Origin of the sequence: Mangrovicoccus ximenensis (assembly GCF_003056725.1) — a bacterium.
Classification (GTDB): domain Bacteria; phylum Pseudomonadota; class Alphaproteobacteria; order Rhodobacterales; family Rhodobacteraceae; genus Mangrovicoccus; species Mangrovicoccus ximenensis.
Genome location: NZ_QBKZ01000005.1, coordinates 1 through 52,904, shown reverse-complemented (window position 1 = coordinate 52,904; position 52,904 = coordinate 1). Strand labels below are relative to the sequence as shown.

At 68.8% G+C, this 52,904-nt stretch carries 62 protein-coding genes and 3 pseudogenes (1 of these 65 running past the window's edge); 23 read left to right on the top strand and 42 right to left on the bottom strand.

The window, feature by feature from the left end; genetic code table 11:
* Window positions 1-57 carry the 5' end (the start) of an Hsp20 family protein gene (locus C7T91_RS12010; RefSeq protein ID WP_108259470.1) on the bottom strand. It extends 357 nt beyond the left edge of the window, so only the first 57 of its 414 coding nucleotides appear in the window; its start codon is at window positions 55-57; the stop codon falls past the left edge of the window.
* A 167-nt stretch (window positions 58-224) separates the two neighbouring features.
* On the opposite strand from C7T91_RS12010, the gene C7T91_RS12005 reads away from it, so the two are divergent.
* The 3 genes from C7T91_RS12005 to C7T91_RS11995 all read left to right on the top strand — a co-directional run bounded on the left by C7T91_RS12005 (window position 225) and on the right by C7T91_RS11995 (window position 2,151).
* A complete protein-coding gene (locus C7T91_RS12005) occupies window positions 225-443 on the top strand; it encodes a YdcH family protein (RefSeq protein ID WP_108259469.1) in 219 nt (72 codons plus the stop codon).
* A gap of 144 nt (window positions 444-587) precedes the next feature.
* Complete coding sequence (gene purE, locus C7T91_RS12000) at window positions 588-1,079, top strand: 5-(carboxyamino)imidazole ribonucleotide mutase (RefSeq protein ID WP_269101237.1); 492 nt, start codon at window positions 588-590, stop codon at window positions 1,077-1,079.
* A complete protein-coding gene (locus C7T91_RS11995; protein WP_108259468.1) occupies window positions 1,072-2,151 on the top strand; it encodes a 5-(carboxyamino)imidazole ribonucleotide synthase in 1,080 nt (359 codons plus the stop codon). Before purE ends, C7T91_RS11995 begins: the two co-directional genes overlap by 8 nt.
* 33 nt (window positions 2,152-2,184) lie before the next feature.
* Here C7T91_RS11995 and C7T91_RS11990 read toward each other — a convergent pair whose 3' ends face one another.
* On the bottom strand, window positions 2,185-2,670 hold the full coding sequence (locus C7T91_RS11990; protein WP_161555868.1) for a GNAT family N-acetyltransferase: 486 nt from the start codon (window positions 2,668-2,670) through the stop codon (window positions 2,185-2,187).
* Window positions 2,671-2,876: 206 nt separating this feature from the next.
* On the opposite strand from C7T91_RS11990, the gene C7T91_RS11985 reads away from it, so the two are divergent.
* The 4 genes from C7T91_RS11985 to C7T91_RS11970 all read left to right on the top strand — a co-directional run bounded on the left by C7T91_RS11985 (window position 2,877) and on the right by C7T91_RS11970 (window position 6,664).
* A complete protein-coding gene (locus tag C7T91_RS11985) occupies window positions 2,877-3,509 on the top strand; it encodes a CAP domain-containing protein (RefSeq protein WP_108259466.1) in 633 nt (210 codons plus the stop codon).
* Window positions 3,506-3,784 (top strand): lipid A-modifier LpxR family protein, encoded by a 279-nt coding sequence (locus C7T91_RS11980; protein WP_108259465.1) that lies wholly within the window; start codon window positions 3,506-3,508, stop codon window positions 3,782-3,784. Before C7T91_RS11985 ends, C7T91_RS11980 begins: the two co-directional genes overlap by 4 nt.
* A 1,081-nt stretch (window positions 3,785-4,865) precedes the next feature.
* Window positions 4,866-5,150, top strand: coding sequence for a tripartite tricarboxylate transporter TctB family protein (locus tag C7T91_RS35470; RefSeq protein ID WP_236638181.1), 285 nt, complete (start codon window positions 4,866-4,868; stop codon window positions 5,148-5,150).
* Window positions 5,150-6,664, top strand: a complete 1,515-nt coding sequence (locus tag C7T91_RS11970; RefSeq protein ID WP_108259463.1) for a tripartite tricarboxylate transporter permease — start codon at window positions 5,150-5,152, stop codon at window positions 6,662-6,664. The genes C7T91_RS35470 and C7T91_RS11970 overlap by 1 nt, the downstream gene beginning before the upstream one ends.
* A 78-nt stretch (window positions 6,665-6,742) precedes the next feature.
* Here C7T91_RS11970 and C7T91_RS11965 read toward each other — a convergent pair whose 3' ends face one another.
* Genes C7T91_RS11965 through C7T91_RS33520 form a run of 7 tightly spaced genes read right to left on the bottom strand, consistent with a single transcriptional unit; the run spans window position 6,743 to window position 12,322 of the window.
* A complete protein-coding gene (locus tag C7T91_RS11965) occupies window positions 6,743-7,504 on the bottom strand; it encodes an ABC transporter permease (protein ID WP_108259462.1) in 762 nt (253 codons plus the stop codon).
* A complete protein-coding gene (locus tag C7T91_RS11960) occupies window positions 7,501-8,304 on the bottom strand; it encodes an ABC transporter permease (RefSeq protein WP_108259461.1) in 804 nt (267 codons plus the stop codon). Before C7T91_RS11960 ends, C7T91_RS11965 begins: the two co-directional genes overlap by 4 nt.
* Entirely contained in the window at window positions 8,301-9,314 is a 1,014-nt protein-coding gene (locus tag C7T91_RS11955; RefSeq protein WP_108259460.1) for an ABC transporter substrate-binding protein, read from the bottom strand. The genes C7T91_RS11960 and C7T91_RS11955 overlap by 4 nt, the downstream gene beginning before the upstream one ends.
* A gap of 56 nt (window positions 9,315-9,370) precedes the next feature.
* Window positions 9,371-10,168, bottom strand: a complete 798-nt coding sequence (locus C7T91_RS11950) for an ABC transporter ATP-binding protein (protein WP_201742084.1) — start codon at window positions 10,166-10,168, stop codon at window positions 9,371-9,373.
* A 41-nt stretch (window positions 10,169-10,209) separates the two neighbouring features.
* Window positions 10,210-11,148 (bottom strand): nucleoside hydrolase, encoded by a 939-nt coding sequence (locus tag C7T91_RS11945; RefSeq protein ID WP_108259458.1) that lies wholly within the window; start codon window positions 11,146-11,148, stop codon window positions 10,210-10,212.
* A complete protein-coding gene (locus C7T91_RS11940; RefSeq protein WP_161555867.1) occupies window positions 11,148-12,074 on the bottom strand; it encodes a cupin domain-containing protein in 927 nt (308 codons plus the stop codon). Before C7T91_RS11940 ends, C7T91_RS11945 begins: the two co-directional genes overlap by 1 nt.
* On the bottom strand, window positions 12,071-12,322 hold the full coding sequence (locus C7T91_RS33520) for a M20/M25/M40 family metallo-hydrolase (protein WP_201742083.1): 252 nt from the start codon (window positions 12,320-12,322) through the stop codon (window positions 12,071-12,073). Before C7T91_RS33520 ends, C7T91_RS11940 begins: the two co-directional genes overlap by 4 nt.
* Between C7T91_RS33520 and C7T91_RS11935 the strand changes: the two genes are divergently transcribed.
* The 3 genes from C7T91_RS11935 to C7T91_RS39415 all read left to right on the top strand — a co-directional run bounded on the left by C7T91_RS11935 (window position 12,321) and on the right by C7T91_RS39415 (window position 14,061).
* A complete protein-coding gene (locus C7T91_RS11935) occupies window positions 12,321-12,986 on the top strand; it encodes an SDR family oxidoreductase (protein ID WP_201742082.1) in 666 nt (221 codons plus the stop codon). The two genes, C7T91_RS33520 and C7T91_RS11935, sit on opposite strands and share 2 nt — an antisense overlap.
* A complete protein-coding gene (locus C7T91_RS11930; protein ID WP_108259455.1) occupies window positions 12,983-13,825 on the top strand; it encodes an enoyl-CoA hydratase/isomerase family protein in 843 nt (280 codons plus the stop codon). Before C7T91_RS11935 ends, C7T91_RS11930 begins: the two co-directional genes overlap by 4 nt.
* 77 nt (window positions 13,826-13,902) lie before the next feature.
* On the top strand, window positions 13,903-14,061 hold the full coding sequence (locus C7T91_RS39415; protein WP_161555865.1) for an NAD(P)-binding domain-containing protein: 159 nt from the start codon (window positions 13,903-13,905) through the stop codon (window positions 14,059-14,061).
* On the opposite strand, the pseudogene C7T91_RS33515 reads toward C7T91_RS39415, so the two are convergent.
* The 15 genes and pseudogenes from C7T91_RS33515 to C7T91_RS11860 all read right to left on the bottom strand — a co-directional run.
* Window positions 14,028-14,561, bottom strand: a pseudogene (locus C7T91_RS33515) (alpha/beta hydrolase); the annotation flags it as partial. The gene C7T91_RS39415 and the pseudogene C7T91_RS33515 overlap by 34 nt on opposite strands.
* A gap of 10 nt (window positions 14,562-14,571) precedes the next feature.
* Window positions 14,572-15,240 carry a hypothetical protein gene (locus C7T91_RS11920; protein ID WP_108259453.1) on the bottom strand — a complete coding sequence of 223 codons (669 nt, stop codon included), beginning with the start codon at window positions 15,238-15,240 and terminating at the stop codon, window positions 14,572-14,574.
* A complete protein-coding gene (locus C7T91_RS39410; protein ID WP_407943292.1) occupies window positions 15,173-15,493 on the bottom strand; it encodes a Rieske 2Fe-2S domain-containing protein in 321 nt (106 codons plus the stop codon). Before C7T91_RS39410 ends, C7T91_RS11920 begins: the two co-directional genes overlap by 68 nt.
* Before the next feature lie 7 nt (window positions 15,494-15,500).
* A complete protein-coding gene (locus C7T91_RS35465; RefSeq protein ID WP_236638180.1) occupies window positions 15,501-16,445 on the bottom strand; it encodes an SGNH/GDSL hydrolase family protein in 945 nt (314 codons plus the stop codon).
* 21 nt (window positions 16,446-16,466) lie between these two features.
* Window positions 16,467-17,015 carry a carbamoyltransferase C-terminal domain-containing protein gene (locus tag C7T91_RS11910; RefSeq protein WP_201742088.1) on the bottom strand — a complete coding sequence of 183 codons (549 nt, stop codon included), beginning with the start codon at window positions 17,013-17,015 and terminating at the stop codon, window positions 16,467-16,469.
* Entirely contained in the window at window positions 16,969-17,367 is a 399-nt protein-coding gene (gene eutB / locus C7T91_RS11905) for an ethanolamine ammonia-lyase subunit EutB (RefSeq protein ID WP_108259450.1), read from the bottom strand. The genes C7T91_RS11910 and eutB overlap by 47 nt, the downstream gene beginning before the upstream one ends.
* A 9-nt stretch (window positions 17,368-17,376) precedes the next feature.
* A complete protein-coding gene (locus C7T91_RS11900; protein ID WP_108259449.1) occupies window positions 17,377-18,312 on the bottom strand; it encodes a choline/ethanolamine kinase family protein in 936 nt (311 codons plus the stop codon).
* Window positions 18,309-18,881 (bottom strand): phosphotransferase family protein, encoded by a 573-nt coding sequence (locus C7T91_RS11895; protein WP_108259448.1) that lies wholly within the window; start codon window positions 18,879-18,881, stop codon window positions 18,309-18,311. The genes C7T91_RS11900 and C7T91_RS11895 overlap by 4 nt, the downstream gene beginning before the upstream one ends.
* On the bottom strand, window positions 18,878-20,413 hold the full coding sequence (gene ggt, locus C7T91_RS11890) for a gamma-glutamyltransferase (protein ID WP_108259447.1): 1,536 nt from the start codon (window positions 20,411-20,413) through the stop codon (window positions 18,878-18,880). Before ggt ends, C7T91_RS11895 begins: the two co-directional genes overlap by 4 nt.
* A gap of 357 nt (window positions 20,414-20,770) precedes the next feature.
* Window positions 20,771-21,547: a MetQ/NlpA family ABC transporter substrate-binding protein gene (locus C7T91_RS11885; protein WP_108259446.1), complete on the bottom strand. Its 777-nt coding sequence runs from the start codon at window positions 21,545-21,547 to the stop codon at window positions 20,771-20,773.
* A 34-nt stretch (window positions 21,548-21,581) separates the two neighbouring features.
* Window positions 21,582-22,256 (bottom strand): methionine ABC transporter permease, encoded by a 675-nt coding sequence (locus C7T91_RS11880; RefSeq protein WP_108259445.1) that lies wholly within the window; start codon window positions 22,254-22,256, stop codon window positions 21,582-21,584.
* The gene (locus tag C7T91_RS11875) at window positions 22,246-23,304 is read right to left on the bottom strand and encodes a methionine ABC transporter ATP-binding protein (protein ID WP_108259444.1); all 1,059 of its coding nucleotides are present in this window, start codon (window positions 23,302-23,304) and stop codon (window positions 22,246-22,248) included. Before C7T91_RS11875 ends, C7T91_RS11880 begins: the two co-directional genes overlap by 11 nt.
* Before the next feature lie 162 nt (window positions 23,305-23,466).
* A complete protein-coding gene (locus C7T91_RS11870) occupies window positions 23,467-24,819 on the bottom strand; it encodes a cytochrome c (RefSeq protein WP_108259443.1) in 1,353 nt (450 codons plus the stop codon).
* A gap of 11 nt (window positions 24,820-24,830) precedes the next feature.
* Window positions 24,831-26,540, bottom strand: coding sequence for a GMC family oxidoreductase (locus C7T91_RS11865; protein WP_236638203.1), 1,710 nt, complete (start codon window positions 26,538-26,540; stop codon window positions 24,831-24,833).
* On the bottom strand, window positions 26,479-27,303 hold the full coding sequence (locus C7T91_RS11860; RefSeq protein ID WP_236638179.1) for a gluconate 2-dehydrogenase subunit 3 family protein: 825 nt from the start codon (window positions 27,301-27,303) through the stop codon (window positions 26,479-26,481). The genes C7T91_RS11865 and C7T91_RS11860 overlap by 62 nt, the downstream gene beginning before the upstream one ends.
* Before the next feature lie 205 nt (window positions 27,304-27,508).
* Here C7T91_RS11860 and C7T91_RS11855 point away from each other — a divergent pair, with 205 nt between their 5' ends.
* Together C7T91_RS11855 and C7T91_RS11850 are read left to right on the top strand one after the other, a co-directional pair.
* On the top strand, window positions 27,509-28,024 hold the full coding sequence (locus C7T91_RS11855; protein WP_145962859.1) for a hypothetical protein: 516 nt from the start codon (window positions 27,509-27,511) through the stop codon (window positions 28,022-28,024).
* A 46-nt stretch (window positions 28,025-28,070) separates the two neighbouring features.
* Window positions 28,071-28,772: a GntR family transcriptional regulator gene (locus tag C7T91_RS11850; protein WP_108259440.1), complete on the top strand. Its 702-nt coding sequence runs from the start codon at window positions 28,071-28,073 to the stop codon at window positions 28,770-28,772.
* Window positions 28,773-28,903: 131 nt separating this feature from the next.
* Here the strand turns inward: C7T91_RS11850 and C7T91_RS11845 are convergent, their stop codons facing one another.
* Together C7T91_RS11845 and C7T91_RS32500 are read right to left on the bottom strand one after the other, a co-directional pair.
* The gene (locus tag C7T91_RS11845; protein ID WP_108259439.1) at window positions 28,904-29,284 is read right to left on the bottom strand and encodes a c-type cytochrome; all 381 of its coding nucleotides are present in this window, start codon (window positions 29,282-29,284) and stop codon (window positions 28,904-28,906) included.
* Window positions 29,281-29,451, bottom strand: coding sequence for a hypothetical protein (locus C7T91_RS32500; RefSeq protein WP_161555864.1), 171 nt, complete (start codon window positions 29,449-29,451; stop codon window positions 29,281-29,283). Before C7T91_RS32500 ends, C7T91_RS11845 begins: the two co-directional genes overlap by 4 nt.
* Window positions 29,452-29,475: 24 nt before the next feature.
* On the opposite strand from C7T91_RS32500, the gene C7T91_RS11840 reads away from it, so the two are divergent.
* The gene (locus C7T91_RS11840; RefSeq protein WP_108259438.1) at window positions 29,476-29,748 is read left to right on the top strand and encodes a hypothetical protein; all 273 of its coding nucleotides are present in this window, start codon (window positions 29,476-29,478) and stop codon (window positions 29,746-29,748) included.
* Between the two features lie 85 nt (window positions 29,749-29,833).
* On the opposite strand, the gene C7T91_RS11835 is transcribed toward C7T91_RS11840, so the two are convergent.
* The 5 genes from C7T91_RS11835 to C7T91_RS11815 all read right to left on the bottom strand — a co-directional run bounded on the left by C7T91_RS11835 (window position 29,834) and on the right by C7T91_RS11815 (window position 36,182).
* A complete protein-coding gene (locus C7T91_RS11835; RefSeq protein WP_108259437.1) occupies window positions 29,834-30,196 on the bottom strand; it encodes a DUF4345 family protein in 363 nt (120 codons plus the stop codon).
* Window positions 30,197-30,320: 124 nt separating this feature from the next.
* Window positions 30,321-30,611 (bottom strand): DUF1330 domain-containing protein, encoded by a 291-nt coding sequence (locus tag C7T91_RS11830; RefSeq protein ID WP_108259436.1) that lies wholly within the window; start codon window positions 30,609-30,611, stop codon window positions 30,321-30,323.
* A complete protein-coding gene (alaS, locus tag C7T91_RS11825; RefSeq protein WP_108259435.1) occupies window positions 30,611-33,271 on the bottom strand; it encodes an alanine--tRNA ligase in 2,661 nt (886 codons plus the stop codon). Before alaS ends, C7T91_RS11830 begins: the two co-directional genes overlap by 1 nt.
* 132 nt (window positions 33,272-33,403) lie before the next feature.
* Entirely contained in the window at window positions 33,404-34,483 is a 1,080-nt protein-coding gene (gene recA / locus C7T91_RS11820; protein ID WP_108259434.1) for a recombinase RecA, read from the bottom strand.
* Window positions 34,484-34,691: 208 nt separating this feature from the next.
* The gene (locus C7T91_RS11815) at window positions 34,692-36,182 is read right to left on the bottom strand and encodes a hypothetical protein (protein ID WP_145962858.1); all 1,491 of its coding nucleotides are present in this window, start codon (window positions 36,180-36,182) and stop codon (window positions 34,692-34,694) included.
* 214 nt (window positions 36,183-36,396) lie between these two features.
* Here C7T91_RS11815 and C7T91_RS11810 point away from each other — a divergent pair, with 214 nt between their 5' ends.
* Window positions 36,397-37,260, top strand: coding sequence for a glycosyltransferase family 2 protein (locus tag C7T91_RS11810; protein ID WP_161555863.1), 864 nt, complete (start codon window positions 36,397-36,399; stop codon window positions 37,258-37,260).
* Between the two features lie 1,364 nt (window positions 37,261-38,624).
* Here C7T91_RS11810 and nqrE read toward each other — a convergent pair.
* The 6 genes from nqrE to C7T91_RS11775 are packed head-to-tail and all read right to left on the bottom strand — an operon-like array spanning window position 38,625 to window position 42,271.
* Window positions 38,625-39,236: an NADH:ubiquinone reductase (Na(+)-transporting) subunit E gene (gene nqrE, locus C7T91_RS11800; protein ID WP_108259430.1), complete on the bottom strand. Its 612-nt coding sequence runs from the start codon at window positions 39,234-39,236 to the stop codon at window positions 38,625-38,627.
* Entirely contained in the window at window positions 39,233-39,886 is a 654-nt protein-coding gene (locus C7T91_RS11795; protein ID WP_108259429.1) for an NADH:ubiquinone reductase (Na(+)-transporting) subunit D, read from the bottom strand. Before C7T91_RS11795 ends, nqrE begins: the two co-directional genes overlap by 4 nt.
* A complete protein-coding gene (locus C7T91_RS11790) occupies window positions 39,886-40,686 on the bottom strand; it encodes an FMN-binding protein (protein ID WP_108259428.1) in 801 nt (266 codons plus the stop codon). The genes C7T91_RS11795 and C7T91_RS11790 overlap by 1 nt, the downstream gene beginning before the upstream one ends.
* Window positions 40,679-41,002: a hypothetical protein gene (locus C7T91_RS11785; RefSeq protein ID WP_201742081.1), complete on the bottom strand. Its 324-nt coding sequence runs from the start codon at window positions 41,000-41,002 to the stop codon at window positions 40,679-40,681. The genes C7T91_RS11790 and C7T91_RS11785 overlap by 8 nt, the downstream gene beginning before the upstream one ends.
* A gap of 28 nt (window positions 41,003-41,030) precedes the next feature.
* Window positions 41,031-41,891, bottom strand: coding sequence for an alpha/beta fold hydrolase (locus C7T91_RS11780; RefSeq protein ID WP_108259427.1), 861 nt, complete (start codon window positions 41,889-41,891; stop codon window positions 41,031-41,033).
* Window positions 41,888-42,271, bottom strand: coding sequence for a hypothetical protein (locus C7T91_RS11775; protein WP_108259426.1), 384 nt, complete (start codon window positions 42,269-42,271; stop codon window positions 41,888-41,890). The genes C7T91_RS11780 and C7T91_RS11775 overlap by 4 nt, the downstream gene beginning before the upstream one ends.
* A 73-nt stretch (window positions 42,272-42,344) precedes the next feature.
* Here C7T91_RS11775 and C7T91_RS11770 point away from each other — a divergent pair, with 73 nt between their 5' ends.
* Both C7T91_RS11770 and C7T91_RS11765 read left to right on the top strand, forming a co-directional pair.
* Complete coding sequence (locus C7T91_RS11770; RefSeq protein WP_108259425.1) at window positions 42,345-42,659, top strand: hypothetical protein; 315 nt, start codon at window positions 42,345-42,347, stop codon at window positions 42,657-42,659.
* Between the two features lie 251 nt (window positions 42,660-42,910).
* On the top strand, window positions 42,911-43,441 hold the full coding sequence (locus tag C7T91_RS11765) for a hypothetical protein (protein WP_108259424.1): 531 nt from the start codon (window positions 42,911-42,913) through the stop codon (window positions 43,439-43,441).
* A 54-nt stretch (window positions 43,442-43,495) separates the two neighbouring features.
* On the opposite strand, the gene C7T91_RS11760 is transcribed toward C7T91_RS11765, so the two are convergent.
* Complete coding sequence (locus tag C7T91_RS11760) at window positions 43,496-43,954, bottom strand: histidine kinase (protein ID WP_145962857.1); 459 nt, start codon at window positions 43,952-43,954, stop codon at window positions 43,496-43,498.
* 427 nt (window positions 43,955-44,381) lie between these two features.
* On the opposite strand from C7T91_RS11760, the gene ffh reads away from it, so the two are divergent.
* The 7 genes and pseudogenes from ffh to rimM all read left to right on the top strand — a co-directional run.
* Window positions 44,382-45,863 (top strand): signal recognition particle protein, encoded by a 1,482-nt coding sequence (gene ffh, locus C7T91_RS11755; protein ID WP_108259422.1) that lies wholly within the window; start codon window positions 44,382-44,384, stop codon window positions 45,861-45,863.
* 2 nt (window positions 45,864-45,865) lie between these two features.
* Entirely contained in the window at window positions 45,866-46,393 is a 528-nt protein-coding gene (locus C7T91_RS11750) for a GNAT family N-acetyltransferase (RefSeq protein ID WP_108259421.1), read from the top strand.
* The gene (locus tag C7T91_RS11745) at window positions 46,390-46,605 is read left to right on the top strand and encodes a hypothetical protein (RefSeq protein WP_108259420.1); all 216 of its coding nucleotides are present in this window, start codon (window positions 46,390-46,392) and stop codon (window positions 46,603-46,605) included. Before C7T91_RS11750 ends, C7T91_RS11745 begins: the two co-directional genes overlap by 4 nt.
* On the top strand, window positions 46,602-46,904 hold the full coding sequence (locus C7T91_RS11740; RefSeq protein ID WP_108259419.1) for a chorismate mutase: 303 nt from the start codon (window positions 46,602-46,604) through the stop codon (window positions 46,902-46,904). The genes C7T91_RS11745 and C7T91_RS11740 overlap by 4 nt, the downstream gene beginning before the upstream one ends.
* A 47-nt stretch (window positions 46,905-46,951) precedes the next feature.
* Entirely contained in the window at window positions 46,952-47,338 is a 387-nt protein-coding gene (gene rpsP, locus C7T91_RS11735) for a 30S ribosomal protein S16 (protein ID WP_108259418.1), read from the top strand.
* 5 nt (window positions 47,339-47,343) lie between these two features.
* On the top strand, window positions 47,344-47,970 hold the full coding sequence (bluB, locus tag C7T91_RS11730) for a 5,6-dimethylbenzimidazole synthase (protein WP_108259417.1): 627 nt from the start codon (window positions 47,344-47,346) through the stop codon (window positions 47,968-47,970).
* A 165-nt stretch (window positions 47,971-48,135) separates the two neighbouring features.
* Window positions 48,136-48,636 (top strand): annotated as a pseudogene (gene rimM / locus C7T91_RS33510) (ribosome maturation factor RimM); the annotation flags it as partial.
* Window positions 48,637-48,720: 84 nt separating this feature from the next.
* Here the strand turns inward: rimM and C7T91_RS35460 are convergent.
* From C7T91_RS35460 to C7T91_RS11705, 4 genes and pseudogenes are all read right to left on the bottom strand, one after another.
* Window positions 48,721-49,689 (bottom strand): annotated as a pseudogene (locus C7T91_RS35460) (M81 family metallopeptidase); the annotation flags it as partial.
* Window positions 49,589-51,211, bottom strand: a complete 1,623-nt coding sequence (locus tag C7T91_RS11715) for an ABC transporter ATP-binding protein (protein WP_108259414.1) — start codon at window positions 51,209-51,211, stop codon at window positions 49,589-49,591. The pseudogene C7T91_RS35460 and the gene C7T91_RS11715, both read right to left, overlap by 101 nt.
* Before the next feature lies 1 nt (window position 51,212).
* Complete coding sequence (locus C7T91_RS11710) at window positions 51,213-52,082, bottom strand: ABC transporter permease (protein ID WP_108259413.1); 870 nt, start codon at window positions 52,080-52,082, stop codon at window positions 51,213-51,215.
* On the bottom strand, window positions 52,082-52,904 hold an 823-nt coding region (locus C7T91_RS11705), incomplete at its 5' end, for an ABC transporter permease (protein WP_108259412.1). The genes C7T91_RS11710 and C7T91_RS11705, both read right to left, overlap by 1 nt.

The following is a 52,904-nucleotide window of genomic DNA, read 5'->3' as shown; positions in this document are numbered from 1 at the left end:
CTCCAGCTGCTCGAAGCCCAAGAGGAACGGATGCGTCCCCAGTGTCGTCTTGGTCATGTCTCGTCCTTGGATAAAGCGACGGATGCGCGGCCCCGTGCGGCGGCCTGCCTGAATCATATGGGGACGGACGGGCGGCATGCAAGCATGGGCGCGACGCAGCGCTTCCCAGACGGAGTTTCCTCGGTTATATTGGGCGTTACCGGTTCCAGGAGTACGGGTATAGCATGAACGCGCACATTGAAATGACCGAAGAGGAAGTGCTGAAGGTCAAGATCGAAGTGCTGCGCCGCGAGCATCGCGATCTCGACCATGCCATTGCGGCCCTCGAGGACACCGGCCGCGCCGACCAGCTGGCGCTGCGCCGCTTCAAGAAGCAGAAGCTCGCCATCAAGGACGAGATCTCGCGGATCGAGGACCGGCTCTACCCCGACATCATCGCCTGAGGCGCGGCACCCCCGCCCTGTCCCGCCCCGGCCGCAGAGCCGGGGCCTCCCGGCTGCCCCGCGGCCGTCGTTTCGGTGTTTGCAGCCCCGCGTTCAGCCGCTATATCCCGGGCTTCGTGCAGCAGACGATGCAGAGGTGACGCGGTGACGGACAAGGTTGAGGTCGGAATCATCATGGGCAGCCAGTCGGACTGGCCCACCATGAAACTGGCGGCGGACATTCTCGACGAGCTGGGGATCGCCTACGAGACCCGCATCGTCTCGGCGCACCGCACCCCCGACCGGCTGTGGAGCTATGGCAAGGAGGCGGCCGGGCGCGGCCTCAAGGTGATCATCGCGGGCGCCGGCGGCGCGGCGCACCTGCCGGGCATGATGGCGTCGAAGACTTGGGTGCCGGTGGTCGGCGTGCCGATCCAGACCCGCGCGCTCTCGGGCGTCGACAGCCTCTATTCCATCGTCCAGATGCCCAAGGGCTTCCCGGTCGCAACCATGGCGATCGGCGCGGCGGGCGGCGCCAATGCCGGGCTGATGGCTGCGGGCATCCTCGCCACCTCCAACCCGGAGATTGCCGAACGGCTGACCGCCTGGCGCGACGCGCTTTCCGCATCCATTCCCGAGGTCCCCTCCGATGACTGACGCCCCCCTTGCCCCCGGTTCGACCATCGGCATTCTCGGCGGCGGCCAGCTCGGCCGCATGCTGGCGCTGGCCGCGGCGCGGCTCGGCCTGAAATGCCATGTCTACGAACCTGCCGCCGAGTGCCCGGCCGCGCAGGTTGCCGACCGCCACACCGCCGCCGGCTATGACGATGCCGCCGCGCTCGAGGCCTTCGGCAAATCGGTCGACGTGATCACCTACGAATTCGAGAACATCCCGACCGCGGCGCTCGACCTGCTGGGCGGGCTCGCCCCGATCCGTCCCGGCCGCCGCGCGCTCGAAGTCTCGCAGGACCGGCTGACCGAAAAGACCTTCCTGTCGGAGCTGGGCCTCGCCACCGCGCCCTTCGCCGACATCCCGGATCTGGCCGCGCTCGAATCCGCGCTCGCCGCCATCGGCACGCCCGCGATCCTGAAGACCCGCCGCTTCGGCTATGACGGCAAGGGCCAGGTCCGCATCAAGGACGCGTCCGGGGCCGCCGCGGCCTTCGCCGAACTGAAGGGCGCCCCGGCGATCCTCGAGGGCTTCGTCAACTTCTCCTGCGAGATCTCGGTGATCGGCGCGCGCGGCACGGACGGAGCCGTCGCCTGCTACGATCCCGGCGAGAACGTCCACCGCGACGGCATCCTGCACACCACCACCGTGCCCGCGAAAATTCCGGGCAAGCTCAGGACCGACGCGGTGCTGCTGGCGGGCCGCATCCTCTCGGCGCTCGACTATGTCGGCGTGATGGGGGTCGAGCTCTTCGCGACGCCCGCGGGGCTCGTCGTCAACGAGATCGCGCCGCGCGTCCACAATTCCGGCCACTGGACCCAGACCGGCTGTTCGATCTGCCAGTTCGAGCAGCATATCCGCGCCGTCGCGGGCTGGCCGCTGGGCCGGGCTGAGCGCCATTCCGATGTCGAGATGCTCAACCTGATCGGCGACGACGTGGCGAAGGCGCAGGAATTTGCCGCCGACGGCGAGACCGCGATCCATCTCTACGGCAAGACCGAGGCGCGCCCCGGCCGCAAGATGGGCCATGTGAACCGCATCCTGCCCGCCCAGGGCTGACGGACGCCCCCGTCAGGGCCCCGCAGGGCCCTGTCAGACCTCCTCGAAGGGCCGCGGATAGCGCAGCGCCACCGAGGCCGAGGCGGTTTCCGGCGCGATCGGGAAAAGCCCGGTATATTGTTCGGGATAGGGGCTGGCGAGCTGCGCCGGCCCGCCGAAGACGAAGCCGAAGCGCCGGTAGTAGAGCGGATTTCCGACCACCACGACCGCAGCCGCCTTCGCCTGCCGCGCCTCGTCCAGCCCGTAGCGCACCAGTTCGCTGCCGATGCCCTCGTTCTGCCGCAGGGTGGTCACCGAAACCGGGGCCAGCGCCCACCAGCCCGAGGGCACGTCGAGGCGCGAAAAGCAGATATGGCCGACGATCCGGCCCTTTTCCACTGCCACCAGCTCCAGCGCGACGGCACCGGCCTTGCGCAGGTTCTGGATCAGCCTGTGCTCGTTGTTCTCGCCGAAGCTCGACACGACGAGGACGCTGATCTCGGTGTGGTCCTCCGGCTGAACCTTCCTGATTTCGAGCACTGTCCGACCTTTCGCTGCCATGCTGTTTCGATTTGCACACCGGCCTTCGCCCAAGGCAAGCCTCCTGCCGGCGCCCGGCCGCCACCGCGACACCGGGTCCCTCCCCCGCGTCAGGCAGAAACCGCCTGACGCAACGACATCTTTCGCGCTAGGGAGGACCCGAGAGGGTGCGGCCGGACCGCAGGACAGGGCATCGGGAGACAGGGATGCAGATCGCCGACACGCTGGAGCTCCAGCTTTTCGACATGGTGAATGCCGCGCGGCTGGCGGAGGGTCTCGGCGCCCTGGTGCTCGAGCGCAACCTCAACGGCTCCGCAGCGATCTACAGCGGCGTCCTTCTGGAGACCGGCACCTTCAGCCATGACGGTCCCGACGGCTCCACCGCGCGGCAGCGGATCGAGGCGGCGGGCTTCGACTTCAAGGCCCCCTGGGGCACCGGCGAGAACCTCGGCGTGCGCACGGCGGACACGCCGGGCGAGAGCCATGGCGAGGTGCTGGAGCTGATCTTCGCGGCGCTGATGGACAGCACCAGCCACCGCGCGAACCTCCTCGACCCCGCCTTCGAGCTGATCGGCCTCGGCGTCGAAATCGGCCCCTACAGCCGCTTCGATGACCGCCCCGCGCTGATGGTCACCCAGCATTTCGGCCATACCGGGGGCATCGCCGACCTGCAGATCATGGGCAGCGACGGCGCCGAAACGCTCCGGGGCGGCGAAGGCGACGATTATCTCGACGGCGGCGCGGGCTTCGACCTCCTGGCGGGCGGGCGCGGCGATGACGAGATGCACGGCGGCCAGGGCCGCGACGAGCTGCGCGGCGGCCAGGGGTCCGCGACGTGACCACCGGGCTGCTGCTGCCCGCCACCCAGCTGGAGGCGGCGGGCTTCGGCCTGACCATCGGCGCCGACGCGGCGCATGTCTCGCGCTCGAGCTATCTGCCGTCGAGCCGCGGCTACGAGCTGACCGACATGCGCTACCGGGCGCGGGCCGGCGGATTGTGGCGCTGGGGGCAGGGGCGGCAGGTCTTCTACGGCGTCACCTGGCTCAGCGAGGAATTCGAGGCGCAGCCCGAAGGCCAGGTGGTCGGCTCGATCCACGTGAACTGGCGGTTCTAGCTGCCCTGACCGCGGCGGCGGCAGGCCGGCGGTCTCTTCCGCGGCAGTCTCCTTCGAGGAATGCGCCCGGCGGGCCGGCGCCGCGCCATCGTGAACACGGAGAGGCGGGGGGCAATTGCATGCAGCGTCCTGCCGCCATGCTGCCTGGCGACGGCTTGGCGCCTGAAGTCGGTGCTGTGGCGTCCGGGACCGGGCTTTCTTTTTCCGGAAGCCAGCGGGAGGTCAAGTCAGCCGGCCCGCTTGCGCCATCCGCAGCGACGCATGTCAAAGCACGGTCATGTTTGTCGGGGCGTTGCGCCATCCTTTGCGGGTCTTCCGGGCCCATGTGGTCGATCGCTTGTGCCTGATGATGGCGGGGGCGGGAAGGCTGAAGAGAGGAGATCGCCGTGCTGCCGCAAGACCGGAGCCCGTCGCCGAGGGCGCCAAGCCATGCGCAGGCCAGGCTCCGGAATCGCCGGGGTCCGCCGCTTCGGCGGCTGCGACAAGTCATGTCCGGTCCTCGTGCCTAAGGGGCTCTGGCACAGATGGAGCGTGCCGCTTGTTGAGACGGGCCGAGGCATGAGCCGGTTGCTGAAACGGTCTGAGCGTGCCCCGGCGATCGGATGGCCTGCGTGACGCGGCCCGGCCAGCGGCCGATGTCCCGCGACCTCGATCGGCATGTTGCGGGGAATCAGGGCCGGGCGGCAGCCATGCACCGCGTCTCTGCCCTCGGCGGGCGTCATGTCTTTGTTCGTGCCGTGCCGCGACGGCATGTCATGGAAGCTGGCGATGGCCGGCGTCCGGATGCGCAACGACATCCTTCCGGCAGTGCAGCGCATTGGCCGGATGTTCCCGTGGTGCCGCCAAAGGGGGCGGAGTGGGGAAGGACATGCTCCGGCCCGGAATGCCTCCGGATGATCTGTCCCGGCGATTGGATAAATGGCCCGGAATGGCCCGGTCGAGGCCGATTCCAGGCCGTGCCGGTCGGCGCGCGGACCCAGCCGCCGGCCGCAAGCGTGCCGCTCCGGCATGTGACGCGTCACGCCGCCTGGCTTCGTCGGGGCCGAGGCACGGGACAGCTTTGCCGGGACGAGGACGCGACGTGCTGCCGGGCGTGGTCGTGGTGATGGCGGCGGCGCTGGTCGCCTTCGGCATGGTGCTGGTGCCGCTCGGCTTCGTGCCGGCCGCGGCGATCTTCCTGGTGCTGTCGATCCGCTTCCTGTCGGGCCGCGGCTGGGGCTTCGCGCTGGCGGTGGGCGCGGGCAGCCTGGTGGCGATCTGGCTGGTCTTCCGCATCGTCTTCACGGTGCTCCTGCCCGCGGGCATCCTGCCCGAGGCGGAACTCGTCCAGGCGCTGCGCGACCTCTTTGCCGGGGGGACCCGGTGATGGATGCGCTCCTGGCTTTCCTGACCGTCTTCACCCATCCCGAACTGCTGCTGATGGTCGGGCTCGGCACCTTCGCGGGCGTCTATGTCGGCGCGATCCCGGGTCTGTCGGTCACCATGGCGGTGTCGATCCTGATCTCCTTCACCTTCTCCTGGGAGGTGCTGCCGGCGATCTCGCTGATGATCGGCATCTACATGGGCGGGGTCTATGGCGGCTCGCGCACCGCGATCCTCCTGAACATCCCCGGCGCGCCCTCGGCGATCGCCACCGCGCTCGACGGCTATCCGATGGCGCAGCGCGGCGAGGCGGGGCAGGCGATCGGCGTGACCACGGTGATGTCCTTCCTCGGCGGTCTCCTCGGCATTGCGGTTCTGGCCATGGCGGCGCCGGTCGTGTCGGACTTCGCGCTGACCTTCCAGCCGCGCGACTACATGCTGCTCGCCGTGCTCGGCATCCTGCTGGTCGGATCGCTCTCCACCGGCTCGCTGGTCAAGGGCATCTTCTCGGGCGCGCTGGGGCTCGCCGTGGGCTCGGTCGGGCTCGACCCGCTGACCTTCACCGAGCGCTTCACCTTCGGCGTGCCGCTCCTGCAGGGCGGGATCAGCTTCATCGCGGTGATGATCGGCATGTTCGGCGTCTCCGAGGCGCTGATCCAGCTCCAGCATGTCAACAGCGCCGCCGTGCGCCAGAAGATCGACCGCATCGTGCCGTCCTGGGGCACCGTGAAGAAGCACCTGCCGCTCAGCATGCAGACTTCCTTCATCGGGGTGATCATCGGCGCGCTTCCCGGCACCGGCGGCGACATCGCGGCGCTGATGGCCTATGACCACGCCAAGCGGGTGACCAAGAAGCCGTCGCGGCCCTTCGGCAAGGGCGCCATCGAAGGCCTGGTCGCGCCCGAGACGGCCAACAATGCCGCCGTCGGCGGAGCCTTCATCCCGATGATGACGCTGGGCATTCCGGGCGACGCGGTGACCGCGATCATGATCGGCGCGCTTTTCATCCACGGGCTGAACCCCGGCCCGATGCTGATGGTGACGCAGCCCGACATGTTCTGGGTGATCGTCGGCGCGCTGGTGACCGCGAACTGCTTCATGCTGCTCTTCGGCCTGACCGGCATCCGGCTCTTCACCAAGCTCGTCGAGATGCCGCGCGCGGTGCTGATCCCGCTGATCATGCTGCTGTCGATCGTCGGCGCCTATGCGGTCAACAACTCGGTGACCGATGTCTACTGGATGCTCGGCTTCGGCGTGTTCGGCTATTTCATGCGCCATTACGGCTATCCGCTGGGACCGGTGATCCTGGGCGTGATCCTGTCGCGGCTGCTCGACGACAACTGGCGCCGGGCGATCATTTCCGAGCGCGAGGATCTGGGCGCTTTCTTCCACGGCATCGTGACGAGCCCGCTGTCGCTGGCGCTCTCGGCGGCGGTGGTTCTGATCTTCCTGTCGCAGACGCCGCTCTGGCGGATGGCGAAGGAGAAGCTGGTGCATCGGCGCACGGCCGCCAGCTGAGTTCCGGGGCCTCCCTTCCCGGCCGGCAGCCGCCCTCCTCCCGGGGCGGCTGCCGTTTTTTCCGGGCCAGGCCGCCGCCTAGCGCCAGAAGACCAGGCGGCGTTCTAGGAAGGAGACGAAGCCGAAGAAGGCGAGGCTGGCCGCCGAGGCCACGAAGATCGCCGCCCAGACCTGGACGAAGTCGATCACGATCACCGCCTGGTAGATCACCCAGCCGAGCCCGCCATAGGCGCCCAGCATCTCGGTGACGATGGCGACGATCAGGCTGCGCACGGTCGAAAGCCGCATCCCCGACAGGATCAGGGGCAGCGCGGTCGGCAGGCGCAGCTTCCACAGGATCGCGGCGCGGCTGGCGCCGAAGCTGCGCATCAGGTTCACGCTGCGCTCGTCCACCCGGTCGAAGCCTGCCAGCGCCGAGACGAACATGGTGAAGCTGACCGCGACGGCGACCATCACCACCTTCGACCCGGCGCCCATGCCGAACCACAGCAGGATCAGCGGCGAGAAGGCGACGATCGGCACCGAGTTGACTGCGGTGGCGGCGGGCACGATCACCCGGCGCAGCACCGGCACCAGCGTGACGCAGAGCGCCAGCGCCACGCCGACCGCGCCGCCCAGCAGGTAGCCGCCGAAGGCCTCGCCCAGCGTGTAGACGGCCGCGCCCCCCAGCACGTCGCGCGCGGTCCAGAACCGCAGCAGGATCTCGGAGACGGCGGGCAGGATGTAGGCAGGCAGGTCGAAGCCCCGCGCCGCGATTTCCCAGATCAGGAACAGCGCGCCGCCGCCGAGGAGGCCGCGGGCCAGCGCATGGCGCGAGGGGGTCATGGGATCATGGGTCATGCGGTTTCGCCTCCCCAGAAGACGATGCGTTTTTCCGCCCAGCCGATGGCGGAGAAGAAGGCGATGCCGAGCGCGGCGGCACAGAGGATGGCGGCCCAGATCGCGACCATGTTCTCGGCATACATGCCCTGCAGCAGCAGGACGCCGAGCCCGGTCGTGTCGCCGAACCATTCGCCGACCACTGCGCCCGAGAGCCCCAGCGCCGAGGCGATGCGCAGCGCGACGAAGATATGCGGCAGAGCGGTCGGGAAGCGCAGCTTGCGCATGATCACGGCATCCGAGGCGCCGAAGCTCTGCATCAGCTGCACCTGCTTCTGGTCGACGGTGCGCATCCCGAGGAGCGTGTTCACGGTGACCGGGAAGAAGGTCAGGTAGAAGACGATGACGGCCTTGGCCAGGATCGTGTTGCCGAACCACATGACCACCAGCGCGCCGAAGGCGATGACGGGAATGGTCTGGGACACGATGAAGATCGGGAAGACGGTCTCGCGCAGGAAGCGCAGCCGCGAGAAGGCGACGCCGATCCAGACGCCGAAGAGTGCGCCCGCGCCGAAGCCCAGCAGCACCTCGGTGCCGGTGCGGAGGATCGCGTCGCGATAGGCGGCAGGCGTGCGCAGGATCGCCTCGAGCACCATCGAGGGGCGCGGCAGCACATAGGGGCGGATGCCGAAGGCGAGGATGATCAGCTCCACCGCCACCAGCACCGCGGCCAGAGCGAGCAGGCCGCGCAGCAGGGGAAGCACGGCGCCGAAGCGCCGTGCAGCGGGGAAGGCCCCCGCGGATGCCGGGATTGCCGTCATTGCGGCAGGCGCTCCGCCGCCGGGATGGCATCGACGAACTGGCTGTCGAAGGCCGCTTCCAGATCGATCGGGCCGCCCAGCACCTCGTAATCGACGAGGATCTGGTGGGCGCTGCTGACGGCGTCCATGTCGATGGCGAAGAGTCCGTCCTCGGCGGCGGCACCGGCCAGCATGATCTTCTCGATCTCGTCGAGCATGAATTCCTGGTGCGGCCGTTCCAGCGTCGGCGCCTCGCTGAGGATCAGGTCGATCGCCGCTTCCTTGTCGGCGAAGGTGTCGAGCCAGCCCTTGACCGAGGCGCGCACGAAGCCCTGCACCAGCTCGGGGTTCTCGGCGGCGAAGTCATTGCCGACGATCAGCGTGTCGCGCGGGAAGGAGACGCCGTAATCCTCGGGGACGAAGCGCTTCAGGTTGTCTTCGCCGACGCGGGTCATCAGCGTGTAGTACTCGTTGTAGCGGGTCGCGGTGACGACATCGACCTGGCCGTCGACGAAGGGCGTGACCGAGACCTGCTGCGGCTGGATGCTCATGGCCGAACGGTCGAGCCCGTTGGCGGCCAGCATGCCGAAGAGCACATAGTTGGCACCGGTGAACCAGGTGGTGATGTCCGCGTCCCGGAAATCGGCGATCTCCTGCACCGGGCCGTCGGCTTTGGAGACGAAGACGAAGGGGGTTTCCTGATGGGCGATGCCGATGCAGGTGATCGGCAGGCCCTTCTCGACCGCCGCGAAGACGGAGTCGGTGCCGCCCGACAGGCCGAACGTGTCCGAGCCGGTGGCGACCAGGTTCTCGGTCAGCAGGTTCGGGCCGCCCGGATTGATCGTCAGGTCGAGCCCCTCTTCGGCGTAATAGCCCTTTTCCTTGGCCATGTAGAAGCCAACGAACTGCGCCTGCGGCAGCCATTTGAGCCGCAGCGAGACCTCGGTCAGGTCCTGCGCCATGGCGGGCGCGCCGAGAACCGCGGCAGAGGCGGCGGCACCGAGGGTCGAAAGGAAGGAACGTCGTTTCATGGGTAGTCTCCGTGCTGGTTGAAGGGCCCGGTTCCGCCCGGGCTCCGGCTGCGGCCCTAATGCGAGGACGGACCGAAGGTCTTCATGCTCTCTTCCTCGATCGCATCGAGCAGATCGCGCTTGAGAGCGATGAATTCTGGGGAGGTGACGAGGTCGGCATTGCGCGGCCGGGGCAGGTCGACCTTGCGCTCGAGCTTGATCGCGCCGGGCCGGGCGGTCATCACCAGCACGCGGTCGCCGAGGAAGATCGCCTCGTCGACATCGTGGGTGATGAACAGCACGGTGCGGCGGTGCTTTTGCCAGACATCGAGCAGCCAGCGCTGCATCATCGTGCGGGTCAGCGCGTCGAGCGCGCCGAAGGGCTCGTCGAGGAGCATCAGGTCGCGCTTGAACATGAAGGTCCGCATCAGCGCCACGCGCTGGCGCATGCCGCCCGACAGCTCGTGCGGATACTGCTTCGCGAAGCCTGCAAGCCCGAATTCCGGCAGCATCCGCTCGGCTTCCTTGCGCGCCTCGGCGCGGTTGGCGCCCTCGATCTCCAGGGGCAGGATCGCGTTGTCGATCACGTTGCGCCAGGCCAGCAGCAGGTCGCGCTGCGGCATGAAGGAGACATTGCCCAAGAGGTCGCGCGCCATGACGGACCGGCCCTCGAAGCGCAGCACCGAGCCGCTGTCGGGTTCCTCGAGCCCCGAGACGATGTTGAACAGCGTGGACTTGCCGCAGCCCGAGGGGCCGACGACGGTGACGAATTCGCCGGGCTGGACCTTCAGGTCGACGCCCTTGATCGCCTGCACCTCGCCGAAGGTCTTCGAGAGGTTGCGCAGGTCGAGGATCGGCTCTGCGGGTTCGGTCATGGCTGCCTCCGCGGCGGTGAAATCTGTCTGGGGTCGGGTCATCATCCGAGGGCGGCCTCCACCATCGAGAAGAACGCGTCATTGTCGGCGGCGCCGATGACGCGGGCATTGTTGCGGTATTCGGGCCAGCGCGCGCCCAGTTTCGCCGGGTGCACCGCCGAGAAGCCGCGGGCGATCGTGCCGCCGGTCTCGATCCGCACCACCGCGTCGCGTGCCTCGGTGATCAGCGCGGGGTTGATCGCGCAGGCGCAGGTCAGCGTGTCGGGATAGGTGCAGATGACGCGGCCGTAGCGTTCCTCCGCCACCGCGCGCGGCGTCTTCGACACCTTGGCGTGGAAGTCGGAAAGGGCCGTGCCGAGCGCGTCGAGCCGGGCTAGCTGGTCGCCGTCGAAGACCGCGCTCTTCAGCGTCAGCGTCCAGGTCGAGAGCGTGATCCGGAACCCCGCGCGGAACACGATCTCGGCCGCCTCGGGGTCGATGAAGAAGTTGAACTCGGCGCAGGGGGTGACGTTGCCCACCGAATTGTCGGTGCCGCCCATGATCCACAGGTGCTTCAGCGCCCGGGCGATGCGCGGCTCCTTGGTCACGGCGAGCGCGAGGTTGGTCAGCGGCGCCTGGGCGATCATCTCGATCTCGCCCGGGGCGGCCATGATCCGCTCGATCAGCGCATCGACCGCGTGCTGCTCTTCGGGGCGCTGGCGGGCGGGCGGGAAGCCCGCGCCGCTCATCCCGTCGGCGCCGTGCATCTGCGCCGGTTCCCAGTCGCCGATCAAGGGCTTGCGGGCGCCCAGATAGACCGGCACGTCGCCCGACTTGCCTGCCGCCTCGATCGTCGCCAGCGCGTTCTCGGCCTGCTGGTCGAAATCGACATTGCCGTTGCAGATCGTCACCGCCTCCAGCGTGACGCCCGGCGTCTTCATTGCCAGCAGCAGCGAGAAGCAGTCGTCCCCGGCGGTGTCGGTATCGATGATCAGCCGCATCAGTAGAACTCGAACCCCATGGTGCGGGCGTGGTAGTAGAGCCCGCCATCCTGCACGATCAGGAACTCGGCGCGGGTGTCGCCGTCATTGTGGTGGCTGTGCTTGGCGGCGGCCGGGGTCAGCAGCGTCGCCCAGGGCGACCAGTCGCATTTCTCTTCGTCGACCATCGAATAGGCCGGGTCGCCTGCCACGGCGAGGGTCAGCGCGGCCGAGTTGTGCTTGTGCGGCGGCTGGAAGCTCTGCGGCTTCAGCGTGTTCAGCGACAGCGTCAGGGTCGGCGCGATGTTGCGGCTTTTCTCGGTGGCTTCCGAGGAGAAGATCAGCGCATGGCCCGAGGTGCTCTCGTTGGCGTCGCGGCCATAGACCACGTCGAGCTGGTGGCGGATCTCGGCGGCCGGGTAATGGACGAAGGCGGTCGCGGCCTCCGCGCCGGTCATCGGCGCCGCCTTCTCGAAGGCGAGCTGCGGATCGTTGCCGACCGCCCAGAAGACAGCCGTTTCCGACGACTCGATGCGGCTTCCGACGCCGCCCGGCAGCAGGAAGATGTCGCCCTTTCCCAAGGTCGCCGTCTCGTCGCCGACATGGATCGTCGCCGTGCCCTCGATCACGTACCAGACCGAGGCGGTGCAGGTGAGCGTCACGTCGAGGCTGTCGCCCGCCAGCACCGTCGCGTAGCGCGCCAGCATCAGGGGCGTGGTCGCCGGGAAGGGGCAGTCGAGCTCGGCGGAGAGGTCGCAGAGCACCCAGCCGGTTTCGTTCTTCGCCAGCGCCTGTGCGGGCGCGTCGCGCAGGATGCGCGGCGGCACCGGCGGGAGCTTGATGTTGAAGGCGTTGCCGGAGTTGAAATAGCGGCCGCGCGCCTCCGCGTCGCTTTTCGGGGCGGCAGGCAGCTGGACCGGCATTTCGGCCATGTCGTTGATCGTCATGTCAGGTCTCCTTGATCGGATGAGGCGGCATCGAGGCTGACGTCCAGCAGGATCTGGGCGCCGGCCGCGACATGGGCAGGCTCGGCCCATTCGTCGGGATGGTGGCTGAGCCCGCCGCGGCAGGGGATGAAGATCATCGCCGAGGGGCAGAGGGGCGCCATGTGGCGCGCGTCATGCCCGGCGGCGGAAAGCAGGTCGGCGGCCGGGAAACCATGCGCCGCGGCGCTGCGGCGGATCGCGGCGCGCATGGCCGAGCTGCGCGCCATGGGGGCGGAGGCGACCGCCGTGACCTGCGACGTGCGCGACCCCGAGGCGGTCGCCGCCGCCGTCCAGGCCGCCGTCGACACCTATGGCAGCCTCGACATCATGATCGCCAACGCGGCCGGCAATTTCGTGGTCCCGGCATCGGAAATGTCCACCAATGCCTGGAAGACCGTGATCGACATCGACCTCAACGGCACCTTCTACTGCGCCAAGGCGGCCTATCCGGCGCTGAAGGACTCCTCCTTCGGCGGGCGCTTCATCGCGATCTCGACCACCCGCGCGCTGGAAGGCTGGCCGGGTTGTGCCCATGCCGGCGCCGCAAAGGCCGGCATCATGTCGCTGATGCGGACACTTTGCGGCGAATGGGGCAAGGACGGCATCCGCTGCAACACCATCGCGCCGGGCGCGATCGGCGATACCGAGGGCGTCAAGCGCATCTACGAGGATTCGGGCCGCAAGGAGCTGGAGCTGTCCTCCATCCCGCTCGGCGAATTCGGCAAGACCTCCGACATCGCGGGCGCGGCCGTGTTCCTGTGCTCGGATGCGGGCCAGTACGTCACCGGCGCCGATCTGGTGGTCGATGGCGGCCGCAACCGCTCGCGCTCTTCGACCGGCGTGGCCGTGCCGAAGGCGGAGGCCGCTGCATGATCACCCAGTACCCCCATGTCGAGACCGAGCGCCGCGGCTCGGTCCTGATCATCCGGTTGGCCAATGAAAAGGCCAGCAACTCGCTGACCCGCGAGATGCGCTTCTCGCTGCGCGACATCGTCCGCGAGATCGAGGACGACCACACCGTGCGCGCGGTCTACCTGACCTCGAAGGGCAAGAACTTCTGCGCGGGCGGCGATTTGCGCATGCTGACCGAGGCCAACGAGCCCTGGCCGGTTCACCGCCGCTTCCGCCATGCGGCGACGCTGTTCCCGCCGCTCCTGCAGCTCAACCGCCCCGTCGTCTGCGGCGTGCGCGGCGTCGCCATCGGCGGCGGCATGGGGCTGGCGTTGATGGCGGATCTGGTCATCGTCGGCGAGAGCGCGAAGTTCAGCGCCGGGTTCTTCCGCCTCGGCGCGGTGCCGGATTGCATGACGCTCTACACGCTGCCGCGCACCATCGGCCTCGCGAAGACCCGGAACTTCATCTACACCAACGGCACCTGGGGCGCGGACGAGATCGTCTCGAACGGCCTGGCGCTCGAGGCGGTGCCGGATGACGAAGTCGACGCCAAGGGCCTGGCTCTGGCCGAGAAGCTCGCCTCCGGTCCGGCCGAGGTGATGGGCGTGGCCAAGCAGCTGCTCTTGAAGTCCTTCGAAAGCAGCGCGGCAGAGCTGATGGATTACGAGGATTTCGGCCAGGTTCTGGCGATGAGCTCGGTGGAGTTCCGCGAGGGGCTGCAGGCGCTGATCGAAAAGCGCCCTTCGGACCCTCAGGCCGCCGCCGCCGCGATCCCCTACAATGACGGGCTGCCCTCCTCGGTGAAGGCGGCGGAATAGCGGCATCCGGCCCGGGCCGCTGCGGTCCGGGCCGCATCCTTTCGGGAAGAGACCGGCCGGGCCGGGGGAGAGACGGAATGAAGATCGGCTATGTCGGGCTGGGCGTCATGGGCGGCGCGCTGGCGGAACGGCTGCTGCAATCGGGGCCGCTCGCGGTCCATGACCTCGGCGAGGCTGCGCGCGCGCGCTTCGCCAGCGCAGCGGCGCCGGCGAAGCGGTCCGGGGCGCGCAGCTGATAGACCGCCGCGGCCACCCCGCCCATCGAGATGCCCAGGAGCGCCCGCGCATCGCCGCTGCCGATCGCGCGGTGGCGGGTCTCGACGGCGGGAATGAAATCCTCGAAGAACATGGTTTCCCAGCGGGTGGCGCCGTCGGCATCGTCGAGGAAATAGGTGGCGACAGCGTTTCCGGCATCGCGGCGGCCGTCCGGGGCCACCGCAATCAGCGGCCGGATCTCGCCGGAGCCGATCATCCGGTCCAGCAGCTGGTCGATCCCCGCGAGGGTGAACCAGTCCGAGGGCTGGCCCGAACCGCCGCCATGCAGCAGGTAGAGGACCGGATAGTCGCGCCCGTCGCTGCCATAGCCTGGAGGCAGGTAAACCGCATAGCGCACCGGCCTGTCCAGCGTCTCGCTTGCCGCCACGTTGCCGAAGCGCACCTCGGCGCGGGGTCCGGAGGCCGTTGCCGCCAGCAGCGCCGCCGCGCCGAGCAGGGAACGAAGGACGCTCGGGGCCATGCGGATCTCCTCAGAAACTCAGCCGGTAGGACACGGTGATGCTGCCGCCGAGGACCCCGGGGCCATGCGAGCGGTCATCGTTCCAGGGCAGCCGGTTGTTGCTGTAATTGGCGTAGCTGATCCGGATCTTCTCGGTCAGCTCGTAGCTCGCCGTATAGGAAAAATCCGGGCTCCAGGGTTCGTGCACCCGCGGCGGATAGGCGTATCCGGTCAAGCCGACGCGCAGCTTCTCGGTCAGCGGCATGTTGCAGCCCAGCGACCAGGAGGCATCGGCGGGACTGGGAAGGCCGAGCCCGAAGGAACACGAGGCCACGCGGGTTTCATCGAAGCGGATCTTCGGCAGCGCCAGGTAGGCCCTGAGGTTTCCGTCCATCAGCGTCGGCATGTAATAGGCTCCGGCCGCGGCGAAGCGGGCCGAGTAGTTCGAGTAGTCCAGCAGCAGCACATCCGTGACGCGCCACGAGATCGCGTAGGTATAGTCGGGGTCCCAGGGGGCCTGCTGGTGCTGGATCGGGTAGTAGATGTAGTTGGCGCGCACCGAGACGCGCTCGGCCAGCCGCGCCGAGCAGCCGAGGCTGAATCTCAGCTTGCCGTATTCCGTGCTCTGGTCGTCATGGTCCGAATACTGGAGCGTGGCGCCGCTGCTGACCGAGCAGGACAGCCGGAACCGTTCCGCCATGCTCATCCGCTCCTCGCGCGGTTCCCCGGCCACGGGACGGCCCTGCGCGGGCGCCGACGCACCGGCCGGGCGGACGGTCCCGGCGGAGGCTGCAGGCGCGGTGCGGGCAGCGGTCCAGCACGCAGGCAGGCGCGCCATCCGCGCCGAAAAACAGCGCGAAGCCCTCGCCATGCAGCGTGACGCGGGTCACCGTCTGCGGATCGAGATCCTCGAGGAAGGAGACCGCGTGCCAAGCGTCGCGCCAATCGGGCAGGGCGTCGTCATCTGCCCGCGCGCTCCTTGGCCTCGCGCAGCGCGCGGCGCATGGCGATCCAGTCTGGATCGGCGGCGCGCATCCTGCGGTGATGCTCGGTGATCTGCTCCACGGCCTCCTCCTCGCCATGGCGGTCGAACTGCGCCGCGATCAGCGGCAGCATGGCGATGGCCAGCGCGCCATGGCCGATCGGGCCGCCATGAGTGCCGTCCGCCGCGCGGTCGAGCCGCATCACGAAATAGCGGTGGCGCAGGATCCAGCGGTCGTCGAGCGCGCCGAGGAACGGCGCCAGGTGGGGCTGGCCGCGCAGGTTGGGGCGCAGATGCTCGGTGGCGATGACATAGGGAATGCGGGCATGTTCCAGCAATCCCTGGGCCAGCAGGATGTTCTTGATCATCGCGATCCGGCCGACATGCTCGTTGTAGAGCTCGAGATAGCCGGCCAGCGGCGGCGGCAGCTCGTCGATCCGGTCATGCGGGATCGATGACAGGTTGAAGCGCTCGAAATCGCCGCCGCCGCAATATTCCATGCGCTGCGGCGGCGGGTAGTAGAGCAGCACCAGGTCGAATTCGAGCGCCGGCACGTGCTTCAGCAGCATCCGCGTGACATAGTCGCCGGAGGCGCCGCCGACCGACAGGTTCAGCAGGTTGACCTCGTCGCGCGGAATGCCGAGCGCCTCCGAAAGGTGGTCGGCGACGCGGCTGCCGTAAGTCAGCTCCTCGGCCAGCCCGGTGCCGAAGGAATTGCTTTCGCCAATCACGCAGATCCGGATGCGCGCGGCCGGGTCGTAGTCCTTGCCGCGGAAGCCCGCGCTGTTGAAGCGGTAGGCCACGGTGTCGCTGGCATCCTTGCCGTAGCGCGTGGTCACCGCGCCGGGGATGTGGTCGTCCTGGCGGATGTCGCAGGGCTGGACTTCCCAGTCGAGGGTCTCGGAGGGGGTCATCAGCGCCATCGGCAGCACCTCGTCCGGGGATCAGTCGGGTGGCAGGTCATCGCGGTAGTCCTTGCGCAGGGCGGCGGGCTGCGCCGCCTTGGTCATCAGGCAGTCCTCCACCACGAGCAGGTCGATCGCCGAGCCCATGAAGCAGCGATAGGCGTCCTCGGGGCTTTCGACGATCGGCTCGCCGCGCAGGTTGAAACTGGTATTGACGAGGATCGGACAGCCGGTGGCGGCATGGAAGGCGGAAAGCAGCGCGTGGAAGCGCGGCGAAACTTCGCGGTCGACGGTCTGGACGCGGGCGGAAAAATCCAGATGGGTGACCGCCGGGATCTCCGAGCGCGGCACAGCCAGCCGCTCGGGGATCGGCGCGCGGGGATCCGGCGTGCCGGCGCTGCGGCGGCGCGGCTCCGCGACGGGCACGACCTCCAGCATGTAGGGGCTGGGCCCCGTCAGCGCGAACCAGTCCGCGGCATGTTCGGCCATTACCGCCGGGGCGAAGGGGCGCAGCGTCTTCTGCATCTCCGGGCGGCGCGGATCAGCAAGGATCGAGCGCTGTCCCAGCGCGCGCGGCCCGAATTCCATCCGCCCCTGCATCCAGCCCGCCACCTGGCCTTCGCCGAGGGCCGCGGCGACGCGGCGGTCGATCTCGGCGGGCGGGTGGACCTCCAGCACGGCGCCGAGCTTGCGCAGCCTGCGTGTCGAGGATCAGCCGCGTGACCTCGTCGGTCTCGTAGGGCACCAGCGCCTCGTTGAGGAATTCCGCGAGCGGCAGGTCGGCGAGCGCATAGCGCGCCGCGACCCGCTGGGCCTCGGTTTCCGCTGCGATCCCGGCAAGCTGGTCGCCGGAGCGGGCGGGGGTGGCGGCGGCCATCAGGGCGGCGAGCGATCCGAAGCGGAAGGTCTCGCCCCCGGCGGTTGCGCTGTAGACGGGCATTCTTGATCCTCAGGCGTTGCGCAGATGGGTGGCCCAGCTCGGCGAGCCGGTGATGCTGCGGAAGCGCATCAGCTTCCACATGCCGTATTTGTGGAAATCGAAATCGAGCCGCGACACCTTGAGCTGCACCATCGACCACCAGGCCCATTTCACGTCGGCGAGCGCCTTGTGGATGGTGACGCGGGCGACAAGCTGCGGCGTGACCTTGCCGAAATATTCCTCGATCATCTCGGCCTCCTGCTCCTCGGTGAAGAACATCTCGCCGAACCAGATGCCTAGGTCGTAGCAGCGGTCGTTCATCGAGGCGTATTCGTAGTCGATCAGCATGATCGAGCCGTCGCCGCCGATCATGAAATTGCCGGGCATCGGGTCGTTGAAGGAGGGCACCAGATCGAGGCCGGAGGCCGAGAGCGCCTCGCGCGCCATGCGGTCGTTGAGCTTGATCCAGTCGGTGTCGCGCGGCCAGGGGCTGCCGAGCTCGCGCATCTGCGCCTCGTGCTCGTCGATCATGTCGAAGACCGTCTTCGTCAGCCCCAGGGCGGGCAGGCCGTGCATCCGCCGGTAGGCCGCCATCGCCTCCATCCTGAGGTCGCGCAGCGCGAAATCGGCATGGGTGGAGGGCCGCCGGTCGGGGATGAAGTCGTTGATCTCGATGCCGTGATGGGCGAGGTCGTCATAGACTGCCGGGCCGAGGCCGGCGGCCGCCGCCTTCTGCGAGGCGTCGAGCGCGGCCTTGCGGTCGATGAACATCTCGGTGCCGTTGCCCGGCAGCTTGACGAAATAGTCCCGGCCGGAGGCGAGCTGCACCCGCCAGTTGGAATTGCTGATCCCGCCCGAAACCGGGGCATAGCCCGCACCCGCGCCGCCGCCGAAAAGCGCGGCCTCGCGGATTGCGGATTCCAGCGTGTGTTCCTCGGGCGAGACCGCCTGTCCGAGCGTCTTCATGATTGTCCCCCGGCGATCCGGATCTTCTCCTCGAATTGCGGATGGGTCAGGCCGAGCCTGGCCCGCATCATCCGCCATTCGGAATATTTCAGCCATTCCAGTCCCTTGCGGACCGAGGCGGCGCCGGTCACGCGGGCCTCGAGCGCATGCATCACGTCGTCGACGATCGACCACAGCCGCGCGCGGGCGAAGGCCGCCTTGTCCAATCCGCCCATGTAGAGCGTCGCGGGGGCGACCATGTCGGCCTCGAAATCGGTGATCTCGGCCAGGAGGACGCCGAGGTCGAACATCGGGTCGTTCATGCCGGCGCGGTCGAAATCGACGAGCAGCACGTCGTCCCGCTCCGGTCCGGCCAGCAGGTTCGAGGACGAGCCGTCATTGCGGCAGGGCACGGTGGGCGCCGCGAGCAGCGGGCCGCGCAACGGCGCGATGAGCGACAGCACCCAGCCGATATCCTGCGGCAGCGCAGTGCCGGTCTCATGCGCGCGGGCCATGGCGCGGTCGATCGCCGCGAAGGCATCGAAGCGGTGCGCGAGGCGCCCCGGAGCGCCGCGCAGCGGACGGATCACTTGCCGAGGGCGATGCCCTCGCGGCGCGGATCGGCGCCGCCGAGCAGGCCGCCGGGGGTGACGGCAATGGCGTGGATGCCGGAATTCAGCTCGGTCTGCCTGATCTCGAAGCCCATCTCCGCCAGCGGTGCAGCCAGCGTTCCCGCCGCCGTGCCGGCCTCGATGTCGTAACTGCCGAAGCGGTTCACCAGATGCGGCTGGGCGGCGGCCTCCTGCGGGTCCATCCCCCAGTCGATCACCCCGATCACGTTCTGCGCGACATAGCCGATGATCCGGCTGCCGCCCGGCGAGCCGGTGACGTAGAGCGGCGCGCCGTCCTTCATCACGATGGTCGGCGCCATCGAGCTGCGCGGCCGCTTGCCGGGCTCCACCCGGTTGGCGATCGGCAGCCCGTCCTCATGGGTGCGGAAGGAGAAATCGGTCAGCTCGTTGTTCAGCAGGAACCCGCCCGGCGCCATCAGCCGCGAGCCGAAGCCGTTCTCGATCGTCGTCGTCATGCTGAGCGCGTTGCCGTACTGGTCGACGATCGAGACATGCGAGGTCGAGGGCAGCTCGAGGCTCGCGTCGTCGCCCCAGAGCATTGCATGGTCGAATTCCGGACGGCCCGGCTCGGCCGCGGGCAGCGCCGCCTCGGTCCCCGCCAGCAGGTCGGCGCGGCTGCGCAGGTAGTCCGGATCGGTCAGCCCGGCCACCGGCATCGGCACGAAATCGCTGTCGGCCATGTAGCGGCCGCGATCGGCGAAGGCGAGCCGCGAGGCATCGCCGATCAGCCGCCAGGCGCGCGGGCTTTCCGGCCCCATGGCGCGGATGTCGAAATTCTCCAGCATGCCGAGGATCTGGCCGACGGTCAGCCCGCCGGAACTGGGCGGCCCCATGCCGCAGACCTCGGCCGCGCGGTAGGGGACGCAGACTGCCGGGCGCTCCTTGACCTTGTAGACCGCCAGGTCGTCGAGCGAGAGCACGCCGGGATTGCCCTCGGCGCCCCGCACGGTGTCGACGATGCCCTGTGCCACCACGCCCTTGTAGAACGCATCCGTGCCGCCCGCGGCCAGCGCCCTGAGGGTGCGCGCATAGGCCGGGTTGGCCAGCCGGTCGCCTGCCTTGAGCGGCTGGCCCTTGGGCAGGAAATAGGCCGCGGTGGCCGGGAAGCGGCCGAGCCGCTCGGCATCGGCCGCCACCAGCGAGGCCAGCCGCGGCGAGACCGCGAAGCCCTGGTCGGCGAGGTTGATCGCCTCGAGGAACAGGCCGGGCCATTCCTTCTTGCCCCAGCGCTCATGCGCGGCCTTCATCAGCGCGGGCGTGCCCGGCGTGCCGACCGAGCGGCCGCCGACCACCGCGTCGTAGAACTTGAGCGGCTCGCCCGCTTCGTCCTGGAAGAGCTGCGGCGTGACGTCCATCGGCGCGGTCTCGCGGCCGTCGAGCGTGGTCACGGTCCCGGTGGCCGCGTCGTACCACACGAGGAAGGCGCCGCCGCCGAGCCCCGAACTCTGCGGCTCGACGAGCCGGGAACGGAGGGCTTCGGCGAGCGTCATCCTTGCGGAGGGCGAGACCCTGGGCCCGGTCCGAGGCCCGGCTGCGGGCGGTCGGCGCGAAGGCCAGCGTCTGGGAGCAAAGGTCTCGGGCGAACTGGGGAGCTGTCATGTCCGGGGCTTGAGGAACCGTCCGGGCCGGGCCAGCGCATGCTCGCAGACAGGTTCGTCCGCCACGGGCCGAATGCGCTTTGGCTTCGCCTTCCCGCCGTGACCGGGGCTTGGTCCGCCTTCGCGGCCGGGACCGCGCCGCCTGCCAACGGGGCGGAAGAAGACATGCGGGGCAAAGGCCGTCCCTGCCCCGCACGCGCGGATGTCCCTCCGCCGCGCCGTCCTGCGGCACGCGGCGGAGGCAGATCATTACCAGGAGGTCAGGACCGTGCCGTGGTACTTCTCGTCGATAAAGGCCTTCACCTCGTCGGAATGGTAGGCCTCGATGAGCGGCGCGACCCAGGACGCGTCCTCGTCGCCTTCGCGCACGACGATGATGTTCACATAGGGGTTGTCGGCCTTCTCCATCGCGATGGAGTCGGTCTTCGGGTTCAGGCCGGCCGCGATGGCGTAGTTGGTGTTGATCATCGCCGCGTCGAGATCCGCCAGCGACCGCGGCAGCTGCGCCGCGTCAAGCTCCTGGAAGCGCAGGTTCTTCGGGTTTTCGGTGATGTCGAGCACGGTCGGCACCAGGCCGGTGCCCTCGGCCAGGGTGATCAGCCCCAGATCCTGCAGCACCAGCAGCGCGCGGCCGCCATTGGTCGGGTCGTTCGGAATGCCGACGGTGGCGCGCTCTCCGAGCTCGTCCGGGCCGGCGATCTTGTCGGAATAGAGCCCCATCGGCGTGGTGATGGTGTTCGCCACCGGCACCAGCGCGAAGCCGCGGTCCTTCATCTGGTTCTCCAGATAGGGGCCGTGCTGGAACGAGTTGGCCTCGATGTCGCCATCGGCCAGAGCCTGGTTCGGCACAACGTAGTCAGAGAACTCGATGACGTCGATGTTCAGGCCCATCGGAGCGGCAATCTTGGCCACCTCTTCCATGATCTCGGCATGCTCGCCCGGGGACACGCCCACGCGGATATCCTCGGCGGCGGCCATCCCGGCGGTCAGCGCCAGCGCGGAGGCAACGGTCATCAGCATCTTCATGTCGATACTCCTTCTGTCTTTGTCTTGTTGCGGATCAGGCGCCGCGGTTGCGGGGCGCCCGCTTGTCCACGCGGCGCGCGATCCATTCGCCGAGGCTCTGCGCGGCCTGCACGAGGACGATGAGGATCACCACCACGGCGGCCATCACGTCGGGCATGAAGCGCTGGTAGCCGTAGCGGATGCCGAGATCGCCGAGGCCCTCGCCGCCGACGGCGCCGACCATGGCCGAATAGCCGATCAGGCTGACCACGGCGAGCGTCAGGCCGAGCGTGATGCCGGGCAGCGCCTCGGGGATCAGCACCTTGCGGATGATCTGCAGGGGCGTCGCGCCCATCGCGCGGGCCGCCTCGATCAGGCCGCTGTCGACCTCGCGGATCGCGTTCTCGATCAGCCTCGCGATGAAAGGAATGGCCGCGATGGTCAGCGGCACGATGGCGGCGGTGGTGCCGATCGAGGTGCCCGCGACCATGCGGGTGAAGGGGATGATCGCCACCACGAGGATGATGAACGGCACCGAGCGGGTGGCGTTGACGAGGATGCCGAGCACCTTGTTGACCGCCGGGGCCGACAGCAGCTCGCCCTTGCGAGAGCAGGCCAGGAACACGCCGATCGGCAGGCCCGCGACCGCGCCGATCACGGTGGCGACGGCGACCATGTAGAGCGTCTGCCCGGTCGCCTCGAGGAGCATGTTGATCAGGTTAGCCGACATAGCCCAGCACCTCCGTCCGCTGCTGATGGGATTCCAGATAGGCCCGCGCCTCGGCGCCGCGCTCGGCGGGGACCGAAATCAGCAGGTTGCCGAAGGGCCGCGCGCCGACCTCCTCGATGGCGCCGGCGAGGATGTTGACCTCGACCCCGAGCGCCGCGCTCATCTCCGCCAGCAGCGGATCGGTGGCGCGCTCGCCGAGGAAGGTGATGCGGATCACCTCGCGCGACGGGCCGCCGGGGCGTTCGGCGGTCAGCCGGTCGGCAAGGAAGCGCGGCAGCGTCACGCCGGTCACGCCCGACAGGAAGGACCGCGTGGTCGGATGCGCGGGCGCGGTGAAGATGTCGTAGGTCTCGCCCTGCTCGACGATGCGGCCGCCCTCGATCACCGCGACATGGCTGGCGATGTCGCGCAGCACCGCCATTTCATGGGTGATCATCAGGATGGTCAGGCCGAGGTCGCGGTTGATCTCGGCGAGAAGCCGCAGCACGGTCTGGGTGGTCTCGGGATCGAGCGCCGAGGTGGCCTCGTCCGACAGGAGCACCTTGGGGCCGGTGGCCAGCGCCCGGGCGATGCCGACCCGCTGCTTCTGCCCGCCCGAAAGCTCCGCCGGATAGCGGTCGGCCAGCGCCTCGAGCCCGACCCTCGCGATCAGGTCGCCGGTGCGGCGGCGGATCTCGGCGGCGGGCACGCCCGCGATCTCCATCGGCAGCGCGACATTGCCGCGGACCGTGCGCGAGGCAAGCAGGTTGAAATGCTGGAAGATCATGCCGACTTCGCGGCGGATTTCGCGCAGCCTGGCGCCTTTCGCGGTGCCGACATCGCGGCCGCCGACCATGACCTTGCCGGTGGTCGGGCGTTCCAGCCCGTTGACCATCCGCAGGAGCGTGGATTTGCCCGCGCCCGAGCGGCCGATGATCCCGGTGATCGAGCCCGGCGCCACGGCAAGGTCGACGCCTTCCAGCGCCATGACGCTGCCGCCCTTGGCGTCGAAGCTCTTGCCGACGCCGTCGAAGGTGATGGCCGCACCGGCCAAGGTGTCGCTTTGCATCGGAGGTCCCGGTTCTGCGTGGTTTCGTGTCTGCGGCCCGTAGACCGGAAGCGGGCGGCCAAGGCAAGCCCGCCCGAGGGAAAAGCAAAGCCGGAGCACCGCATCGCGGCCCTCCGGCTGGAAGGACGGGGCCCGGAGGCCCCGCCGGTCAGGTCGTGCCGCTCAGTGCGTGGCAGCCGCCCCGCGGACCGCCGCGACATCGGCGGCGCTCACTGCCGGCGCGTCATTGCCCCAGGCGCTGCGCAGGAAGCTTGCGAGCTCGGCGATCTCGCCGTCGTCGAGGCGCTCGGCATAGCCCTGCATCACCAGGTGCATCGGCCGCTTGCCGGTCGGGGGCACATCGGCGCCGTTCAGGATCACCGACAGGAGCGGCCCGGTCTCGGACCCGGTGACCAGCGAGTTGCCCGCCAGTTCCGGGAAGATCTCCGGAGCGCCCTTGCCGGTCACGAAATGGCAGCCCGAGCAGTTGTCGAGATAGAGCCGCGCGCCTTCCGGCATGCCCGGCTGCGCCTCGGTCAGCATCGCCGCCGTGGCCTCGCCCGCCGCATCCGCCGGCGCTTCGGGCAGCGACCCCGAGTTGGCCGCCAGCGTTTCCGGGATCCCGCCCGCATCGCCGTCGAGCCCCTTGAGGAAGGCCGCCATGGCAAGGTTGTCGGCATCGCTCAGGTGCTGGAGCGAATGCTCGACCACGAGGCCCATCTCGCCATTGGCGGCGGAATGCGCGTTGCGGCCGGTTGCCAGATAGGCGGCCAGCTCGGCGACCGACCAGTCCTTCAGCGCGGAGCCGTCACCGTGCAGCGCCGGGGCGTTCCAGCCGTCGATCACGCCGCCTGCGAGGAAGTTGCCGTCCGCGGCGGTGACGCCGTCCTGCGACATGAAGGGCGTGCGCGGGCTGTGGCAGGCCGCGCAGTGGCCTGCGCCCTCGACCAGGTAGCGGCCGCGGGCTTCGGGCGTGCCGGCGATCTCCGCCGAGGGACCCGAGGCATGGCCGAGCGCCAGCCAGTTCCACGCCCGGATGCCGAAGCGCAGGTTGAACGGGAAGGCCAGGCTGGTGGTCTCGACCTCGTTGCGCACCGGTTCGACCTCATTCATCATGTAGCCGTAGAGCGCGCGGATGTCGGCCTCGGTCATCAGCCGGTAGTTCTCGTAGGGCATCGCCGGATAGAGATGCGTGCCGTCGGCCGCGATCCCGTCGACCAGCGAGGCGCGGAACTCGTCCAGCGTCCAACCGCCGATGCCGGTTTCCGGATCGGGGGTGATGTTGGTCGACCAGATCGTGCCCATCGGGCTGGCGATGGCGCGCCCCCCGGCCAGCGGCTCGCCGCCCGGCGCGGTGTGGCAGGCCACGCAGTCGGAGGCGTGCATGACGTATTCGCCCTGCCCCGGCTCCGGCTGCCAGCCGGCGGCCAGCTCTTCGCTGGGCGCGGTGCGCTTCACCGGGACGTAGATGAACGCAAGGAGCGCCACGACGCCGAGGACGGCGAGACCGCCGGCGAGTCTGAGAAAACATTTCATCGGGGATCTCCTCAGACCAGCGGACGCGGGTTGGACAGGTACTGGGTGCGGATCGCGTTCACCGTCCAGTAGGCCAGGCCGCCGACCAGGCCCGTCGGGTTGTACTGGGTGTTCTGGACGAAGTTGCCCGCGCCCATGGCGAAGACGTTATGCGCCTTCCAGGTCTGGCAATAGCGGTTGACCGCGCCTTCGGCTGCCGTCTCGGACATGATGTGGCCGCCGGTATTGTGCGTGGTCTGGTAGGGCCGCACGTCGTATTGCGCGCCCGGCCCCTTGAAGCCCGACTGCATCAGGTCGGGGTTCATCGAGGCCGCCAGCGGCTCCATCATCGACTTCATGTACTGGTTCATCCGCAGGTCGTTGTCCTGCCAGTTGAACGTCATCCGCATCAGCGGCCGCCCGTGGCGGTCGGTGTAGGTCGGATCCAGGTCGAGATGGTTGTTCTCGTAGGCCATGTGCGAGCCGTGCGAGCCGATCGACATCGCGTGGCCGTACCACTTGCCGATGCCGTCCTTCCAGCCTGCGCCCCAGCTCGGCGTGCCCTTCGGCAGCGGCATGTTGCGGATCGGCTGGCCGTTGAACGTGCCCGAGCGCCAGTAGGAGCCGCCGATGAAGCCGAGCGCGCCGAAGTCGTTCTGGTTCACCGAGAAATCGTCGATGCACACGCCGTTGGCGCCGTGGCCGACGAACGGGTTGAAATGCTCGTCCTCGAAGAACATCGTGACGCCGCCGTTCATCTGGTAGGCGTAGCTCTTGCCCAGCGTCCCCTGTCCGGTCAGCGGGTCATAGGCCTCGCCCAGCCCCGAGAGCAGCATCAGGTGGACGTTGTTGAGCTGGTAGGAGGACAGGATGACGATGTCCGCGGGCTGGAACACCTCTTCCTGCGCGGCCTCGTCCCAATAGGTGACGCCGGTCGCGGTCCTGCCGTCCTCGGCCAGCTCGACGCGCAGCACCTCGGACTCGGTGCGGCACTCGAAATTCGGCATCCGCTTCAGCGCGTCGAGGATCGCGGTCTGCGGCGAGGATTTCGAATACTGGTAACAGCCGTAGCGCTCGCAGAAGCCGCAGTAGTTGCACGGCCCCATCTGCATTCCGTAGGGGTTCACATAGGCGGTGGAGGCGATGCCGGCCGGCGCCTGGAACGGGTGGTACCCGGCGGCGGTGCAGGCATCGTGGAACTTCTGGCTGTCCCAGGTCCGCTTCTGCTGCGGCATCGGGTAGTCTTCGGACCGCCAGCCCTCGAAGGGGTTGCCGCCCTCCTGGATCTCGCCGTTGAGGTTCCCGGCCTTGCCGGAAATGCCCGCGACCTTCTCGAAATGGGTGAAATGCGGCTCCAGCTCGTCATAGCTGACCGGGTAGTCGCCCAGGTTCATGCCCTCGGGAATGATGCCTTCGCCCCAGTTCTCGGCGACATGGCTGCGCAGCCGAAGTTCCTCGGGCTGGGGCCGCCAGTTCAGGCCGTTCCAGTGGGTTCCGGCGCCGCCGACGCCGTTGCCGGGCAGGAAGGAGCCGAGGCTGCGATAGGGCAGCGCGGTCTCGTCGCCGCTGCGCCGCACGGTGACGGTCTGCTGCGACGGCTTCTGCATCATCTTGAGCCGGACGCCGTATTTCAGCTCGTCGATCTGGTTGGGATACTTGAAGTCCGGCACGGTCGCCTGGTCATGGCCGCGCTCCAGCGCGACAATGTCGAGCCCCTCGCGCGCCAGCTCGATCCCGGCGATCGATCCGGTCCAGCCGAGGCCGACGATGACGACGTCTTTCTTCTGTTCCTGACGTGCCATGTTCAGGCCCTTCGCCGCTGATGGAGACCGGACCCAGCGGGTACTCGATGTTGTGGCGCTCGGGCCATTCGCGATAGGCCGCGCGGGCGCCCGGGAAGCCGATATAGACCCAGGACTGCATGCCGTGGTTGCCGCCGTAGAGCGGATCGGCGAAGTAGCCTTCCTTGGTGTTGGCAAGCAGGATCGCAAAGAAGTCGCGCAGCTCGGCCTCGAGCCCCGGCTCGCCCTCCTGCAGCGCGGCCAGCGCCGCGTCCTGATGCGCGGGATCGAGCGCGGAGAAGACGGTGCCATAGGTGGTTTCGCACCACGCATCGAAGGCCGGAATCGCGCGGCGGTAGACTTCGGCCGGGCTCAGCGGGGTCTGCCAGCCGCGGGCGGGCTCGGCGGAGGCATCGTGCGGCCCCTGCATGTACCAGTCATCGGCGGAGCCGTAGTCCCCGGCCAGCTGGCGGTCGATGAAGACCGGCACCCGCGCCTCGATGGCGCCCGGGCCGTCGCCTTCCGACGGGATCAGCCGCGCGGTCGCGGCCATCACGAAGGCCCATTCGGCCTCGGTCAGGTATTCGCGCTGGTACTCGTCGAGGGGAACCGGCGGGGCGGTTTCGCGGGCAGCCGCGGGCAGGCCGGCGCCCGTCAGGGCGAGGCCGAGCGCCGTGGTCTTGAGAAAGCCGCGGCGGCTGGGGAAATCAGGTAAATCGTTCATCAGCGGTCCTGCCTGGTAGGTGGAACACGAGCCATCATTGAAAGACTCGGCGCGTCCCTATGCCCGGCGGACCGCCCCTGCAACCTGCCCGGACCGCGCCGCCGGGCCGGGCAGCGCGCCGACGAGCGGAGCCCGGGCGGATGCTGGGCGGCCAACAAACATCTGTCATCCATGAAAAATTGATCATTTAGGCACTGCCTGCCGGGTGCGGCAGGTCCGCGCGCAAAAAGATATGTGCACATATGACATCTGCTTCGTTCATAAATGCACGAAAACTTCCGCTCCATCGGCGTTTCCGATGGAGCGCGGGCGGCCCTGCACAGCGGAATGCGGATGTTCCGCCGGAAATGCAGGGAGCTGCGGCCGGGCCTGCGCGCGGGCCGGCCGCCCGCCGGATCCTGCCGCAGGCGTCCGTGCTGTCCGGCGTTCGGACGACCTGCTGGAGCTGCGCGACGCGCTCTTCGCCTGGAGGATCGCCGACCGGCTGCCCGGGCTTGCCTGTCCGCTGCGGCTGCTGAACTCGGCCGCGGTCGAGGCGGCGCATGGCCGCGATCCGCTGCCCTGCCTCGCGGATGTGCCGCGCCGCATCTACGGGCGGGGACATTTTCCGCAGATCGCGGATCCGGCGGCCCTGCTGCCCGTTCTCTGCGCGGAACTCGCTGAAATCGATACTACAACACCAATTCGGTATACGGCAGCCGATGGTTCGCATATACCCTGACCCCGGCCAGCGCGGCGCAGATGCCGCCGGACCAAGAGGAGAGCCCATGTCACAGATCGCCGAGACCAGCCCCGGGAAACCGGCCCGCCGCCCGTTGACGCGTGCCGAGGAGCTCCGCCAGGATCTCGAGCGGCTGATCGTCGAGGGCGAGCTGAAGCCCGGCGACCGGCTGGACGAGACCGAGATCGCGGCCCGCTTCTCGGTGTCGCGCACGCCGGTCCGCGAGGCGATCAAGGGGCTGGTCGCGACCGGGCTGGTCGAGGTGCGCGGCCGCCAGGGCACGATGGTGACGCAGCTGTCGATCCCGATGCTGATCGAGATGTTCGACCTGATGGCCGCGCTCGAGGGGCTCTGCGCGCGGCTGGCGGCGCGGCGCGCCTCGCGCGAGGAGAAGGCGAAGATGCTCGAGGTGCAGGAGCGCCTTGAGGCTGCCTTCGAGACCGGCGATCCGGTGGCCTTCTACTGGATCAACGAGGAATTCCACGACCTGCTCTACGAGGCGGCGCATACCCATTTCCTGGCCTCGCAGACCATCGCGCTCAGGCTGCGGCTGTCGCCCTACCGGCGGCAGGTGACCTACCAGCCGGGCAAGATGCGCGCGACGCTGAGCGAGCATCGCGAGATCATCGAGGCGATCGATGCGGGCGACAGCGACCGCGCGATGGTCGCCGCCAGTGAGCATGTGCGGCTGCTCGGCGACCACCTGTCGGATTTCATCGCGACGATCCCGCCGCATCTGCTGGGCTGAGCCGGCAGCCGCGGGGGTCCGGTGCCGCGCGGGCACCGGCCCGGCCGGTCAGGCCAGCGACAGCAGCAGAAGCGCCAGCGCCAGCGCGCCGGCAAGGACATCGCGGCGGGTCGGAGCGGTCGGGGCGGCCATCAATGCCCCTCCCCGATCGCGCCCGGCACCGGACCGAGCGGCGTGCCCGGCATGGCGCGGATCGAGCGGAGGAACTCCCAGACCTCGCGCAGCTCCGCGTCGGAGATCTCGGTCTCGCGGAAGGACGGCATCGCATTCAGCCCCTGGCGGGTGACGTGATGCAGAGTCTGGTAGTCGATCTGCTGCAGCCGCAGATCCGGGGCGACGCCGGTGCCGTGGCATTGCAGGCAGGTGTTCTGCGCCAGCCTTGCGCCCGAGCGGTCGCCGGGCGGCAGCGCCGCAGCAGCCTCGGTGGCGGGCGTGACGGCGGATTGCGCCGCCAGCGCGCCCGGCAGCGCAGACGCCAGGACCAGCGCGGCGAGGGAAAGGGGATGGGTCATCTTGGTCTCCGCTCGGTCAGGGAAGCAGCGCGCGCGCCGCGGCTGTCGTTCATGGCGTTGCGCACGTAATTGGCGATGTCGGCGATGGTGGCGTCGTCGAGCAGGAAGGCAGGCATGCGGATCCGGCCCCCGCTGTCGGACAGCCCCGCCAGCACCGGCATGATCACGTTGCCCGCGCCCGCGCCGACGGCATGGTGCCCGGCCAGCGCCGGGGCGAAATCCGGGATGCCCGGAGCCTGGCGCTGCTTTATGCCGCCGCCCCCGATCCGGTGGTGGCGCTGCTCGAAGAGGTCGCCGCGCCGAACCGGATCAAGAAGCACCTGAAGCGGCACAAGCCGTTTCACCGGGCGATCTGGCGCGGCGACGGGGCGAAGGCCCGCGCGCTGTTCCCGCAGGGCCGCCTGCCCGCCTCCGAGGCGGTGATCCGCAACCGGCTGCGCGCCGCCGGGCTGTGGCTGCGCTGAGTCCCTGCAGGGCGATGACGGAACAAGACAGCGAAACGCGACTTCCCGAAACCGCGGAGCCCGTTTCAACGCGCGATGGCCTGCGCTATCGCTGCGCGGACCGGTTGCCGAGGATCAGCCAGGCGGCCAGCGCGATTTCGACGGCGAAGAACCAGACCGCCTGCATCCCCGCCCCGTCGATCACGATTCCCGCCAGCCGTCCCGCGGCGGCGCCCGCATAGGCGAAGCCCGCAACCTGGAGCGCCACCGGAGATTTCAGCAGCAGTCCGGCCAGGCCCAGTCCGACGAAGAGCGCGCCATTGGCCGCGCGGATCTCGCTCAGGCCCATCGTCGAGCCCGGAGCGAGCTGCAGGTCCAGCACCGCGAGCGTGTAGCCCGGCGCGAGAAAGCCCACCAGGCCGAAGCCGATCGTCGCCGCCATTGCGGCCAGGTTCAGGATGCGTCGCATGCGTCTTCTCCTTGCAGTCCCGGGGGATACGCAGCGCGCGCCGTTCCGGATCGGAAAAAGCCGCGCCCGCAACGGAAAAGGCCCGCTCCCTCGCGGGAACGGGCCTCTGTCCGCAGGTCCGGGATCAGGCTTCGGCGATCTCGACGAAGACCAGGTCCCGCTCGGCCGCGCCCTTCGCAAAGGACAGCGCCTCCTGGTATTCCGGGCTGTTGTAGCAGGCCTCGGCCGCCTCGATGCTGTCGAAGCGGACCACCACGTTGCGCGCGCGCTCGGTGCCCTCGACCCATTTGTAGCGGGTGCCGCGGGCCAGGAACGTGCCGCCATGCTTCTCGATCGCGGGACCGGCAAGCTTGGCGTACTGGCCATAGGCCGCCTCGTCGGCCACCGCGACATGGGTGATCCAGAGCGCGGCCATCAGAGCGATTCCAGCAGGCGTTCGACGCTGGCCAGCGCCTCGGGCGCCTTGGCGGCATCGGTGCCGCCGGCCTGGGCCATGTCGGGACGGCCGCCGCCGCCCTTGCCGCCCAGTTCCGCCGCCGCCGCCTTGACCAGATCCACCGCCGAAATCCGGTCGGTCAGATCGCCGGTCACGCCGGCCGCCACCGCCGCCTTGCCGTCGGCATCGGCGATCAGGACGATCACGCCCGAGCCCAGCCGTTCCTTGTGCGCGTCGATCAGCGGACGGAGATCCTTGCCCGAAACGCCCGAGAGGCTCTGGCCGAGGAAGGTCACGCCCTTGATTTCCTTGGTTTCCGGCCCCGAAGACGCGCCGCCGCCCATGGCGATGTCGCGGCGCAGCTGCGCCACCTCGTTCTGCAGCGCCCGGCGTTCGTCGAGCAGCGCCTGGAGGCGCGCGGGCACGTCATCGGCCTGCGCCTTCAGCACGCCCGCAGCTTCGGACAGCGTCGCCGCCTGGCCCGCGAGATAGTCGAAGGCGGCCTGGCCGGTCAGCGCCTCGATCCGGCGGATGCCCGCGGAGGATGCGCTGTCGCCGAGGGTGACGAACATGCCGATCTCGCCCAGCCGCTTGACATGGGTGCCGCCGCAGAGCTCCAGCGAATAGACATCGCCGGAGACGCCCTTGCCCGAACCCGCCTGCTGGCCCATCTGCACGACCCGGACCTCGTCGCCGTATTTCTCGCCGAAGAGCGCCTGGGCGCCCAGGTCGCGCGCCTCGTCCGGGGTCATGATGCGGGTCTCGACCGCGCCGTTCTGGCGGATCATCGCGTTCACATCCGCCTCGACGCGCTTCATTTCCTCGGCAGTCACCGCCTTGGAATGGCTGAAGTCGAAGCGCAGCCGGTCATCGGCATTGAGCGAGCCGCGCTGCGCGACATGGGTGCCGAGCACCTCGCGCAGCGCCTCGTTCAGCAGGTGCGTCGCCGAGTGGTTGGCGCGGATCGCGGCCCGGCGGGCGCCGTCGACGATCAGCTCGGCGCCCTGCCCGGCGGAAACCGTGCCCTCGGTCACTTCGGCGAAGTGGATGAAGACGCCGGCCGACTTCTTGGTGTCGGTGATGGTGGCGGTGCCGGTCGCGGTCTTCAGGCGGCCGCTGTCGCCGACCTGGCCGCCGCTTTCGGCGTAGAACGGGCTCTGGTTGACCACGATCTGCACCGTCTCGCCCTTGGCGGCCTCCTTCGCCGCGGCACCGTCCTTGACGATCGCCAGCAGCTGGCCTTCGGAATATTCGTGCTCGTAGCCTAGGAATTCCGTCACGCCGTGCTTCTCGGCCAGGTCGAACCAGATCGCCGCATCGGCGGTCTCGCCCGACCCCGCCCAGGCGGCGCGCGCCTTGGCCTTCTGCTCGGCCATGGCGGCGTCGAAGCCGTCGGTATCGACCGTGTGGCCCTTTTCGCGCAGCGCGTCCTGGGTCAGGTCGAGCGGGAAGCCGTAGGTGTCATAGAGCTTGAACGCGGTCTCGCCGGGCAGCTCGGCGCCCTCCGGCAGATCGACGAGCGCGTCGTCGAGCAGCTTCAGGCCGCGGTCCAGCGTCTGGCGGAAGCGATTCTCCTCGAGGCGCAGCGTCTCCTCGATCAGCGCCTGCGCCTGGCCGAGTTCCGGATAGGCCTGGCCCATCTGCGCAACCAGCGCCGGAACCAGCCGGTGCATCAGCGGGTCCTGCGCGCCCAGCAGGTGGGCATGGCGCATGGCGCGGCGCATGATGCGGCGCAGCACGTAGCCGCGGCCGTCATTCGAGGGCGTCACGCCGTCGGCGATCAGGAAGGAGGTCGAGCGCAGGTGGTCGGCGATCACCCGGTGATGCACCTTCGCCGGACCGTCCGGATCAATGCTGGTCGCATGGGCCGAAGCCTCGATCAGCGAGCGCATCAGGTCGGTGTCGTAGTTGTCGTGCTTGCCCTGCAGCAGCGCGCCGATCCGCTCCAGCCCCATGCCGGTATCGATCGACGGCTTCGGCAGCGCCTCGCGGCGGCCGTCCTCGAACTGCTCGTACTGCATGAAGACGAGGTTCCAGATCTCGATGAACCGATCGCCATCCTCTTCCGGCGAGCCGGGCGGGCCGCCCCAGACATGGTCGCCGTGGTCGTAGAAGATCTCGGTGCAGGGACCGCAGGGGCCGGTCGGACCCGCGGACCAGAAATTGTCGTCGGTCGCGATGCGGATGATCCGGTCATCGGGCAGGCCCGCGACCTTCTTCCAGATGTTCACCGCCTCTTCGTCGGTATGGTAGACGGTGACCAGAAGGCGGCTCTTGTCGATGCCGAAATCCTTGGTCAGCAGCTCCCACGCGAAGGGGATCGCGTCTTCCTTGAAATAATCGCCGAAGGAGAAGTTCCCCAGCATTTCGAAGAAGGTATGGTGGCGCGCGGTATAGCCGACATTGTCGAGGTCGTTGTGCTTGCCGCCGGCGCGCACGCATTTCTGCGCAGTGGTGGCGCGGCTGTAGTCGCGGTGCTCGACGCCGGTGAAGACGTTCTTGAACTGGACCATGCCCGCTGCGGTGAACATCAGCGTCGGGTCGTTGCGGGGGACCAGCGGCGAGCTGTCCACGACTGCGTGGCCATTGCGTCCGAAATAGTCGAGGAAGGTCGTGCGGATATCGTTCAGGCTTGCCATGGCTCAGCGTCTCTTGCCGGTTCGGTTCCCGCCTCTCTATCGCCCAAGGCGCGGGGTGTCCACATCGCAGGCGCCCATGAAAAAACCCCGCCGGAAAGGCGGGGTTCTGCAGTCGTCCGGCGCGGGCGCGGCTCAGCCTTCCATGACCTCGTCATCGCTGCCGCCGTCGCTTTCGGCCATGTGGAAGTCCAGCCCGTGCGCGGCGCGGATCTGGTCCTCGATCTCGAGCGCGATCTTGGTGTTCTGCTTGAGGAAGGTCTTGGCGTTCTCGCGGCCCTGGCCGATGCGTTCGTCGCCATAGGAATACCAGGAGCCCGATTTCGCCACGACCCCGGCCTTGACCCCCAGATCCAGCAGCTCGCCCATCTTGGAGATGCCTTCGCCGTAGATGATGTCGAACTCGACCTGCTTGAAGGGCGGCGCGACCTTGTTCTTGACGATCTTGACGCGGGTCGCGTTGCCGACCACCTCGTCGCGGTCCTTGACCGAGCCGATGCGGCGGATGTCGATCCGGACCGAGGAATAGAATTTCAGCGCGTTGCCGCCCGTGGTGGTCTCGGGCGAGCCGAACATGACGCCGATCTTCATGCGGATCTGGTTGATGAAGACCACCATGCATTTCGACCGGCTGATCGACGCGGTCAGCTTGCGCATCGCCTGGCTCATCAGGCGCGCCTGGGCGCCGACCTGGGCATCGCCCATGTCGCCTTCGAGCTCGGATTTCGGAGTCAGCGCGGCGACGGAGTCGACCACGATCATGCTGACCGCGCCCGAGCGGATCAGCGTATCGGTGATTTCCAGCGCCTGTTCGCCGGTATCCGGCTGGCTGATCAGCAGCTCGTCGAGATTGACGCCGAGCTTGCGGGCATATTGCGGGTCGAGCGCGTGCTCGGCATCGACGAAGGCACAGATGCCGCCCTTCTTCTGCTCTTCGGCGATGCAGTGCAGCGTCAACGTGGTCTTGCCCGAGCTTTCCGGCCCGAAGATCTCGATCACCCGGCCCTTTGGCAGGCCGCCGATGCCGAGGGCGATGTCGAGACCGAGCGACCCGGTCGAGGTCGCTTCGATGTCCTGTGCGGGATTGTCCTGGCCGAGCTTCATGATCGAGCCCTTGCCGAACTGCCGTTCGATTTGCGCCAGAGCCGAATCCAGCGCCTTCTGCTTGTCCATAGTGCGTGTTCCGCCCAGATCGAGGAGGTTTGCCGAAGCCATTGTGCCTGTCCTTATCACATGCCCGCCAAGGTCCGGCAATGCCGGTGATGTTCTGTTCTTGTTCTCAATATGGAGAACAGACCGGAACATTTCAATCAAATTCGACCGAACTATCCGGGCGAGTCGGTTAACGCCGGACTAACGGATGGCCGGACCTGCCGGGCGGGCGGACAGGCATCCGGCCCCTGCCGGGATTCGTGGCTGCGGGTCAGGCGATGTCCGTCAGGAAGGACCGCAGCGGCAGCCCGCGGTCGCCGTTGAAATTGTTGACGGTCAGGTCGTGCAGCACATGGCCGCGCCGCGCCTCGGTGCAGCATCCGTAGGGCCCGCCGACACGGCAGCCCGCCAGGTCATGCCGCGACCGCAGCAGCAGGTTGCCGCCCTCGAAGCGCGCATCGACGGCGTCGATCGGGTCGTCCGCCGGATCGGCGCCGGGCGGCAGCAGGTAGATGCCGTAGGGCCGCCGGTCGGCCAGGACCGCCTGCTGCGGCGGGCAGACCGGCGAGCCGCCCCAGTCGATCTGCAGCAGCACCGATTTCCCGTCCGGCTGGAGGCTGGCGCCGGTGACCTGCGGCCCCAGCGCATTGTCCGCGCCATGGTCGAAATTGAGCAGATGCGCCGCCATCCGCCCGCCTGCCATCGCGTAGCCGCCATACTGGTAGTGCACGTCCTGCCAGTCGCGCGGCAGGTCGTACATCTCGATGCCCTGCCGTGCCCGCGGCCGCTGCGCGATCGCGCGCAGATAGGCCGCGCGGACGGCATTGGTGCCGCGTTCGGCAACCAGGTAATCCGTCCCGCCGATCAGGTTCGCGAAGATCTCGAGCTCCGGATGGCGCTCCCAGATATGGTCCCAGACCGCCAGGATCGTCTCCACGTAGTCATCCGTGGCGATCCGCCGGTTGTGCAGCGCCATGGAGTCGCTCTCGCCCTGCGTCCAGAAACAGCGCATCGGGATGTCCTGCCCGTCCCGGAGCGCCTCGGCCAGCTTCTCCAGGAACGTCTCCAGCGCCGGGCCCGGCTGCCCGGCCCCGGCATCCCACCAATGCGGCCCCGCCCCCGGCCCTGCCGAGCGCAGGTCGAGCGGCGTGCCGCCAGTGGCGCCGTTGACGAAATGGACCGACATGTTGCGCGACCCGGACAGCCCGCGCGCCACCGCGGAAGAGAAGCCGCCCCAGCCGCCGCGGTCCTCCATCAGCGACATGTTCGACTGGCCGCCGCAGACGAAGCGGACATCATGGGTCAGCACGTCCGCCGACCCGTAGGCCAGGTCTCCGCGCGTGACCGGCTGCAGGATCACCGCCGGACCGATCCGCATGATCCGCAGCGCCTGCCCGGTCTTCACCGTCGCCATCGTCTGGCCCGTCCCCAGGAACGGGCGCCCTTGCCCCGCGATGATGCGCGCGCCCGGCTGGGCCAGGACGGTCACGTCGGTTCCGTCGACCAGATGCGACAGGTCCAGCGTTACCAAGGGACCGATGATGATGGACGCGCTGCGGGCAACCGGCGCCCATTGGAACGGACGGGCACCGCCGATCCGCAACGGCTTCGCCATGAATTCCGTCGTCGGAGCGCCGAGGCCGATCACCGCGCGCGACGCCGCGGAGCTGCCCGCGCCGCAGCCGCAGGAAGCGGCCGGAGAGTCCTCGCCGCCCTGCTCCGTCCGGGGAGGCATCTTGCCGGGATGGTTCATTGAATTCAACGTCTTGCTCCCCCGCATTGCATCCGGCTCCGGCAGCCCTTGAGCAACGGACCTGTCATTTGGCTAGAAGGCCCGCCGCGTCCAGTCAACCATCAAGCGAACATTCGCGCCGGCGGCCGGAGCCGCCCGTCCGCGGCCCATGGGACATTTCGCACCCTTGCCGCCCGGGGCGATGCGGCTGGAAACTCCGCTGCGTCCAGCCGGGGGAAATGCTGTGAAGACCAGGAATGTCGCGGCCGTCACGATGGCATATGGCGAGCACTTCATCGAGAAATGGATCCGCCATTACGGCAGCCAGATCGGCGCGGAAAACCTGTTCGTCATCTCCCATGGCGCCTCGGATTTCCACAACCGGGCCTGCGCGGGCGTGAACCACGTGACCGTTCCCCGCGCGGTCTGCGACACGATCGAACGCCACCGGGCGACGCTCCTTTCGGATTTCGCCAATGCCCTTCTGGAATCCTATCACTGCGTCATCGTCGCCGACACGGATGAACTGATTGCCGTCGACCCGGATGCCGGCCTGCCGCTGAAGGACTACCTGCTGTCGCGCGACGGCGGCGCCGCCGCCGGGCTGGGCTTCAACATCTTCCAGCCCGATCCCGGCCGCGCCATAGACTGGAGCCGCCCGGTCCTGGAACAGGCCCATCTGATGCAGTTCTCGGCGCCGTTCTCGAAGCCCGCGCTGCGCTGGGAGCGCTGCCAGCACACGCCCGGCGGCCATGGGCTGCGCGACCGGAAATTTGCCGTCGACGAGAACCTCTACCTGTTCCACCTGAAATTCTGCGATGCGGCGGCCTTCGGACATTTCGACCGGGTCGCCGAAGACTTCGCCAGGGAGCTGGGCGAGCGGCAGCAGGCGCCGTCGAACCATATCCGGCACTGGCTCGCCGGAAGCGACCATGCGAAGGCCACGGTCGAACGGTGGTCGCGCCGGCCGGCCGGCATCATGGCCCCGAGGGACGCGGCGCGGGGCTGCTACGAAATGGGCGATTTCGGCTCGGAGGGCGCCGTCGTCCAGCGCACCGGACAAGGACCGGTGTTTTCCATCGAAGAGCGCTATCGCGCCCTCGCCTGACCCTCCGGCCCGGCGCGCCGGAACGCCGTCGGGAAGGATGGGAGAGATCAGGAAACCTCTCCAAGCGGTGCCTCGCGCCGCCGTGGCGCCGCCAGGCGTGAGCCCGCGGGCCTGTCTGCCTGCCGACCGCCATCCGGCGAAGCATCCTGCTCACGATTTCCGGCGGCCAGGCCGGCATCCCGTCCGGGGCCGAGACGGCCGCCATGCGGGCCATCGCTCCGGACGGCAGCGGCCATTGTCCGGCCCTTCCGGCCCCGTCGCGGCTCGGCAGAAGGCCCCCGGTCAGCATCCGCCCCCGCTACGGAACCGCTGACGACCCACGGCAAGCTGTCGCGCAGAGCACGACCGCCCAGACGGATGCAGCCGTCCTGCAGCCAGACGCCGGGGCCTCCGGCTTGATCCGCAAAGCACGCCCGTGCGGCGCTCCCGGGCATTCAGCCATCCCGGACCCTGCTCCGCCGGCATCAGCGTCCAGCACAGGCCCGGGCCACCGTGCCGCGTCCGGCCGCCATGCTGCCGACCGGCCCCGCGCACTGGCGCCTTGGGCCGCGAAGTCCGGTGCACGCCCATCGAAAAGGCAGCACCGAAAGGGACATAAGCTGCGGCACGGGCGGCAGGTGTCGCTGCCTGTTGAAGATTCGGCGGGCGTGGCGAGGCGCTGTTGCGCAAATCGGCTGATGACCGCAATTCCCCTTTCCCCGGACACACTTGTCCCTTTGCCACGGTGACCGGGATGCCGAGGGCAGCGAAGCGGTTCATGAATGAGCGGCAAGCGCCATCGGTCCGAGCGCAGCTGCGGATGATGCGGATCTGGACCTCTGCCACCTGGCGGTCGAGGGTGAGACATCGCGCCGCCATCGGTCCTAGGCCGATGCCGAACGGACATCAGCCTCCGGCAAACCCGGGGCGTGTGTGGATGCCCCCTGTTTGGCAACGCGCCGCCGCCGGTTCGCCAGTTCCGAGGCGGTTTTCCTGCCGAGGGCGGCCGGAGCGCTGGCGCTGCGGATTGCCGGGGTGCCGCTCGATCTGCCGCTGCGCCCGGATGTCAGCGGCGCCTTCGCCGGTCGCAACGTCCTGCTGACCATGAGNTTCCATGCCGCCGTCCATGGAGCCGATGCGGTGCTCTTCTTCGACAACGGCTCGGTGCGGAGCGATCCGGCGGAACTGGGCGCACGGATCGCCGCGCTGCCGGGGGTCGCGGTCGCGGCGGTTGCCGAAGCGCCCTTTGCCTACGGGCCGCAGCTGCCGCGCCATCGCGGCCAGGTCTCGCATTTCCGGCACCAGCCGGTCGCGCGCCGCCAGCAGCACCACGGTCAGCGCCAGCAGGAGCGCGACGATGACGAGAAGGCCCAGCAGGATTTCGGTCATGACGCCACCATCTGTCCGAAGGCGGCGAAGCCGAGCGACATCAGCCCCGCCAGCAGGAAGGTGATGCCGAGGCCGCGCAGGCCCCCCGGCAGGTCGGCATAGGCCAGCCGCGCCCGGATCGCCGCCAGCATCACCACCGCCAGCGCGAAGCCCGCGCCGCTGCCGAGGCCGAAGACCAGGGACTCGGGCAGGGTATAGCGCCGCTCGACCATGAAGAGGCTGGCCGCGAGGATCGCGCATTGCACGGTCAGAAGCGGCAGGAACGCCCCGAAGGCGGCATGGATCGCGGGGGCGAAGCGTTCGAGCAGCATCTCCAGGAGCTGCACGGCGGCGGCGATCAGCCCGATGAAGCACAGAAGCGACAGGTAGCTGAGATCGACCTCGGGCAGCCCCGCCCAGGCCCAGGCGCCGGGCGAAAGCACCGCGGTGTAGAGGAGCTGGCTCAGGGGCACCGTGATCCCCATGACGCCGATCATCGCGATGCCGAGTCCGACGGCGGTGTCCGGGCGCTTCGACAGCGCCAGGAAGGTGCAGAGGCCAAGAAAGAAGGCGAGCGGCATGTTCTCGACGAACATCGCGCGCAGGAAAAGATCGCCGAGCCCGGTCATGGGCGCAGCTCCGGCACTTCGGGCGGCAGGGTCTCGGGGGCTTCCTGCTGGTCGGGGAAGGCGCTCCTGAGCGCCCAGACGACGAAGCCGAGGATGAAGAAGGCCGAGGGCGCCAGCAGCATCAGCGAGAGCGGCGTGAACCAGCCGCCCTGCTCGACCGTCGGCAGCACCGTGAGCCCCATCAGCGTGCCCTGGCCGAAGAGCTCGCGCACCGCGCCGACCGCGATCAGGATCAGCGAATAGCCCAGGCCGTTGCCGAGCGCGTCGACCATGGCCGGTCCCGGCGGGTTCGAGCGGGCGAAGCCCTCGGTCCGGCCGAGGACAAGGCAGTTCGTGGTGATCAGCCCGACGAAGACCGAGAGCCGCTGCGAGATCTCGAACAGATAGGCCTGCAGCACCTGGTCGATGACGATGACCAGCGAGGCGACGATGACGATCTGCACGATCAGGCGGATCGAATTCGGCAGGTGGTGCCGGATCAGGCTGACCGCGAGCGACGACAGCACCAGCACCACGGTCAGCGAGGCGGCCATGGTCAGCGCGGTCTCGAGCGAGGTGGTGACGGCGAGCGACGAGCAGATGCCGAGGATCTGCACGGTCACCGGGTTGCGGCCGAGCAGCGGCGCGGTGAAGATGCCGGGCATCGCCATCAGAATTCTCCCCGCTTCACGGCGGCGATCAGCGGCCCGTAGCCCTGCGGCCCGAGCCAGAACCGGACGATCCGGGTCATCGCCGTGCTGGTGCGGGTCGCGCCGGTGATGCCGTCGACCTCGTAATCGGTGGTGGCCGGTCCCTTGGCGACGGCGAAGCGCATCTCGCCGCCGGCATCCTGCCAGCGCGTCCCGGCGAAGCTTTCCTGCCAGCGGGTCTCCTCGATGCGGGCGCCGAGGCCGGGGGTCTCCGACTGCGCGGTGATGGCGATCCCGGCGATGGTCTCCATGTCGCCGTTGATGGCCAGCATCGCCTCGATCGGACCGTTATAGCCCGCCCCGGCGACCGGCAGGATCATCAGCCGGACCGCGTCGCCCTCGCGCAGCAGGTAGACCTGCGCGAAATCGGGCCGGTTGCCGATCCCGGCGACATCCGCCTCGGGGCTGAGCGGCGTCCAGTTGGCGGTGTCGAGAAGCGCGGCTTCCAGCGTTTCGGGCGTCACCCCCGGGGCGGCGCGGCCGCTGGCCAGGTCGATCACCACGGTGGAAAGCCGCGCCTCCTCCGAGGCGGAGAGGATGTCCGACATGCCGGGAATGGCTGCGAGCAGCGCCTCGAGCCGCGCCTGCGTTTCGGCGGCGCGGTTGGCGGTCTGCACGGGGCGCAGCAGCACCGTGGCGCCCGAGACCAGGAGCGTGCAGGCGAGCGCGGTCAGGAAGGCGACGAAGACGGTCTTGCCGCGGCTCTCGTTCGGCTGGGCCAGCATCCTCTGCCAGGCATGGATCGGGTTCAGGTCAGCCATGTCGCCGTTTCCTGTCTTTGAGCCAGAGCGTGATCGCGATCTCGTCGCAGAGGGGGGCTGCGAGCGAGACGAAGAGCGCGGCCGAGACCGCGAGCTGCACCGCTGCCGCCCCCGACCAGAGCGCGAGGAAGAGGCAGACGAGCCCGCCATAGACGAGCCCGTTCAGCCAGCGGCCGAGCCGCGTGGCGGCCGAGGCGACCGGATCGGCAACGAGGAGCGCCAGCACCCCCGCCACCGCCGGGAAGACCGCCGCGATGGGAAGCCCGGGGGGGGCGGCTGATGCGGTCCCGAGGGCATGGACGGGCGGCGGCGCCATGCGCCCGTGCCCCGCCGATGCGGGCGGGCTATTCGGCGGCGATCCGCTCCGGGGCGGGCATTTTCGCCAGGGCCTCGAGGAAGAACGGGCGGAAGCCCGCCGGGTGCTCGCTCATCGGGAAATGGCCGAGCTCCTCCATCACCGACAGCGTCGCGCCCGGGATCGCCGCCGCGGTGCGCGCCGCGTCCTCTGGCGTGCAGGTGAAGTCATAGGCGCCGACGATCAGATGCACCGGCGTGCGCGCCGTGTCGATGTCCTTCAGGCGGCCGACGAGGCTGTCGTCGCGCGTGTAGAAGCCCAGGTCGCCGCGGAACACGCCCGGCCCCGAGGACATGAACATCCACAGCGTGTTCCAGCGCTCCGCCTCCGGCGCGTGAGGAGAGATGTTGGTCGAGACCAGCGCCGCGCCCATCTCGCCGCCATGCGCGTCGGGACGGTGGAACCAGTCGATGTCGTACCAGGCCGGCTGGAAGTCCGAAGCCTCGATCGCGACGAAGCCCGAGAACCGGTCCGGATGCCGCGCGGCGAGCTGCAGCGCGATCCGCCCGCCCATCGAACAGCCCGCCAGCACCGGCCGGTCGAGCCCCAGCCCCTCGGCGACCTTGAGCACGGTCTCCATGTAGGTTTCCGTGGTCAGCAGGTATTCCTCTGCCTGGAAGCCCTCGGGCGGCAGCGACTTGCCGTGCCAGGGCATGTCGAAGGCGATGATCCGGTTCGCGCCGGTGATCTCCGCATCGTTCATGACATGGCGCCACTGGCGGGTATCGGCGCCGGCGGTGTGCAGGCAGAGGACCGGGCGGCCCTGGCCCGCCTCCTCGACATAGATGCGCTGGCGGCGGCCGGCGATCTCGGCGGCCAGGTAGCGTCCGGTGATCGGCTCGAGGCTCATGCGGCGGTCTCCTCTCGCGCGGCCCGCGGGATGGCGAGGACCTCCTTGACGAAGCGCAGGGATTTCACCAGCGCCAGCATGTCGCCCAGCATCTTCATGCGGCCGATCTTGGCCATCGCGAAGATGTCGTGGAAGCCGGGCGGCGGCAGCGGCTGCCAGAAGGTCTCCAGCGCCTCCCGGTCGGTGACGAGCGCGAAGCGCCAGGGCGTCTTCTTCGACGGGCCCCCGGTGACCGAGACCAGATGCCCCCTGTCGAAGGCGAGGTAGTACTCGTCGCCGCCGACCTCGACCAGCACGGTCTCCGAGAACAGCGCGCCGAGCCGCAGCAGGTGCGGCCGCGCCTCGATGCCCGCGGCCATCTCCTCGAATCTCTCCAGCATGGGTCCTCCCGTTCGGCTGCAGCTTTGCGCCCAGCCTGCATTCCGCCGCGCCTGCCGCAATGCCGGGGCGGGTATGGGCCGATACCGGCAGCGCGCCGCCGCCGGGGCCCGGCCCGGCGCGGCCTCCGGCAGCGCCCAGCTTGCCGGCCGTCTCGGCGTGGAGCCGGGCGCGTTCAGCACTGCGGAACTGGCGGCGCTGCGCCATGCCGCCGGAGAAGATGACAGCCTCGCCCTCGCGCATATCCTCAGCGGCACCCAGCGCGTCAGCCGCGATGCTGCCGCCGCAGCAGCTCCGGCGGACTCGCAGCTTGCCCGGAACCTCGGCGTCGATGCCTCCGGCTACAGCGTGAACGACCTGGCGGGCATGTATCTCTCGGCCCAGAACTGATCCCGGCTTCCGGCACGGGCCGCCAGGCGGCCCGCCAAGGGCGTCCCGTTCCGCGGGGCGCCCTTTCCCGTTTCCGCGCGTTCCGCCGCCAAGATGCAATCCTCGGAATGTGATGTGCAGCGCTGAACAGGCAAGAGGGCCGCCGCGCGGACTGCAAACCCGGAAAAAAGGACCCAGATCAAGGACACAGACGGCGAGCCGCCACTCTACGACCCACCGTCCGCAACACCGGATAAAGGAAAGGCAACGCCATGACCGTCAGAACCACAGCCACAGCCGTCCTTCTTGCGCTCGCCGCAAGCACGGCTGCCGTCCACGCCGACCAGCTCTCGCAATCTCTGGGACTGCCTGTCGGCGAATACACCACCTCCGAGCTTGCCGCCATCAAGGCCGCCACGGATCGCGGCGATACCAGCCAGGTGCTGTTCCTCGAAGCCCATGGCGACAGGAGCCAAGCCACCGGCGTCGAAGCCACCCAACTCGCCGCCGAACAGCAGCTCGACCCGGCCTCCTACAGCCCGGCGCAGATCGCGCAGATCGCCGCCGCGCGCGCCGACGGCAACCGCAGCCTCGCCGCCTATCTGGTGGCAGGCGGATCGTCCCCCAGCGGGGTCAGCGAGAATGCGCAGCTCGCCCGGTCGCTCGGCCTGCCGCAGGGCACCTATAGCGATGCCCAGCTTGCCGCGATCGCCCATGCCCGCGACCATGGCGAGACCTTCCGGGCCCAGGCCCTGATCGACGGCACCATCACCCCGAGCGAGGCCGGCAGCATCTCCGGCTGAGCCAGACGCATCTCTGACGGCGCCCCCGGTCCGGCCGGGGCGCCGCCCGCCGCCTCAGGCGGCCCAGTTCAGGAACAGGCCGACATCGCCGGGCATCCCGTTCGGGAAGTCGATGATATAGGCGCGCAGGTGATAGCCCGCAGGCTTGGCCAGCCGCTCCCATGCCCCGTAAAGCTCATGCGCCTTCAACGGCAGCGTCTCCGGCCAGTTCGGCAGCGCATTGTTGATCGCGCGGCCCTTGTCGGTGCACAGGCTCGACGGGAAGCGCATCACCATCACCTCGAACATCCCGTGATCCACCGCATGGCGGATCTTGCGGCGCACCTCGTCGAGCTCTTCCTTGCTGAGATGGCCGCGGGTGAACTCCTCGGCAATGTCGCGCATCGAGCCCTCGGCCTTCGCGCGCTTGCGCTCGAGGAGCGCCTGCTTCTCGGCTTCGAGCTCCGCCATCTGGGCGCGCAGCTCGGACGCCGTGATGACCTTGGTCCCATGCGGTTGTGCGGCAGTCGTCATCTGACCCTCCTCGGCCGTGTCGTCCGGCACCTGGCTTGCGGGACGGCTCCCCCGAGTCGCCCTCCTGCCCGGACCATTCCACGTTAGCCGACCGGGCGCCTTGCGCCATGTCAGATCCGGCGCCGCGCCCGGCACGCCGGGCGGCTGCAGCGCCCTTCCCCGCCGCCTGACTATATACTATGCTGCGCGTGCGAAACGCCCTGCGGATCTCTTCGTCCCGGGCGATTGACTTTTCTCCCGCGGACCTCTATTCGCGGGGTCCAATCCCGGAAGCCCCCGAGTCTTCCGGTCCCGGCCGTTTCGGGATCGACACACGCCAGCGCGATGCGCCCGCGGGTGCCGATTCCGCTTGACCGGCCGGGTTTCATTCGGGATCACCGCCTCCCATCTGGGAAGCATGTCGTCAACGGTCGCAGGAGGACCTTGGATGTTCGAAAGTCTGTCGGAACGCCTTGGCGGGGTCTTCGACCGTCTGACCAAGGCGGGGGCCCTCTCGGAGGAAGACGTCAAGACCGCCATGCGCGAAGTGCGCACCGCGCTGCTCGAGGCCGATGTCTCGCTGCCGGTGACCCGCGACTTCGTCAAGGCCGTCACCAAGAAGGCCACCGGCGCGAATGTCACGAAATCCGTGACCCCGGGCCAGCAGGTCGTGAAGATCGTCCATGACGAGCTGATCGAGATGCTGGCGGGCGACAACCCGAATCCGGGCGAACTCAAGGTCGACAGCCCGCCCGCGCCGATCCTGATGGTCGGCCTGCAGGGCGGCGGCAAGACCACCACCACCGCCAAGATTGCCAAGCGGCTGAAGGAGCGCAACAACAAGCGCGTCCTGATGGCCTCGCTCGACACCAACCGTCCGGCCGCCATGGAGCAGCTGGAGATCCTCGGCCGCCAGATCGGCGTCGACACCCTGCCGATCATCCCCGGCCAGGACGCAGTCGCCATCGCCAAGCGCGCCAAGCAGCAGGCGGAACTCGGCGGCTACGACGTCTTCCTGCTCGACACCGCCGGCCGGCTGTCGATCGACGAAGAGCTGATGACCCAGGTCGAGAAGGTCCGCGACGTGGCCTCGCCGCGCGAGACCATCCTGGTCGTCGACGGCCTGACCGGCCAGGACGCGGTGACCACCGCGGAGAATTTCGACAGCCGCATCGGCATCTCCGGCGTCGTGCTGACCCGGATGGACGGCGACGGCCGCGGCGGCGCCGCGCTGTCCATGCGCGCCGTCACCGGCAAGCCGATCAAGTTCGTCGGCCTCGGCGAGAAGATGGACGCGCTGGAGGAATTCCACCCGCACCGGATCGCGGGCCGCATCCTCGGCATGGGCGACATCGTCAGCCTGGTCGAGAAGGCGCAGGAAACGCTGGAGATCGAACAGGCCGAGCGCATGATGAAGCGCTTCCAGAAGGGCCAGTTCAACATGAACGACCTGCGCTCCCAGCTTGAGCAGATGATCAAGATGGGCGGCATGCAGGGCGTGATGGGGATGATGCCGGGCATGGCCAAGATGGCCAAGCAGGCGGAATCGGCCGGCATGGACGACAAGCTGCTGCGCCGCCAGATCGCGCTGATCAACTCGATGACCAAGAAGGAGCGCGCCAACCCGACGCTGCTTCAGGCGAGCCGCAAGAAGCGGATCGCCCAGGGCGCCGGGCTCGACGTGCAGGAGCTGAACCGGCTTCTCAAGATGCATCGCCAGATGGCCGATGCGATGAAGAAGCTCGGCAAGATGAACAAGAAGGGCCTGATGCGCCAGATGAAGGGCATGATGGGCGGCAAGATGCCGTCGGAGGCCGAAATGGCCGATGCCCAGGCGCAGATGGGCAAGATGGGCGGCATGCCCGGGCTCGGCGGCGGCCTCGGCGGCGCCCTGCCCCCCGGCCTGTCGGGCTTCGGGAAGAAGAAGTGACCATGCAGCCCCCCGTTCTCCATACCGCAAGGTTGGTCCTCGGACCCTTCGGCCCGGCGCATTTCGAGCCGCTGGCGGCCTTCTTCGCCTCCGATCGCTCGCGCCATGTCGGCGGGCCGAAAACCCGCGACCAGGCCTGGCGCCAGCTCGCTGCCGAGATCGGCCACTGGACGCTGAAAGGCTATGGCCGCTTCGCCGTGACCGAGGCCGCCACCGGCGCCTTCGTCGGCAATATCGGCGCCTGGTGCCCGGAAGGCTGGCCCGAGCCGGAAATCGGCTGGGACCTTATGGACGGCTTCGAGGGCAAGGGCTACGCCACCGAAGCCGCCAGCGCCGTGCGGGACTGGTGCTACGGCACGCTGGGCTGGACCACCGCGGTCAGCTTCGTCGATCCGGCCAACCCGGCTTCGGCCGCAGTCGCCGAACGGCTCGGCTGCACGCTCGACGGCATGCATGACCTGATCGGCCACGGGCCGGTCCAGGTCTGGCGCCACCCGTCGCCGGAACACGTATCGGAGGCCGCGGAATGATCCCCTACGGCACCATGCACCATGTCTATATCCATGCCCGCTGGACCTGGCCGACCTTCACCCGCGCCAAGGCGCCGGTGGTCTGGCGCAACATGTTCCGGCTCGGACGCGCGGCGAAGACCTCGCTGCGCCGCCGCGAGGTGCCGCCGCCGATGGGCCATGCCTTCGCGCTGCGCCTGCCCGCCGGCGCCGCCCATGGGAGGTTCCGGTGAGCGACGCCAAGACCGCCGAACGCGCTGCCGAGATCCTCAAGGCGCACCGCGAAAGCATCGACCGGCTCGACGCCATCCTCGTCTACACGCTGGGGGAGCGCTTCAAGCACACCCAGGCGGTGGGCAAGCTGAAAGCCGAACACGACCTGCCGCCGTCCGATCCGGCGCGGGAAGCCATCCAGATCGCCAGGCTTGAACGGCTGGCGGTCGAAGCCGATCTGGATCCGGAATTCGCCAAGAATTTCCTGAACTTCGTCATCGCCGAAGTGATCCAGCACCACAAGAAGCACCAGTCGTAAGGCGGCAAAGCCGCCAAGCAACGCCATGTTATGAAAGGACTACCCCCATGGCCATGAAACTTCGTCTCGCCCGCGGCGGTTCCAAGAAGCGCCCCCACTACGCCATCGTCGCCTCCGACTCGCGCATGCCGCGCGACGGCCGCTTCCTGGAGAAGCTGGGCACCTACAACCCGCTGCTCGCCAAGGATGACGAGCGCCGCGTCGTGATCGACCTGGAGCGCGTCCAGTACTGGCTCGGCGAAGGCGCCCAGCCGACCGACCGCGTGTCGCGCATGCTGGAAGCCGCAGGCGTCGTCGCCAAGAAAGAGCGCGCCAACCTGAAGAAGGGCGAGCCGGGCAAGAAAGCCAAGGATCGCGCCGAAGAGAAAGCTGCCAAGGCAGCCGAAGCAGCCGAAGCCGCTGCCGCTCCGGCCGAGGAAGCCGCAGCCGAGTAAGGCGCATGGGCTTTCCGGACGGCTTCTCCGACGAGCTGGCCCGGCTGATGCGGCTCCGGCGCGACGTGCGCCGGTTCCGCACGGACCCGGTGCCCGGTCCCGTGCTGGAACGCTGTCTGGACAGCCTTGCCTCGGCCCCCTCCGTGGGGCTGTCGCAGCCCTGGCGGCTGGTCGATGTGGCCAGCCCCGCGGCGCGGCACGCAGTGCGCGGCATATTCGGCGAGGCCAACAAGGCGGCGCTGGCCGGATATGACGGCGACCAGGCCCGGCTCTATGCCGGGCTGAAGCTTTCGGGGATGGACCGCGCCCCCGTGCAATGGGCGGTCTTCTGCGACGAGGACACGGAGCAGGGCTCCGGGCTCGGCGCGGGCAGCATGCCCGAGATGCGGCGCTATTCCGTGGTCTGCGCGGTGATGCAGATGTGGCTCGCCGCCCGCGCCGAAGGGCTGGGCATGGGCTGGGTCTCGATCCTCGATCCCGATCAGGTCTGCCGCGCGCTCGACGTGCCCGCCTCCTGGCGCCTCGTCGCCTATCTCTGTATCGGCTGGCCCGAAACCGAGGATGACTGCCCCGAACTCGAGCGCCTCGGCTGGGAGCACCGCCATCCCCGCCCCGCGCTCGTTCCAAGATGATCCTGCCGAGGGAGCCCGCAAGGTGATCCGATTGATAATCTATGCGACGCTGCTGGCCGTCGGCGGCTATGCCGGGGCCGAGTACCAGAAATACATTGCCATCGATGCCTGCCTCGACGCGGGCGGCTCGGTCGATGCGCGCGGCTTCTGCAAGGGAGTGAACTGATGTCGGACCTGACCTGCGTGGGCGCGATTGCCGGATCCTTCGGGGTGCGCGGCGAAGTGCGCCTGAAGAGCTTCTGCGCCGAACCCGAGGCGATCGCCGATTACGCGCCGCTGACCACCGAGGACGGCAGCCGCAGCTTCACCGTCAAGATCACCCGTCCGATCAAGAACGGGCTGGCGGCACGGCTGGGCGGCGTCTCCACCAAGGAGGCGGCGGACGCGCTGAAGGGCCTGCGGCTCTACGCGCCGCGTGACCGGCTGCCCTCGCTGCCGGATGACGAATTCTACCATGCCGACCTGATCGGGCTCGAGGTCGTCGATACCGGCGGCACCCGGCTTGGCAAGGTCCGCGCGATCTTCGACCACGGCGCGGGCGACCTGCTGGAAATCCACGGCCCCGGGCTCAAGGGCGGCGTGCTGCTGCCCTTCACCCGCGAGGCGGTGCCGACGGTCGACCTGGCCGCCGGACGCCTCATTGCCGACCCGCCCGCCGGGCTGTTCGGCGCCGGCGCCCGGGTTGTCCTGCGTGTCGGCGATCACCACCGGCGAGGCGGCAGTTACGGCGAGCCGCACCGCCTCGGCCACGCCCTCGTCCGGGGCATGGACACGGCCCTTGAAGGCCGGTTCTGCCGCCTCGACCGCGGCCAGCATGGCATCGGCGGCCGCGTCGGCGCCCTCGCCATAGGCCAGCACGGTCATCTGGCATTCCGGGAAGTCCGCGGCCGGGAATCCCATGTTGAAGCTCATCCCGAGACTGTCCCCGGCCAGCGCCTCCATCTTCGCATAGAGCCCCTTTGCCGGTTCGGCGGAGGTGCATTGCCAGGCAATGGCCGAGAGGTAGGGCGCGACGCGCATCGCCTTTTCGGGGCGCGTGCCGTCCAGCATCCGCGACAGGGCACGGGCGCCGCGCAGGCCGGTTTCGGCCATGTCGACATGCGGATAGGTGCGGTAGCTTTCCAGCAGGTCGGCCTTTTCGAACATCTCCGCCGTGACATTGGCATGGAGGTCGAGGCAGACCACCACCGGCACATCCGGTCCGATGCGGTCGCGCAGGCGGCTCAGAAGCTCGCCTTCGCCGTCATCGAGATGCTCGGTCACCATCGCGCCGTGCAGGTCTAGGAACACGCCGTCGAGCGGCATGGCCGCAGCGATGCGGTCGATCAGGTCGCCCGCGATCCGCTCGAAGGCGTCGCAGGTGACATGGGCCGAGGGCGAGGTCGCTGCGAAGATCGTCGGGATCAGGTCCCAGCCTGTCGCGCGGCCGTGGCGGATCGCGCCGGAGATGGCGGCATTGACGTCGCCGAGGGCGGCCAGGATTTCGGACCCTTGCAGCATGCGGCCTGCGCCGCCGCCATGGACGAAGTCCTGATAGGTGGCCTTCGACGGGGCGAAGGTGTTGGTTTCGTGCAGGAAACCGCCGATGGCGATGCGTGGCACGTTGGGTCTCCTAAAGTCAGGCGGCCACCGGGCGGAAATTGGGGAAGTCCCAGTCCCGGCCCGGCGCGGCGGCCAGAAGCGATTTGGTATAGTCGTGCTGCGGCGCGCCGAGCACATCGGCGGTGGCGCCGTATTCGACGACCTCGCCGCGCTTCATCACCGCGACCTCGTCGCAGATCTGCGCCGCGACGCGCAGGTCATGGGTGATGAACAGGATGGCGATCTGGGTCCGCTCCTGGATTTCGGCCAGGAGGTCCAGCACCTGCGCCTGCACCGAGACGTCGAGCGCAGAGACAGCCTCGTCCGCGACCAGCAGCTCGGGTTCCATGGCGAGCGCCCGGGCGATGGCGATGCGCTGGCGCTGGCCGCCCGAGAACATGTGCGGATAGCGCTTGGCCGATCCGGCGGGCATGCCGACCAGCTCCAGCAGCTCCGCGGCCTTGGCCACGGCTTCGGCGCGCGGCATGCCGTAGTTCATCGGCCCCTCGATGATCGATTCCTCGATCGAGAGCCGCGGGTTCAGCGAGCGGTAGGGGTCCTGGAACACCATCTGGAGCCGCTTGCGGAACGGGTGCAGGCCCTTCGGCGTCAGGTCGGCGATTTCCTGCCCGCCGACGCGGATGCCGCCCGAGCTGGGATCGATCAGCCGCATGACGCAGCGCGCCACGGTGGACTTGCCCGAGCCGCTCTCGCCGACGATGCCGAGCGTGCGCCCCGCCTTGAGGTCGAAATTCACCGCCTTGGCGGCATGGGTGCCGGTGGCCTTCTTCAGGAAGCTGCCGCCGCCATAGACCTTGTTCAGTTCGACCACCTGCAGCGCGTTCTTTGCCGTGGACACCGGGCGCGCCGGGCGCGGCACCAGCGACGGTACCGAGGACAGGAGCCGCCGGGTGTAGTCCATTTTCGGCGCCGAGAGGATCTCCATCACCGGCGCGGTTTCCACCATGTCGCCGCGGTTCATGACGTAGACCCGGTCGGCGATCTCGGCGACCACGCCCATGTCATGGGTGATGAAGAGGACGGCAGTGCCGTGCTTCTCCTGAAGTTCCTTGATGAGACGCAGGATCTGCAGCTGGGTGGTGACGTCGAGCGCGGTGGTCGGCTCGTCCGCGATCAGCAGCCGCGGCTCCAGGATCAGCGCCATGGCGATCATGATCCGCTGCCGCTGCCCGCCCGAGAGCTGGTGCGGATAGCTCTTCGCGATCCGCTCGATGTCCGGAAGGCCGACCTGGTCGAGGATGTCCATCACCCGGCGGTGGTTCTCGGCATTCGACAACTTGGTATGCGCCTCCAGCACTTCGGAGATCTGCTCGCCGACCTTGATCACCGGGTTGAGCGCGGTCATCGGCTCCTGGAAGATCATCGACATGCGGGTTGCGCGGCGGTCGCGCAGCTCGGCCGGGGTCAGCTTCAGCAGGTCCTCGCCGTCGAGCATGATTTCCCCGCCGGTGACCTTCAGGGACCCCTTGGGCAGCAGGCCCATCGTGGCGAGTGAGGACACGGATTTCCCCGAGCCGGATTCGCCCACGAGGCAGACGGTCTCGCCCGCCTCGATGGTGATGGAGATGTCGCGCACGACCGAGGCGCCGTCCCTGGCGTCGATGGCGACGGTGAGGTTCTTGATCTCGAGAACGGACATGTCAGGCCTCCCTCTTGCCCATGCGGGGATCGAGCACGTCGCGCGCCCAGTCGCCGAGCAGGTTGATCGACAGGATGCACATGGACAGCGCCAGGCCCGGCCAGAAGATCAGTTCGGGCTTCAGCCGGAAGTAGATCCGCGCCTCGGCCATGATGTTGCCCCAGGTGGGGGTCTCGGTGGAGACGCCGGCGCCGAGGAAGCTGAGGATCGCCTCGGTCAGGATGGCGGAGGCGCAAACGTAGGTTGCCTGCACGGTCAGCGGCGCGAAGGTGTTGGGCATCAGGTGGCGCCACAGCACCCGCGGCAGCGAGGTGCCCATCGAGATTGCCGCCTCGACATAGGGTTCCTCCCGCGCCGAGAGCACGATGGAGCGCACGAGACGCACGACGCGCGGGATCTCGGGGATGGTGATCGCGGCCATCACGGTCCAGATCGAGGCGCCCATCAGCGAGACGATGGCGATGGCCAAGAGCACCGAGGGCATGGCCATCAGGCCGTCCATGATCCGCATGATGATCGCGTCGGCGACCCGGAAGAAGCCCGAGACGAGGCCGATGGCGAGCCCCAGGACGACCGCCAGGATGGTGACGCCGATGCCGATGACCAGCGAGACGCGGGCGCCCCAGATCACGCGGCTCAGCAGGTCGCGGCCGTAATTGTCGGTGCCGAGCGGATATTCGCCCGACGGCGGCTTCAGCCGCATGATCGGATTCTGGTAGACCGGGTCATGCGGCGCCACGAAGGGCGCGAAGACCGCGGCGAGGATGATCAGGGTCAGGACAAGGGCCGCCAGCATCGGCGCGATGCCGATCTTCGAGCCGATGGCCTTGGTGGACAGGGGGAAGGCTGCACGCATTGTTTTCTCGGCCATCAGTAGCGGATCCTCGGATCGAGGATCGAATAGGACAGGTCGATCAGCAGGTTGACGAGGACGTAGATGCCCGAGGTCAGCAGGATCAGCGCCTGGATGACCGGGTAGTCGCGGGCGAAGATGCTGTCGACGGTGAGGCGTCCCAGCCCGGGGATGTTGTAGACGCTCTCGGTCACCACAACGCCCGAGATCAAGAGCGCGAAGCCGGTGCCGATCACGGTCATCACCGGAACGGCGGCGTTGCGCAGCGCATGGCGGAACAGCACGCGGTGCTCGGTCAGGCCCTTGGCGCGGGCGGTGCGGACATAGTCCTCGCCCAGCACGTCGAGAAGGCTCGCCCGGGTCATCCGCGCGATCAGCGCGATGTAGATCGAGGCGAGCGTCAGCGCGGGCAGCACGGCGCGGGCTGCGAAGCCCGGCAGGGCTTCGGAGGGGGCGACATAGCCCTGCACCGGCAGCAGGCCGAGATCGAGCGCGAAGAGCTTGATCAGCAGGTAGCCGATGACGAAGACCGGGATCGAGAAGCCGAGCACCGAGAAGGTCATCACCAGGTGGTCGATCCAGCTGCGGTGCTTCCAGGCGGCGACGACGCCCATCGGGACGGCGACGATGACCGACAGCGTGATGGTGATCAGCGCGATCCAGATCGTCGGCCACATCCGGTCGGCGACGAGGTCGATCACCGGCTGGTTGGAAATCAGCGAGGTGCCGAAATCGCCCGTCAGAAGCTCGCCCATCCAGCGGAAGAACTGGACATAGAGCGGGTCGTTCAGCCCCAGCGAATTGCGGATCTGCTCCAGCTGCTCGGGGGTGGCCATGTCG

Coding starts and splice junctions, on each gene's coding strand:
- C7T91_RS11870 (WP_108259443.1), bottom strand. CDS start 24,819: ATGAAATGTTTTCTCAGACTCGCCGGCGGTCTCGCCGTCCTCGGCGTC.
- C7T91_RS11765 (WP_108259424.1), top strand. CDS start 42,911: ATGACCGTCAGAACCACAGCCACAGCCGTCCTTCTTGCGCTCGCCGCA.
- bluB (WP_108259417.1), top strand. CDS start 47,344: ATGGGCTTTCCGGACGGCTTCTCCGACGAGCTGGCCCGGCTGATGCGG.
- C7T91_RS11775 (WP_108259426.1), bottom strand. CDS start 42,271: ATGCTGGAGAGATTCGAGGAGATGGCCGCGGGCATCGAGGCGCGGCCG.
- C7T91_RS11710 (WP_108259413.1), bottom strand. CDS start 52,082: ATGGCCGAGAAAACAATGCGTGCAGCCTTCCCCCTGTCCACCAAGGCC.
- C7T91_RS11950 (WP_201742084.1), bottom strand. CDS start 10,168: ATGACCGAACCCGCAGAGCCGATCCTCGACCTGCGCAACCTCTCGAAG.
- C7T91_RS11955 (WP_108259460.1), bottom strand. CDS start 9,314: ATGAAACGACGTTCCTTCCTTTCGACCCTCGGTGCCGCCGCCTCTGCC.
- C7T91_RS33520 (WP_201742083.1), bottom strand. CDS start 12,322: ATGCGCGCCGCGATCCGCCGCAGCGCCGCGGCGCATGGTTTCCCGGCC.
- eutB (WP_108259450.1), bottom strand. CDS start 17,367: ATGCCCGTCTACAGCGCAACCGCCGGGGGCGAGACCTTCCGCTTCGGA.
- C7T91_RS11995 (WP_108259468.1), top strand. CDS start 1,072: ATGACTGACGCCCCCCTTGCCCCCGGTTCGACCATCGGCATTCTCGGC.
- C7T91_RS11900 (WP_108259449.1), bottom strand. CDS start 18,312: ATGAAGACGCTCGGACAGGCGGTCTCGCCCGAGGAACACACGCTGGAA.
- C7T91_RS11875 (WP_108259444.1), bottom strand. CDS start 23,304: ATGCAAAGCGACACCTTGGCCGGTGCGGCCATCACCTTCGACGGCGTC.
- C7T91_RS11910 (WP_201742088.1), bottom strand. CDS start 17,015: ATGGAATTCGGGCCGCGCGCGCTGGGACAGCGCTCGATCCTTGCTGAT.
- C7T91_RS11930 (WP_108259455.1), top strand. CDS start 12,983: ATGATCACCCAGTACCCCCATGTCGAGACCGAGCGCCGCGGCTCGGTC.
- C7T91_RS11850 (WP_108259440.1), top strand. CDS start 28,071: ATGTCACAGATCGCCGAGACCAGCCCCGGGAAACCGGCCCGCCGCCCG.
- C7T91_RS11880 (WP_108259445.1), bottom strand. CDS start 22,256: ATGTCGGCTAACCTGATCAACATGCTCCTCGAGGCGACCGGGCAGACG.
- C7T91_RS11790 (WP_108259428.1), bottom strand. CDS start 40,686: ATGGCTGACCTGAACCCGATCCATGCCTGGCAGAGGATGCTGGCCCAG.
- C7T91_RS11985 (WP_108259466.1), top strand. CDS start 2,877: ATGCAGATCGCCGACACGCTGGAGCTCCAGCTTTTCGACATGGTGAAT.
- nqrE (WP_108259430.1), bottom strand. CDS start 39,236: ATGACCGGGCTCGGCGATCTTTTCCTGCGCGCGATGTTCGTCGAGAAC.
- C7T91_RS35465 (WP_236638180.1), bottom strand. CDS start 16,445: ATGGCGCTGATGACCCCCTCCGAGACCCTCGACTGGGAAGTCCAGCCC.
- C7T91_RS11960 (WP_108259461.1), bottom strand. CDS start 8,304: ATGACGGCAATCCCGGCATCCGCGGGGGCCTTCCCCGCTGCACGGCGC.
- C7T91_RS11770 (WP_108259425.1), top strand. CDS start 42,345: ATGGGCCGATACCGGCAGCGCGCCGCCGCCGGGGCCCGGCCCGGCGCG.
- C7T91_RS11845 (WP_108259439.1), bottom strand. CDS start 29,284: ATGACCCATCCCCTTTCCCTCGCCGCGCTGGTCCTGGCGTCTGCGCTG.
- ggt (WP_108259447.1), bottom strand. CDS start 20,413: ATGACGCTCGCCGAAGCCCTCCGTTCCCGGCTCGTCGAGCCGCAGAGT.
- C7T91_RS11780 (WP_108259427.1), bottom strand. CDS start 41,891: ATGAGCCTCGAGCCGATCACCGGACGCTACCTGGCCGCCGAGATCGCC.
- ffh (WP_108259422.1), top strand. CDS start 44,382: ATGTTCGAAAGTCTGTCGGAACGCCTTGGCGGGGTCTTCGACCGTCTG.
- C7T91_RS11830 (WP_108259436.1), bottom strand. CDS start 30,611: ATGGCCGCGCTCTGGATCACCCATGTCGCGGTGGCCGACGAGGCGGCC.
- C7T91_RS11760 (WP_145962857.1), bottom strand. CDS start 43,954: ATGACGACTGCCGCACAACCGCATGGGACCAAGGTCATCACGGCGTCC.
- C7T91_RS11745 (WP_108259420.1), top strand. CDS start 46,390: ATGATCCCCTACGGCACCATGCACCATGTCTATATCCATGCCCGCTGG.
- C7T91_RS39415 (WP_161555865.1), top strand. CDS start 13,903: ATGAAGATCGGCTATGTCGGGCTGGGCGTCATGGGCGGCGCGCTGGCG.
- C7T91_RS11715 (WP_108259414.1), bottom strand. CDS start 51,211: ATGTCCGTTCTCGAGATCAAGAACCTCACCGTCGCCATCGACGCCAGG.
- C7T91_RS11970 (WP_108259463.1), top strand. CDS start 5,150: ATGGATGCGCTCCTGGCTTTCCTGACCGTCTTCACCCATCCCGAACTG.
- C7T91_RS11750 (WP_108259421.1), top strand. CDS start 45,866: ATGCAGCCCCCCGTTCTCCATACCGCAAGGTTGGTCCTCGGACCCTTC.
- C7T91_RS11885 (WP_108259446.1), bottom strand. CDS start 21,547: ATGAAGATGCTGATGACCGTTGCCTCCGCGCTGGCGCTGACCGCCGGG.
- C7T91_RS11920 (WP_108259453.1), bottom strand. CDS start 15,240: ATGGCGGAACGGTTCCGGCTGTCCTGCTCGGTCAGCAGCGGCGCCACG.
- C7T91_RS11785 (WP_201742081.1), bottom strand. CDS start 41,002: ATGGCGCCGCCGCCCGTCCATGCCCTCGGGACCGCATCAGCCGCCCCC.
- recA (WP_108259434.1), bottom strand. CDS start 34,483: ATGGCTTCGGCAAACCTCCTCGATCTGGGCGGAACACGCACTATGGAC.
- C7T91_RS11795 (WP_108259429.1), bottom strand. CDS start 39,886: ATGGCGATGCCCGGCATCTTCACCGCGCCGCTGCTCGGCCGCAACCCG.
- rpsP (WP_108259418.1), top strand. CDS start 46,952: ATGGCCATGAAACTTCGTCTCGCCCGCGGCGGTTCCAAGAAGCGCCCC.
- C7T91_RS11840 (WP_108259438.1), top strand. CDS start 29,476: ATGGTGCCCGGCCAGCGCCGGGGCGAAATCCGGGATGCCCGGAGCCTG.
- alaS (WP_108259435.1), bottom strand. CDS start 33,271: ATGGCAAGCCTGAACGATATCCGCACGACCTTCCTCGACTATTTCGGA.
- C7T91_RS11965 (WP_108259462.1), bottom strand. CDS start 7,504: ATGACCCATGATCCCATGACCCCCTCGCGCCATGCGCTGGCCCGCGGC.
- C7T91_RS11935 (WP_201742082.1), top strand. CDS start 12,321: ATGGCCGAGCTGCGCGCCATGGGGGCGGAGGCGACCGCCGTGACCTGC.
- C7T91_RS11835 (WP_108259437.1), bottom strand. CDS start 30,196: ATGCGACGCATCCTGAACCTGGCCGCAATGGCGGCGACGATCGGCTTC.
- C7T91_RS11945 (WP_108259458.1), bottom strand. CDS start 11,148: ATGCGGCTGATCATCGATACCGACACCGCCGGGGACGACTGCTTCTCG.
- C7T91_RS11860 (WP_236638179.1), bottom strand. CDS start 27,303: ATGAACGATTTACCTGATTTCCCCAGCCGCCGCGGCTTTCTCAAGACC.
- C7T91_RS12005 (WP_108259469.1), top strand. CDS start 225: ATGAACGCGCACATTGAAATGACCGAAGAGGAAGTGCTGAAGGTCAAG.
- C7T91_RS11940 (WP_161555867.1), bottom strand. CDS start 12,074: ATGACGATCAACGACATGGCCGAAATGCCGGTCCAGCTGCCTGCCGCC.